This is a genomic window from Lentzea sp. NPDC058436, assembly GCF_042721515.1.
Taxonomy (GTDB): Bacteria; Actinomycetota; Actinomycetes; order Mycobacteriales; family Pseudonocardiaceae; genus Lentzea.
Genome location: NZ_JBHXLF010000001.1, coordinates 1,099,653 through 1,157,323 on the forward strand (window position 1 = coordinate 1,099,653; position 57,671 = coordinate 1,157,323).

Below are 57,671 nucleotides of genomic sequence, written 5' to 3' on the forward strand. Positions count from 1 at the left end.
GGTTGTGTGTTGTGGCTGGGGGGGGGGGGGGGGGGGGGGGGGGGGGGGGGGGGGGGGGGGGGGGGGGGGGGGGGGGGGGGCGCCCCCCCCCCCCCCCCCCCCACACCGATCAAGCGGCGACGTACACCGAGATGCTGCGGCCCTTTTCGCTGTACGGCTTGCGGTCCCAGTCGGAGTAGCGGTCGCGGAGGACCAGCCCGGCCTCGGTCGCCATCGCGTCCAGCTGGTCGACGTCGAAGTAGCGGAAGCGGACCGGGTACAGCTGGATGCCCTGGTTCGAGATCATGATGCTCTGCTGGCTGATCACCTGTGCGCCGGGATCGAGTTGCGCAGCCGAAAGGACGACGAAGTTCGCGTCGAGCAGCGACGTCTCGACGTACTGGTTGTCGACGAACCGCTCGGGCTCGGGCTCCCAGGACTCCAGCACCAGACGACCCTCCGGGTGTAGCTGGCCGACTGTCTGGCGCAGGTACTCCACCTGCTCCTTCTCGGACAGCAGGTTGCCCAGACCGTTCTGCAGCAGGTAGATCAGGTCGTACCGCATGGGCGGCTGCGTGCTCAGCATGTCGCCGACGAGCACCTCGACGAGTTCGCCGCCCGGTTTGCCGCGCAGCTGTTCGGCCATCGCGGTACTGACCTCGATGCCGTGCACCGAGTAGCCGGCCTGGGTCAGCGGAATGGCGATGCGCCCGGTGCCCACGCACGGCTCGAGCACGTGCTGCCCACCCGCTTCGGAGGAGAGGAACTCGACAGTCCTCTGGTTCTCCTCCTCGTCGACGTTGAGGAAGTCGAACACCGGGGCCATCGTGTCGCCGTAGGAACTTGGAGTGTAATTCTCCATGGCAACTTCCTCTCCTATTCGCGTGCAGGGGTTCCAGTGGTGTTCTGCAGCGTAACAACGCGCACTCTTAATCCGGTATCTGCTCGGAATTGAAAAGCGCCGGGCGGCTTGCCGTGGCAATTGGACAATTGCTAGGAAGAGTCGTGCGGAAAATACTCGTTTCGTTCCTGGTGGCCTCCCTGGCGGGGGCGAGCTTCTCCGTGCCGGCGCGCGGGGAGGGGGAGACCGGCGACTACGCGGAGGCGGTCCGCGAGCTGGTCCACGTCGAGACTTCGGCCGACACCGACGGTGACGGCGCACCCGACCGCGTGGCCGCTTACGTGATCCGCCCGCGCAGCACCGAACGCGGCCATCGGGTCCCGGTGATCATCGAGACCGATCCCTACTGGGCGGGGCTGGTGGACGTCGCACCGCACCCGGCCGAGGTGCGGACGGCACCGGAGCTGGCGCCGTGGCAGCCACCCGTGGGCGGGGGTCCGAGCGACTACTCCGGCGGCTACTACGACAACTACTTCGTGCCCCGTGGCTACGCGGTGGTGGAGATGGCCTCGCTCGGCACCGGGGACTCCGGCGGTTGTCCCAGCACCGGTGGCAAGGCCGAAGGCGAGGCCGTCAAGGCGGTCGCGGAATGGCTCAACGGCCGGCGAACAGCGTGGGGCGCGGACGGCTCGAAGGTGTCCGCGAACTGGTCGACCGGCGCGTCGGCGCTGGTGGGCCTGTCCTACGGAGCGTCGCTCGCACTGGGCGGAGCCGTCGCGGGTGCGCCTGGGGTGCGTGCCGTCGTGGCCTCGGCCGCCGTGACCGACTGGTACCGCTACTACCGGGCCAACGGCGCGCACGCCGCGGCTCGCGGGTACGCGGGAGACGACGCCGACCAGCACGCCAAGCTCCTGCTCACCGGAAGCGACCCGAGGCGGTGCGAAAGCCACATCCGGCGCATGGAACAGGAGATGGACCATGTCTCCGGTGATCGCAACGCCTTCTGGGACGACCGCGACCTCACGCGTGATCTTCGGAAGCTGAAAGCGGCGGTGTTCCTGGTCGCGGGCCTCAACGACGACAACGTCCGCGCCTCGCACAGCACCCGGATGTGGCAGGCCCTGGAGCGCGCGGGTGTCGAACGGCGCATGTGGCTGCACCAGGGCGGGCACGACGACCCCATCGACGTGCGCGGCGCCGAGTGGCTCCGCACGGCCGAACCCTACTTCGACCACCACCTGCGTGGACGCGACACCGGGTGGGACCGGGGCCCGGTGGTGTCGGTCGAGACCGGACCCGGCCGCTGGGCGGACCACCGGCGCTGGCCCGCCCCCGGCATTCGCGAGACCGCCATCTCCGGTTCCGGCACCGCCGTGTTCGTGGACGACCCGGCGCTCACCGCCGCGGACCTCGTCACCGCCGGCGGCATCCAGGTGGCCACCACCGAGCGGCTGGCGCGGCCCACTCGGGTGTCTGGCAGTGCGGACATCACCGTGCGTGCCTCCGTCGACGGCCCCGCGCCCTACCTGACCGCGCTCCTGGTGGACCTAGGCGACGCGGACCGCGTCGTCGGACGCACCACGACGGACCAGCGGTGGTGTTTCGCGCCGGTGACCGCCGAGGATGCCTACGGGTGCCGCCAGAGGACGGAGCCGGTCGTCGAACGAGCCCCGTTCCGCATTCTCAGCCGCGGATGGCTGGACGTGCGCAACCGCGTTTCCGAATACCGGCAAGACGACCTCGACCCGACGAGGTACTACTCGTTCAACTGGCGCACAGAACCCACCGATCACGTGGTTCCGGCCGGACATCGGATTGGAATCGTGCTGATCGGCACCGATCGTGAGCACACATTGCGCTATCCGGGCGGGACTCGGATCACGGTCGACCTCGAAAGGAGCAGTGTTCGCATACCGCTGGTCACCGCACATCGGTGAGCGTGTCGGGTTCCATCCGATATGTTGGGTTCATTCCTTTTGAGAACCCACCTGTCGAGGACGGGAGACCCCCACGTGACCCTCAACGACGCCGAGAATCCCTGGCAGAACCACCCGGCTGGCTTTGTCGAGATCCGCGGCGCCCGCACGCACAACCTGAAAGGGGTGTCACTGCGCATTCCCCGTGGACTCGTCGTGGCTTTCACGGGTGTCAGCGGCAGCGGCAAGACGTCGCTGGCGATCGACACGATCCACGCCGAGGCGCAACTGCGTTATCTGGAAGGCCTTTCGCCGTTCGTGCGGCAGTACATCAGTGTGCGGGACCGCCCGAAGGTGGACCGCATCACCGGCCTGGGAGCCACCCTGGCGGTGGACCAGCGCAAGCTCAACCGCAACCCGCGGTCGACGGTGGCCACCCTGACCGGCGTGGACGGCTACCTCGGCCTGCTGTTCTCCCGGCTGCCGGGCCTCTCCGACCCTGCGGCCGCGGAACTCACCGCCGCGCACTTCGACCGGTACTCACCGGAGGGCCGTTGCCCGGGCTGTCACGGGATGGGCGGGCTGCTGCGCGCCGCCCAGGAACTCATCATCACCAAGCCGGAGCTTCCGCTGACCGAGGGCGCCTCGCCGTGGTTCGAGAAGTGGCGCTCCAACGAGCAGGTGGCGGTGCCGGCACTCGCGGTCAAGCGCGGCGTGAACCTGAAGCTGCCGTGGCTGGAACTGCCCGAGTCGTTCCGGCACGAGGTGTTGCACGGCACCGGTGACGAGGTGATCGAGACGAGCGCGACCGTCGCGATGCGCAAGGAGGACTCGGAAGTCACGTTCTCCTGGAAGCAGCCGATGCGGGGTGCGCTCGCGGAGATCGAACGGCTCTACGGCGCCGCGGGCACCGAGTCGGCCAAGCAGCGCTATGCCAAGTACATGAAGCTGCTGCCGTGCACGACGTGCGGTGGCGATGGCATGGGCGAGGCCGCGCACGGCATCAGGCTCGGCGCCATGACCTACGACCAGGTCGTCGACCACGAGATCCGCGACGTGCGGCGCTGGTCGGCGGAACTGCCCGCGCAGCTCGACGCGGCGCAGCGCGAGGTGGGCGGCCCTCTGCTGCAGGAGTTGGACAAGCGGCTGCGGCTCCTCGACAGGCTCGGCCTGGCACACGTCCAGCTCGGCCGCAGCGCGACGTCGTTGTCCGGCGGTGAGCTCCAGCGCACGCGACTCGCGGCGCAGCTCGGCACGGATCTGGCGGGCATGCTGTTCGTCCTGGACGAGCCAGGCGCCGGACTGCACCCGGCAGACAAGAGCCATCTGGTGGACATCACCGCGGAACTGCGCGACGCGGGCAACACGGTCCTGCTGGTGGAGCACGACCCGGAACTGGTCTCCCGCGCGGACTGGGTGGTGGACATCGGTCCCGGTGCGGGCCGGCTCGGTGGCAACCTGGTCGCGGCCGGCACGCCCGCCGAGATCGCGGCGACGCCCGAGTCGGTCACCGGTCGCTTCCTGCGCGGTCCCGGACAGCGGGTGTCCCGTGCGGCGAGGCCGGTGGACTCGTCGACGCGGTGGTTGTCGCTGCGCGGAGTCAAGGTGCACAACGTCGACGTCGAGGAGGTGCGCATCCCGCTGGGCCGCCTGACGTGCTTCACCGGCGTCAGCGGCAGCGGCAAGTCCAGCTTGCTGCACGAGGCGCTGGGTGAGGGGATGCGCGCGGCGTTGGCGGGGGAGTCGTGCGACGCCGTCCGGGAGGTGGACCCCGCGGGGATCTCCTGGGTCGCCGTGGTCGACCAGGAGCCGATCGGCCGGACTCCTCGTTCCAACCCGGCCACGTACACCAAGGCGTTCGACCACATCCGCACGCTGTTCGCCGGTACCGCGGGTGCGAAGGAACGCGGACTCAAGGCGTCTGCGTTCTCGTTCAACGCTGCGGGCGGGCGGTGCGAGGACTGCACCGGCTACGGCCGGCGACTGGTCAACATGCACTTCCTGCCGGACGTGTGGGTGATCTGTGAGACGTGCGACGGCAAGCGGTTCAAGCCCGAGGTCCTCGAGGTCACCTACCGCGACCTGACGATCGACGACGTGCTGGCCATGACGGTGGAGGAAGCGGCGGAGCACTTCACCGCTCCGGCGGCGCTCGCCGGCGTTCTCACGGCGTTGCGCGAGGTCGGACTGGGCTACCTGCAGCTCGGGCAGAGCGCGACCGAGCTCTCCGGCGGTGAGGCGCAACGGCTGAAGCTGGCGACGGCGATCCACCGCGGCAGCACGGGCCGCTCGCCGGGGCTGATCGTGCTGGACGAACCGGTGTCCGGCCTGCACCCTGCGGACGTGCAGCGCATGGTGGACGCGTTCGACCTGTTGCTGGACGCGGGGAGCACGGTCGTCCTCGCCGAGCACGACCTGCACGTCGCAGCCGCGGCCGACTGGCTAGTCGACATGGGGCCCGGTGCGGGTGGCGCCGGTGGCCGTGTTGTCGCCGAGGGCACGGTGGAACAGGTGCGTGGCGCGGACAGCTCGACCGCGGGCTATCTGCGGCGCATCGCGGAGGACCGGCCGATGCTGGACCTGCCTGAGTAGCACCGGGTGGGTGGGCCCGCAATACGTCCGGGCCCACCCAGCCGGTCGGCTTCACTCCTGGCGCCGCCCGTAGCGCGAACGCAGGTCCGGAGATTCGGCCAGCAACTCGGCGAACGTGCCGCGGGCCTCGATCCGGCCGTTCTTCATCAGCAGCACCTGGTCGGCCCTCTCCATGACCGCGGGCCGGTGCGACACCGCCAGGCAGGTCGCACCCGTGGCGAAGACGCGCTGCCACAGCTCCCGTTCGGTCTCGACGTCGAGAGCGCTCGACAGGTCGTCCATCACGAGCAGTTCGGGCTCGCGGGCGAACATGCGGGCCGCCGCTGTCCGCTGGATCTGCCCACCGGACAACCGCACGCCCCGCACACCGATCTCGGTCTCCAGGCCCTCGTCGAACTGCTCGAGGTCCGGTTCCATCACGGCCGTGTGCACTGCGCGTTCGAGCCTGCCGTCATCAGGCAGGCCCAGCAGGACGTTCTCCCGGATCGTCCCCGACAGCAGCGCCGGGTTCTGCGGCGTGTACGCCACCCGAGGCGGGACGAAGAAGTCGCCGGGGGATCCGACGTCCTGGCCGTTCCACAGCACCTCGCCGTCCTGCCGTTCGTACAGGCCGAGGACCGCCCGCAGCAGCGTCGTCTTGCCCGACCCGACCTCGCCGGTCACCACGGTGACCGTGCCCGCCCGGAGCTCGAGCGAGACGTCCCGAACACCTTGGGCCGACTCGGGGAACACGTGGCTGAGCGACCGGACCTCCAGGGACCGGAACGGTTCCTGGACCGGCGCCGGAGGAGGCGTCGGTGGCGGGTCCTCGCGCAGGTGCAGCTCGGCGCGGTCGACCAGGCTCATCGGGGGTGCGCCCCGCAGCAGTGACACCGCACGGGAGAACGCAACCCCGGACTGCTGGTACGTGCGCACCAGGTAGCCCATGAATCCGGTGTAGTCCGACACCTGCATCAGGTAGGTGGAGAACAGCACGAAGTCACCGATGGTGAACTCGCCGGTGCGCATCTGCCCGGCGGCGAACAGCAGCGTCAACCCGGCGCCGAGGCTCGCCGTCGAGTTGAACACCGAGTCCAGTGCGAGGCTCTGCACCTTGTCCCGGATCATCGCGCGCTTGCGCAGGGCGTTGTGCTCCCGCAGCCGGGCGACGACCTGCTGTTCCTTGTGCGCGGCCTTGATCCCGCGCACGGCGACGACGATCTCGCCGATCGTGCCGGTCACCTGCGCGGTGGCGGCACGGCTCTGCTCGCGGATCTTGTACGCCTTGGCGCGGGCCAGCTGGGCCAGGGCGAGCACGAGCGCCAGCGGCACCATGACCACCAGCGTGATCTGAACGTCCACGGACAGCAGGATGATCAGCCCGCCACCCGCGAAGATCAGCGCCGACAGCATGTCGAAGCCCCAGCCGCCCATCATCGCGATGGCGTCGCTGTCGTCGCGCACCGTCGACACCGTCTCGCCCACCGAGCCCGAGGTCGCACTGGCCCCCGGACGGCGGAAGATGCGGTGCAACATGTTGTGCTGCACGAGGCCCCGCGCCCGCAGGTACCAGCCGGCCCAGGCGACGGTGGCTCCGAGGATCGCCACGCTGCGCGCGAGACCCGCCGCCACCACGATCGCGACGACCGTCCACACCGTGAAGCCGAGCGCGGCGCGGCCCTCGAGGACGTCGAACAGCGCCTTGCCCAGCAGTCCGGGCAGCAGCGGCCAGAGGTGGAACACCATCCACCCGAGCGCGGCCAGCAGGTAGCGCCAAGGGCTGTAGGCGATCAACCGTGCGAGGAACTTGAGGGTCGGTGGAGCCGTCGTCTTCGTCTCGTCGGTCTTGGTGCTCACCTGGTCACCTCCCCGACGCGGTGCAGCGCGGCCAGGTGCGACGCGGGATCGGCGAGCAGGTCGAGCGTCGCGCCCCGCTCCAGGACCGTCCCCCGGTCGAGCACCAGCACCTGGTCCGCCCTCCGGATGGTGTCCAGCCGGTGCGCGATGATGATCACCGTCCTCCCGGCGAGCAGCCGGTCCAGCGCCCGCTCCACCATCGCCTCCGTGGCCAGGTCGAGCTTGCTCGACGGTTCGTCCAGGATCACCAGCCCGGGGTCCTTGAGGAACACGCGGGCCAGGTTGATCAGTTGTGCCTGTCCTGACGACAGGGCCTTCGGTGAGATCGGTGACGACAGCCCGTCCGGCAGGCCGTCCAGCCACGACCGGAGTTCCAGCGCCTCCAGGATCTCCAGCAGACGTTCGTCCGGCACCGCGGGATCGAAGAACGTCAGGTTCTCCCGCAGCGTCGCCTCGAACACGTGCACGTCCTGCGTCACGAACCCGCACTGCGACCGCAGCGACGACAGCGACAACGACCGCGCGTCCATCCCGTCGAGCAGGACCTTGCCGTGCACCGGGTCGTACATCCTGAACAACAGGTGGGCGATCGTGCTCTTGCCCGCGCCCGTGCGGCCCACCAGGCCCAGCGTGGTGCCCGGCTCCAGGCGGAACGACAGGTCGTCGAGCACCTTCTTGCGTTCCACCTCCCCGTCGTCGCCGGTGCCGGTGTACTCGAACCCGACGTGGTCGAACTCGACCGACAGCGGGCCGGCGGGAAGCGCTTTCTCGCCGTCGGTGAGCTTGGAGGAGAACCCGAACATCTCGGAGATGCGCCGGATCGCCGCCTTGGCCTGTTGCAAGCCCTGCACCTGTTCGCGCAGGACCTCGATCGGGGTGTTGAGCATGGTGGCGAAGGCGACCACGAGGTACGTGTTCGCCAGCGAGATTTCGCCGTTCTGGTAGAAGAAGCCGCCATAACCGAACGCGAACGCGGTGCTGGCGGTGAACACCAGCGACATCACGATCCAGATCGTGCTGCTCCACGCCTCGGCCCGGACCTTGACCGGCAGCCACGAGCGCAACCGCCGGTGGAACCGGTTCATGGCGTGCTGCGTCGCCGCCGACGACCGGAGGTCCTCCGTCGCGCGGATCGACTCGCTGACGTAGCCGATCAGCTGCGCGCTCTGCTCCCTGTCGTCCTCCCACTTCGCGGTGGCCTTCGCAGTCACCTTGCTCAGCAGGAAGAACCCGACGACGTTGATCGCGGCGAAGGTGAGGCCGATGCGCCAGTCGACGACCGTCATCGCGATGATGAGGCCCAGCACCAGCAGCGCGTTGCCGACCAGTTGGACGATCAGGCTGGAGAAGAACTCGGCGACCTGGTTCACGTCACCGTCGATGCGCTCGATCAGCTCCCCGGGCGAGCGCGACTCGTGGAAGGTCAGGTCCAGGTCGAGGACGTGCGCGGAGAGGTCTTCTCTCACCGCGTTGGTGGCCGTCCACGACACGCGTTCGCTCGCGTAGGCGGCGATGACCCTCGTGATCTGACGCACCGCCGCGACCCCGAGGAAGATCAGTGCGATGGTGATGAGGGTCCGCTCCGCGGAGCCCAGTTGGATCGACTCGATGAACCGCGCGACGATGAGCGGTTCGGCTATCTCCAGGGTGATCGAGGTGACCAGCAGCAACGCCATGGCCAGAACGCTTCCGCGCTGCGGCCCCAGGTATGAGCGCAGAAGGCGCCATGGCGTCGTGGGGGACGCCGACTTCACAGCCCCGTTCCCCTCACGGCGCCTGCGGCGTGGTGGAGCGGTGTTGGTGGAAACATGGGTGTCCCGTCAGTACGTGGTGGGTTTGATCATTCGGACTATAGCGGTCCGTTATCAACCGATTACTGCCCGCATGACCGTTTCACCGTTCGACGAGGTCATAGCTGTCCAGGCACTTGCCGGCCAACGCCGCGCACGCTTCGGTATCGCTCTCGCGCACGATGGCGGGCAGGTAGACGTGCGGTGAACCGTGGTAGAAGCGCTCGTACTGGTCGTGCCGCCCGGCGAACTCACTGCCCAGCGCGTCCCACGCGAGCTTGAACAGCTTGATGCGACGCTCCGAGTCGTACCCCGGCGAACGCACGTACTTGCCGAGCAGACCCGCGACCTCCGGCTGCAGCAGATCGCGGTAGGAGGACGGCAGCTGGATGAGCCCGCCACCGGCCAGCAGCTTGATCTCGTTGAGCACCTTGGGATACAGCTCCGGGCCGGTGGCGAGCTGGGCGTGCGCGATCTCGCGGTTGGGCATCACGCCCTCGCCGCCCGGAACGGGTTCGCAGTTCTCCTCCATCGCCACGACGAGCGCCTTGGCGGTGTTGAGCCACGCCAGGAGCTTCCCGATCTGCATCCGCACGGGAGGCAGGTCGTAGGTGTTGTTCGCGCGAGCGATGAGGATCGCGACACCGGTCAGGAACTCGAGCTTGGTCCAGAACCTGGTGGCGCCGTGGTGGATGAACGACAGGAACGCCGGCGTCTTCCAGAACTGGAGGTGGCACACTTCGGGGTCGCGGTAGGCGAACACCCGCTCCCACGGCACAAAGACGTTGTCGTACACCACAAGCGCGTCGTTCTCGTCGAAACGAGAGGACAGCGGGTAGTCGAACACGCTGCTTGCCTTGGCCTCGTAGGACGCGCGGCTGATGAACCGCACGCCCGGCGAGGACACCGGCACCGAGAAGCTCAGGGCGTAGTCCGCCTCGGACGGCGCCATGCGCTGCGTGACGCCCACGAAGATCTCGTCGCCGAACGCCGCCGCGGTGCCGATCATCTTCGCGCCGCGCACGACGATCCCGTCGTCACGCTCCCGCACCACGCGCAGGTAGAGGTCGTCCTCCTCCTGCTCCGACGGCGCCTTCGTGCGATCGACTTGGGGATTCACCAGGGTGTGCGCCTGGTACAGGTCGCCTTCCGCCATCCGCCGCCAGTGCGCGAGGATGTTGGCCGAGCCGTCGAACGACGCACCCTCGAGGATGCCGGGAGCGGCGGCGAAGCCCGCGACCGCGGAGGCCATGTAGTCCGGCGAGCGGCCGAAGAAGCCGAAGCTGGCCTCCGACCACCTTTTGAAGGCCTTTCCCTTGGCGCGCAGTTCATCGCGCGTGCGCGGGATCTGGTACGCGCGAGACACCGGTTCGTCGAACCCAGGCAGGGCAACGGTCAGGGCGTCGGAGTGCACGGGTTCGTGCGTCATGTCGTACAGGTCAGCGATGGAGCGGACCGACCTCCGGAACGCGGGGTGCGTGGTGAGGTCGTCCACTCGCTCGCCGTCTAGCCAGATCTCGCGGCCGTCCCTCAAGGCCTGGAGGTAGTCCTTGCCGGTCCTCGTCACGTCGTCGTCCTCCGGAAGTCGGTCGCGGGAATCTGTCCGGCGAGGCCGCGCAACGGGGTCCGCGCCTTGAGTAACATCTCCTCGAACTCCTCGTCGGGCACGGAGTCGAGGACGATCGCGCCGCCGGCTCCGACGGTGAGCGTTCCCGCGTGCGCCACCGCTGTTCTGATCACGATGTTCAGGTCGGCCGTACCGGTGAGGGAGAGGAATCCGAGCGCACCGGAGTAGACACCGCGGGCGGTGACCTCCAGCTGGTCGATGATCTCCATCGTCCGGAGCTTGGGTGCCCCGGTCATCGAGCCGCCGGGGAAGCACGCCCGCACGCAGTCGATCAGGTCGACGTCCGGGTTCAGCCTCCCGCGCACGGTGGACACGAGCTGGTGCACCGTCGTGTAGCTCTCCACCGCCATGAACCGCGGCACGTGCACCGAACCCACCTCGCACACCCGTCCGAGGTCGTTGCGCAGCAGGTCGACGATCATGAGGTTCTCGGCAAAGACCTTGGGATCGCTGGTCAACCGGGCGCGGTGCTCTTCGTCGCGCACGGGATCCGGATCGCGGGACGTGGTGCCCTTGATGGGTTTGGCCTCGACGGTGCCGTCACGGCCGACGCGCAGGAACCGCTCCGGTGAGGAGCACAGCACCGACATGTCACCCAGTCGCAGGAAGGCCGCGTACGGGGCGGGGTTGGCACGGCGCTGCGCGAGGTAGAGGCGCAGCGGATCCGCGTCGGGTGCCTCCAGTCGGCTCTGCGTGGTCAGGCAGATCTCGTAGCTCTCGCCCGCGTGCAGCTGCCGTCGGCACTCGTCGATGTCGGCGAGGTAGCCGTCGCGCTCGCGCAGCAGGCCCGCCTCCGGGTCGAGGCCCGCGTCGTCGTGGTCGCCGCCGAGGGGTCCGAGCCGGTCGAGCACCTGTCCGGTTTCGTCCAGCCAGGTCTCGACGTCCTCGCCGGAGCGGGTGAGGGCGAGCAGGTGGGTCGTGTGCTGCTCGTGGTCGACGACGACGAGCCGGGTCGCTGACAACCACATCGCGTCGGGGGTGTCGGCAGTGTGCCGGTTGGGGGAGCCCAGCTCTGCCTTGAGCTCGTAGCCCAGGTATCCGACGTAACCGCCCACGAGGTCGAACGGGACGTCGGGCGGGTCGAGCAGGGGCTCGGTGAGGCGCTCGCGCAGTGCGTCGAACACCGAAGTCTCGACCGTCGTGGTCCCGTCGGCGGTGAGCACCGACAGACCCGTCCCGAGCCGGTAGGTCAGCACCTCGCCGTCGGGACCGTCCGGGGCGCCCAGGAACGAGAACCGCGACAAGCCGGCGTCCACGCGGCTGCTGTCCAGCCAGAACGCGTGCCGTCGGTCGGCGAACAGGGCGACGAACGCCGCTTCGGTGTCCACCTCGCGGTCCAGTTGCCGGTGCGCCGCCCGCCAGCCGCGTTGCGGCTTCGCGAGCTCCGGGGAGGGCAGGGGCCGCTCGACGGTGATCGGCGTGGGCGCGGAGCGTGCCACGCCACGGCCGCGTTCGGCGGAGACCTTGCCCGCGAGCCGGCCGAAGTTCTCCACGATCCGCGCGCCGTGCTCCGAGGAGATCGACTCGGGGTGGAACTGCACGCCCCACAACGGCCGTGTGCGGTGCCTCAGCCCCATGAGCACACCGTCTTCCGCCCAGGCGGTGGCCACGATGTCGGGCGGGAGGCCCTCGGCGGGCACGCACAACGAGTGGTAGCGGACCGCCACGAACTCCTGCGGCACGCCGTCGAACAGGTCCTCACCGAGGTGGCGCACCCTCGTGAGGTGCCCGTGCCTCGGGGCAGGGGCTTCGACCACCTCCGCTCCCGCGAGCAGCCCGATGGCCTGGTGGCCGAGGCAGACGCCGAGCAGCGGGACTGTCGTGTTCTCGATGACCGCGCGGGCGGCGCCGAGGTCCCGGGCCCTTCCTGGGTGTCCCGGTCCGGGGGAGACGACGACGGCGTCGAAGTCCTCGACCTCCAGCGCGCCGAGGCGGGGGTCGTCGTTGGTCAGCACCACCGGCGACTTCTCGAACACCCCTGCCATGAGCTGGAACAGGTTGTAGGTGTACGAGTCATGGTTGTCGATGAGCAGTGTGCGCATGCATCTCCCCATTGTCGACCACGGCGCGATGTGGCACCGAGCGGCGTCGGCACATTGTCAGTAAATGGCGCTTCGACGAGGCCGGTCAATGTGTGGATACCGGCGTGAGAGCAGGTCAAGAGTGCGGAACCAGGCGGAGACCGAGGTGAGAACCAGCTCCGTTAGGGTCGGGTGCGCACTGTGTTGTTGCAATTCTCTGCGCATTTGAGGAGTGGTGAAGGCATGACCGCCGATCAATGGGGGACGGGTGTCTATTTCTGATGAGGACCTGGCGTCGCTGATCGGGATCAGGCATTTCGAGTCGGCTTTGCTGCGCATGTTCGGCGCGGGTGAGCTGAACGGCACCACGCACACGTGCCTCGGCCAGGAGCACGTTCCGGTCGCCCTCGCCCCGCTGCTGCACGACGACTTCGTGCTGAGCAACCACCGCGGACACGGGCACTACCTCGCCCGCTACCGCGACCCTGAGGGCCTGCTCGCCGAGATCATGGGACGTGAAGGTGCCGTCTGCTCGGGTGTCGGCGGCAGCCAGCACGTCCACCGCGACGGTTTCCTCTCCACCGGAGTGCAGGGGCAGAGCGTGCCTCTGGCGGTCGGCATCGCGTTGCGCTTCAAGCAGTCCGGGCAACAGCGGGTCGCCGCCGCGTTCATCGGTGACGGCACCTGGGGTGAGGGAGCGGTGTACGAGGGGCTCAACATGGCGGCGCTGTGGCAGGTGCCCGTCCTGGTCCTGGTGGAGCACAACGGGATCGCCCAGTCCACGCCGACCGAGCTCCAGCTCGCCGGCACGATCGGTGCCCGCGCCGCGGCGTTCGGCATCGACTTCACCGAGGTGACCTCCCAGGACGTGGACGAGGTCAGGGCGTTGGTGCGGCCCGTGGTCGAGCGGGTCCGCCACGAACACCGTCCCGCTGTCGTGCAGTTCGCGGTCAACCGGCTCGGACCGCACAGCAAAGGTGACGACACCCGCACCGCGGACGAGATCGAGGCCCTGCGACAGGACGACTGGTACGAGCGGCTCGCCGCCGGGCTCGGGCAGCGCTTCCGCGCCATCGACGACAGGGAACGCGCCGAGGTCGAGCGGGTCGTGGACCAGGTGCGCTCCCGTCCTGCCGCCAGCTGGGCAGCCCTGACGGGAGCCGCCCGATGACCGCACTGATCTCCCTGGTCGCCGACGTGCTGCGGGTGCCGTCGGCCGAGGTGGACTGGGACACCGGAACGGCGACGTCAGCGGCGTGGACGAGCCTGCGGCACGTCGAGCTCGTCATGCGCGTCGAACGCGAGTACGGCGTCAAGCTGACCGCCCGGGAGGCGAGAACCTGCCGTTCGGTGCGCCACCTGCACGACGTTCTCGCGGAGAAGGGGGTGCAGGTGTGACCGCGCCCGAACCGCGGGTCGTCGAAGCGCTCAACCAGGCGCTGCACCGGTTGTTCGCCGAACGCCCCGGCCTGCACCTGCTGGGCGAGGACGTCCTCGACCCCTACGGCGGCGCCTTCAAGGTCACCAGAGGCCTGTCCACCGCCCACCCCGGCCGCGTGCTGAGCACACCGCTGAGCGAGGCCGGCATCGCCGGCGTCTCCGCCGGGCTTGCGCTGGCGGGCGGCGAGGTGGTGCTGGAGGTGATGTTCGGCGACTTCGCCGCGCTGATGTTCGACCAGGTGCTCAACCTGATCTCCAAGTCCGTCACCATGTACGGCCACGTCGTGCCGATGCGGGTGGTGCTGCGGTGCCCGGTCGGGGGTGGGCGCGGGTACGGGCCCACTCACAGCCAAAGCGTGCAGAAGCACTTCCTCGGCATCCCCAACCTGGCCTTGTACGAGACCACTCCGTTCCACGACCCGCACGTCCTGCTGACGCACGCGCTGGACGACGGTCCCGCCGTGCTCTTCGAGGACAAGGTCCTCTACACGCGGCGGATGTTCACCGGCGACGACCTCTTCGAGGTGAAGACGACCGGCGCCTCACCGGGCTGGGCCCACGTCACGGGTCCGGGACCGGCGGACGTCGTGCTGCTATGCCCTGGTGGCGTCGCCCACCGCGCTCTCGCCGCCGCACGCACGCTGCTGGAGCAAGGGGTGCATCTGCACCTGCTCGTCCCGGGCAGGCTGCACCCGCTCGACCTCGACGACGTCCTGCCACTGCTGCGGGAGCCGCGGCTGGTGGCGGTGGCCGAGGAGAGCACCGCAGGGGGCACGTGGGGCGCGGAAGTGGCCGCACAGCTGCATGAAAGGCTCTGGCACGACCTGACCGCGCCGGTGCTGAGACTGTCCTCAAAGGACTCGATCATCCCGTCGTCCCGGCACCTCGAGGAGCAGGTCCTGCTCGGCGAGCACGACATCGTGAGCGGTGTCCTCGAAGCGCTCCGGGCGCCCGTTCGCACGCACGTCGCAGAGAAGCCGGCCGCTGCGTCCAGCGACCTCGCACGACCGGCGACGACCATCACCGCACCGAAGCTCAACAACAACGACGAGGCCTACCTCGTGCTGGCCTGGCTCGTGGAGGACGGTGAGGAGGTCGAGCCGGACACGCCGCTCGTGGAGCTGGAGACGTCCAAGGCGGTGGAGGTCGTCGAGGCGGGCGTGACAGGGCGCGTGAGACTGCTGGCCCAGGAGAACACCGAGGTCGGCGTCGGTGCCGTCCTGGCGGAGGTGATGTCCGCCGACACGCCGCCGGCCGCTGCCGGCACCGCGAGTCCTACCGATGTCGCGGGTCTTACCACCGTTGCGGCCGAACCCGCCGCGGCACTGGCAGACGCCAGGACCCACGTGCTGAGCAAGGCACAGCGCGGGACCGCGGCCGTCGTCACCCGCGCCCACCGCGAGGTCCCGGCGGCGTTCACCGCCGTCGAGGTCGCGGTCGACGCGCTCACCGACCGGCTGCGCCGGTTCTCCGACGACAGCGGCGCCCAGGTCGGCCTCCCGGAGGCGGTCGTCAAGGCCGTCGCCGGCGCGCACCCCGACTTCGCCCACCTCTTCGGCACCCTGGCCGGTGACCACGTGGTCAGCCTGCCGGACGCGCCCCACGTGGCCGTGACGATGGACGTGGGCAACGGCCTCTACACCCCCGTCGTCCGCGACTGCGGCCAACGGTCGATCGCCGACATCGCGGACGACCTGATGGAGCTGCGGATGAAGGCCTGGCGGAGCGAGTTCACCGCCGGCGAGCTCGACGGCGGCACCATCACCGTCTCGCTCAACCTCGACGAGGGCGTCCTGTTCGTCCAGCCCATCGTGATGTGGCCCCAGGTCTGCATGGTGTCGGTCAGCGGCCCCCGCGCGAGCGTGGCGATCGAGGGCGGTGTGCCGGTGCAGCGCAGTGTGGTGACCCTCGGGCTGGCCTACGACCACCGGGTGGTCAACGGCCGTGACGCGGCCGCGTTCCTCCGGGCGGTCGCGGAGTCGCTCAGCGACCCGCAGCGCCTGGACAAGCTCGTCGAGTGAACGGGGAGTGACCGTGGACTACGGCTTGGTCGCGTTCGGCAGCTCGCTCGGCGAGAGGGTGGCGGTCAAAGACGTCATCGCCGACCACACCGAGGACGTCGAGCGCGTGCTCGGTTACGGCTACGACTACCTGCACCTCGCGCCCGATGGCGTCGGGGTCACCGATCTCGCCGCGGAGGCGGCGGCGAATGCGTTGTCGGCGGCCGGCATTGCACCGTCCGAAGTGGACCTGTTGGTGCTGGCGCTCACGGATCTGGCGGAGTACCTGTACTGGGACGCCGCGGCGGCGGTGCAGGCGCGCTTGGGCGCGCGGCGCGCGGAGGCGGTGCTGGTCGACCAGGGGTGCGTCGGCGGGGTGACCGCTCTCGACACCCTCGCCGGCCGCTTCGCCACCCGTCCCGAGCACCGCGTCGCCGTCGTGATCGGTGCGAACCGGACCGCGGACGCATATTGGAACCGGATGGACACGCACTCGCTGCTGTTCTCCGACGGTGCCGTCGCCGCGGTCGCCGTGCGCGGCGCGGACACCTTCCGCTGGCGTGCCTCCCACGCCGAGTCGGACGGCCGGTACGCCGACTTCTTCCGCATGGACCTGGGGGGTGCCGCCGCGCCGTTCGCGGAGGGGGCCGGAACACCGCGGGCACGGGACGCCTGGGACGTCATGGAGTATTTCGGCTACGACTCGGCCAAGGTCGGCGACTTCGCCGACGAGATCGACAACCGCACGGCCCGGTCGGTCCACCGCGTGTGCAAGCGCGTGGGACGGGTGGAGGAGGACCTCGGTTGGCTGTTCCTGCTCAACGACAACACCCGTGTGCTGACGGCGCAGGCCGATCTCGTCGGTGTGCCTCTCGGCCGCACCAACCACCGGCTGGCCGTCGAGCACGGCCACTTCGGCGCCGCCGACCACCTGTTCGCGCTGTCGTGGCTGCACGACTCGGGTGAGGCGCGGCCCGGCGACCTCGTGTGCCTGGCCGCCAACGGGCGCGGGATGCACTGGGCGAGTGCGATTCTCGAACGCTGACCTCACCACGTGAAATCGGGCGGGCCCCTCGTCATCGAGGGGCCCGCCCGATTTATTGGTCACCGGCGGTCGGCGCCCAACGTGCGGCGCAGGCGCGGGATTGCCGTGGGCGCCGCGTTCACAGGAACGTCGGGCAGGTGCCGGGCGAGGTCGGCGAGGGTCGGGTGGTCGAAGATCACGCGCAACGGCAAGGGTGTCCCGGTGCGCGCGGTGAGCCTGCTGACCACGCGGCTCGCCAGCAACGAGTGACCGCCAAGGGCGAAGAAGTCGTCGTTCGCGCCGATCCCGTTGTGCTCCAGCAGGTCCTCCCAGATCTCGGCAACGAGCTTCTCGGCCGCGGTGGCCGGCAGGCGGTTGTCCGCCGCAGCGATCGGCATCGGCGCCGGCAACGCGCTGCGGTCGATCTTCCCGTTGGGGGTCCTGGGCAGGTGTTCGAGGTGGACCAGGTGGCCGGGAACGAGGTGGTGCGGGAGCGTGGACCGGAGCCAGGTGGTGATGTCGTCCTTCTCCACCGGGAGGTCGGTGGTGATGTAGGCGGTGATCTGCTCGTCGGTGGTGACCGTCGCGTCGGTGATGCCGGGGTGTCGGCGGAGGGTGGCTTCGATTTCGCCGGGTTCGATGCGGTGGCCGCGGATTTTGGTCTGGTTGTCGGTGCGGCCGTGGTAGTCGAGTTGTCCGTCGGTGCGCCAGCGGGCGAGGTCGCCGGTGCGGTAGAGCCGTTGTGACGACGAGTGGGGATCCGGCAGGTAGCGGTCGGCGGTGAGGTGCGGTTGGTCGTGGTAGCCGCGGGTGATGCCGTGTCCGGCTAGGTAGAGCTCGCCGATCGCGCCCAGCGGTAGTGGTCGTAGCCGGGAGTCGAGGACGTGGGCGGTGGTTCCGGGAAGCGGTACGCCGATTGGGGTTCGGCGGTCTTGTGGGTTGGTGATGGCGTGGGTGCTGTAGGTGGTGTCCTCGCTGGGACCGTAGAGGTTGTGCAGTGCGGTGATCGTGGGGTGCTGGTGCAGTCGCGCGACCAGGTCTGGGGAGAGCGGCTCGCCTGCGAGGTTCATGGTGTGTGCGTTCGGTGGGATGGAGTCCGTGGCGAGCAACTCCTGCGCGACGGACGGCACTGTGTTGATGAGCGTGATGTGGCGGTAGTGCTGAGGTTCGTGGATCAGGTCGAGTGCGTTGCCGGGGGCGAGAGTGATGGTCGCGCCGGTGATGAGCGGCGTGAAGATCTCGTAGATCGACAGGTCGAAGCAGATCGAGGTCGACGCGAGGGTGTGGGCGAGCTCGGTGGTGCTGAAGGTGCCGGCGGCCCAGGTGAGCATGGCGGCGGTCTGGCGGTGTTCGATCATGACGCCCTTGGGGCGTCCCGTGGAGCCAGACGTGTAGATCGTGTAGGCCAGGTTGTCTGGTGAGGTCAGGTTCACCGGCCGTGAGGCTGGCCCGCTGAACGCGTCTGGGGCCACGACGGTGCTGCCGGTAGTCAGTTCGTTGGTGGTGATGAGGATGTGTGCATTGGAGTCGTCGACGATGTGGTTGATGCGTTCGGCTGGGTAGGCCGGGTCGATCGGGACGTAGCTGCCGCCGGCCTTGAGAACACCGAGGATCGTGACGACGAGATCAGTGGTGCGGGGCAGGCAGATGCCGACTCGTGTCTCCGGTCCCGCACCGAGGGAGCGCAGGTGGTGAGCGGCACGGTTGGCGCGCTCGTCCAGCTCTCGGTAGGTCAGCCTGTCGTTCCCGGCGATCAGGGCGAGCGCGTCGGGCGTGCGGTCCACCTGCCGCTCGACGAGTTCGTGCACGCACAACTGGGGAACCTTGATCGCGGCACCGGTCGACAACTCGGCCAGTCGTGCCCGCTCCGCCTCGGTGCGCACGTCGAGGTCCGACAGCGCCGTGTCCGGCCCGGTGACCATCAGGCGCACGACCAGTGCGACGCGGTCGGCGATGAGGCGAGCGGTCGACTCCTCGAACAGGTCCGTGTTGAACACCAGCCGGCCCGTGATCGACTCGGGTCGTTCCTCCACCTCGAGGACCAGGTCGAACTGGGAGGTCCGGCGGGGCAGCGGGACCGGCCGCAGCTCGCTGTCCGCCAACCGGTACTCCGGCGGTGTCCCGTTGACGGCGAGCATCGCCTGGAAGAGGGGACTGCGGCTCTGGTCGCGTTCCGGCCGCAGTTCCTGCACCAGGTGCGCGAACGGAACGTGCTCCTGCCGCAGAACGTCCACAACGGACTCGATGACACCTCGCAGCGCCTGCGCGAGCGTGCCCTCGGCCGGCAGACGCAGGTGCAGCGGGATCGTGTCGGCGAGGAAGCCGATCACGTCGGCGGACTCCGGGTGCTCGCGCGCGGCGCTGGGCGTGCCGATCACGACGCCCTGCTGACCGGCGAGCCTTCCCAGCACGACGGCGAAGGCCGTGGCGAGAACGGAGAACGTCGTCGTTCTGGAGGCCCTTGCCACCTCGCGCACCATGTCGGTGTCGAGAGGTGCGGTGACGGCGGAGCCGCTGTAGGTCTGGTGCGCCGGCCTCGGATGGTCCGTGGGGACGTCGAGGGACGGTGCGCCGGCGAGGTGGTCGTGCCAGAACGTGAGATCGTCCGGAACGGTGCTGTCCGCGCACTGGGAGATGTCGGTGAACTGGACGCGGCCGGGTGGCGGGACCGGTGTGTCGCCGTCGGCCGCCAGGGCCGTGTAGTGCTCGGAGATCTCGCGCAGCAGCACGTCGAGAGACCAGCCGTCGGAGATCACGTGGTGCATCGACAGCAGCAGGATGTGGCGGTCCTCGTCCGTGTGCACGACGGTCACCCGGAACAGTGGTCCCCTGGCGAGGTCGAACGGCTCGTCCACGAATCGCGCGGCCGCCTCCTGCCAGTCCGCGGTGGTTGCCTCGGTGAAGGGCACGACAGGATCCGGCGAGATCACCTGCACGATCTCCTCGTCGACCTCGCGCACGGAGGTGCGCAGGCTCTCGTGCCGGACGGCCGCCCTGCGCAGCGACTCCCTCAACCGCGCGACGTCGAGCGGTCCGCTGATCTCGGCCGCACCCGTGATCTGGTAGGCGCGACCGGCTTGAGCGTCCAGCCGGCACAGGAGCCACAGCCTGCGTTGCCCGGACGACGCGGGCAGCACCACCGTGCCGCCGGCCTCGGCGTGCCTCGGCACGAGCGGCAAGTCTTCCGCGTGCCCGCTCTGCGGCAGGGCGCGGGCGAGGGCGGCGAGCACGGGGTGGTCGAGCACGAGCCGGAGCGGGACGTCCGCGTGGAGCTCGGCGGAAAGCCGGTGGGTGACCCTGGTTGCGAGCAGCGAGTGTCCGCCGAGTCCGAAGAAGTCGTCCTCGGTCGTGACGGACTCCATCTCCAGCAGGTCGCACCAGATCCGCGCGACGAGCTTCTCCGCGGCGGTGCGCGGCGGGTGTCCTGCGGCGACGTGGCCGGCGACCGGCTCCGGCAACGCGGTGCGGTCGATCTTCCCGTTGGGGGTGCGGGGAAGCCGGTCGAGGGGGACGAACGCGCCGGGGACGAGGTGTTCCGGGAGGCGGGTGCGCAGCCAGGCGGTGATGTCGTCCGTGGTGGTGGGGCCGCTGGTGGTGACGTAGGCGACGAGCTGGTCGTGATGGGTGGTCACGGTGACGTCGGTGATGCCGGGATGTTCGAGGAGCGTGGCCTCGACCTCGCCGGGTTCGATGCGGTAGCCGCGGATCTTGGTCTGGTTGTCGGTGCGGCCGTGGTAGTCGAGTTGCCCGTCGGTGCGCCACCGCGCCAGGTCACCGGTGCGGTAGAGCCGTTGTGATGGCTGGTTCGGATCTGGCAGGTAACGCGCGGCGGTGAGCTCGGGTTGGGCGTGGTAGCCGCGGGTGATGCCGTGTCCGGCGAGGTAGAGCTCGCCGATCGCGCCCAGAGGTAGTGGTCGTAGCCGGGAGTCGAGGACGTGTGCGGTGGTGCCGTGGAGTGGCACGCCGATGGGGGTTCGGCGGTCTCCCGGGGTGGTGACGGCGTGGGTGCTGTAGGTGGTGTCTTCGCTGGGGCCGTAGAGGTTGTGCACCGCGGTGATCGTGGGGTGCTGGTGCAGTCGCGCGACCAGGTCGGGGGAGAGCGGCTCGCCGGCCAGGTTGAGCGTGTGGGCCCTCGGCGGGAACGAGTCTGTGGCCAGCAGTTCGTGGGCGACTGACGGCACGGTGTTGATCAGGGTGATGTGCCGGTAGCGCTCGGGGTCGTGGACGAGGTCGAGCGCGTTGCCGGGAGCCAGGGTTATCGTGGCTCCGGTGACGAGGGGGGTGAAGATCTCGTAGATCGACAGGTCGAAGCAGATCGACGTCGACGCGAGCGTGTTTTGGAGCTGGTCGCGGGTGAACGTCTCGGCTGCCCACGCGAGCATCGTGGCGGTCTGGCGGTGTTCGATCATGACGCCCTTGGGGCGTCCCGTGGAGCCCGACGTGTAGATCGTGTACGCCAGGTTGTCGGGTGAGGTCTGGTTCGCCGGTCGTGAGGCCGGCCCGCTGAACGCGTCCGGTGCCACGACGATGCTGCCGGTACTCAGTTCGTTCGTCGTGACGAGGACATGGGAGTCGGAGTCGTCGACGATGTGGTTGATGCGCTCGGCCGGATACGCGGGGTCGATCGGGACGTAGCCGCCGCCGGCCTTGAGCACCCCCAGGATCGTGACGATCAGGTCGCTGGTGCGCGGAAGGCAGACCCCCACCCGGATCTCCGGTCCCACACCGAGTGAACGCAGGTGGTGGGCTACCCGGTTGGCGCGTTCGTCCAGCTCCCGATAGGTCAGTTCGGTGTCGGCGGCGATGAGCGCGAGAGCGTCCGGTGTGCGGTCGACCTGCCGCTCGACGAGTTCGTGCACACACAACTCGGGAACCGCGATCGTGGCACCGGTCGACAACTCGGCCAGTCGTGCTCGTTCCGCCTCGGTGCGCACGTCCAGGTCCGCCACGACGTCGCCCGGTGTGGTGGTCATGCGGTGCACGACGAGGGCGAGGCGGTCGGCGATGAGGCGCGCGGTCGGTTCCTCGAACAGGTCCGTGTTGTAGGTCAGGTTTCCACTGATGTGGCCGGTCCGCTGCTCGAGGTGGATCGACAGGTCGAACTGGGTGCCTGCGGGCGGCAGGTCCCAGCGTTCGAATTCGAGCCCTGGGATCTCCAGGCGCTGCGGTGGCTCGGCGTCGAGCGCGAGCATGACCTGGAAGAGCGGCGCCCTGGACTGGTCGCGTTCCGGGCGCACGCGCTGCACGAGGCGTTCGAACGGCACGTCGTGACGATGTGCTTCACCGAGTGCTCGGTAGGTGTCGGCCAGTGCGTCGGCGACGGTACGCCGGGCTCCTGTCGCGAGCCGCAGCGGAAGGCTGTTCGCCAGGAACCCCACCACGCCTCGGGTGTCGGCGTGCGAACGCCGCGCGGTGGTGATGCCGATCGTGACGTCGTCCTGACCACTGGCCTTGCCCAGCACGATCGCGAGCGCCGTGGCGAGCACGGCGAACGGGGTGGTGCCGGTGGATCGGGCGAGCCGTTCGACCGGGTGCACCGGCAGCGACATCGGTACCGCGGCGCCGCGGTGGCTCTGGTGCGCCGGCCGGGGCTTGTCCGTCGGGAGGTCCAGAGCCGCCACGCCGCTCAGCTTCTCATCCCAGTAGGCGAGGTCGTCCTCGTCGTCGGCGGTGGTCCGCTCCCACGCCGCCACGTCGCCGTATTGGACTTCGGCAGCCGGAAGTGGCGGGTTCCCCGCGGCCAGGGCGGTGTAGCACTCGGCGATCTCGCGCAGCAACAGGTTGACCGACCAGCCGTCGGCGATGGCGTGGTGCAGGGACACCAGAAGCACGTGCTCCCGCTCACCCGACCGCACCACCCGCGCCCGGAACAGCGGTCCGCGGTCGAGGTCGGTGGTGCTGCGAGCCCACTCGGCCACCACGTCGTCCACTGTGGACGCCGTGCTCGGAGGTTCCTCGCTCCACGACGGGTGCACGACCTGGAAGAGCTCTCCGTCCACGAGCCGCAAGGTCGTGCGCAGTGCTTCGTGTCGCAGGGCCACCGCGCGCAGTGCCCCTCGCAGCGCGTCCTCGTCGAGTTCGCCGCTGATCCGGGCGACGCCGGTGAGGTGGTAGGCGAGGTTGGCGTCCGGGTCCAGCCCGCACAGGAACCACAGCCGCTGCTGGCCGGTCGACGCCGGCACGGTCACCGTTCCGTCCTCGTGTTCGACCCGTGGTGCCCGCGGGATCGAGGTGGTGCCGTCCCGACGCGGGAGGTGGCGGGCGAGCTCGCCGAGGGTGGGGTGGTCGAACACGAGCCGCAAGGGCACGTCCGCCCCGAGTTCGGCCGCCAGCCGGTGGACGAGCCGGGTGGCGAGCAGCGAATGACCGCCGAGGGTGAAGAAGTTGTCCTCCGCACCGACCTGCTCCTGCTCCAGCAGCTCGCACCAGATCCGCGCTACGAGTACCTCACCGGGTGTGCTCGGCGGTGTCTTCCGCCCGCTGGAGGTCGGACGCGGCAGCGCGGCGCGGTCGATCTTTCCGTTGGGGGTCCGGGGAAGCCGGTCGAGCTGGACGACGTGGTGCGGGACGAGGTGGTCGGGCAGACGGGTCCGGAGCCAGGCCGTGACGTCGGCGCTCGACGTGGCGGGATCGGTCGTGACGTAGGCGACCAGCTGCGGGTGGTCGCCCTGGTGGTGGAGGGCGACGGCGGCGTCGGTGATGCTGGGGTGTCGGCGGAGGGTGGCTTCGATTTCGCCGGGTTCGATGCGGTGGCCGCGGATTTTGGTTTGGTTGTCGGTGCGGCCGTGGTAGTCGAGTTGTCCGTCGGTGCGCCAGCGGGCGAGGTCGCCGGTGCGGTAGAGCCGTTGGCCCGGGCCGGGCAGGTAGCGGTCGGCGGTGAGCTCGGGTTGGGCGTGGTAGCCGCGGGTGATGCCGTGTCCTGCGAGGTAGAGCTCGCCGATCGCGCCGAGGGGCAGTGGTCGTAGCTGGGAGTCGAGGACGTGCGCGATGGTTCCGGGGAGCGGTTTGCCGATGGGGGTCCGTTGCTGGTGCGGATCCGTGACGGCGTGAGTGCTGTAGGTGGTGTCCTCGCTGGGGCCGTAGAGGTTGTGCAGTGCGGTGATCGTGGGGTGATCGTGCAGCCTGGCGACGAGTGCGGGTGGGAGTGGTTCTCCCGCGAGGTTCATGGTGTGTGCGTTCGGTGGGATCGAGTCCGTGGCCAGCAACTCCTGCGCGACCGATGGCACCGTGTTGATCAGGGTGATGTGCCGGTAGTCGTGGGGGCGGTGGACGAGGTCGAGTGCGTTGCCGGGGGCCAGGGTCACGGTCGCGCCGGTGATCAGCGGCGCGAAGATCTCGTAGATCGACAGGTCGAAGCAGATCGAGGTCGACGCGAGGGTGTGGGCGAGCTCGGTGGTGCTGAAGGTGCCGGCGGCCCAGGTGAGCATGGCGGCGGTCTGGCGGTGCTCGATCATGACGCCCTTGGGCCGGCCGGTCGACCCCGAGGTGTAGATCGTGTAGGCCAGGTTGTCCGGTGAGGCCAGGTTCGCAGGCCGCGACGTCGACCCGGTGAACGAGTCCGGCGCGACGACGGTGCCGGTCGTCTCGACGTCGGTCGCCGCGACCAGGACATGGGCCTGGGAGTCCTTGACGATGTGCTCGACGCGCTCGGCCGGGTAGGCGGGATCGATGGGCACGTAACCGCCCCCGGCTTTGAGCACGCCCAGGATCACCGCGATCAGATCGCTGGTGCGGGGCAGACAGACGCCCACTCGTGTCTCCGGGCCCACCCCCAGGCCCCGCAGGTGGTGAGCGACGCGGTTGGCGCGTTCGTCCAGTTCCCGGTAGGTCAGCCGGTCGTTCCCGGCGATCAGGGCCAGCGCGTCGGGCGTGCGGTCCACCTGCTGCTCGACCAGTTGATGCACGCACACGTCCGGTACCGCGATCGGGGCACCGGTGGACAGTGCGGCAAGCCGCGCCCGCTCGGCCGCCGTGCGCACGTCCAGGTCCGCCAGAGCGGTGTCCGGCCCGCGGGTCAGGAGTTCGAGCGCCAGCGCGAACCTGTCGGCCATCAGGCGAGCGGTGGACTTGTCGTACAGATCGCTGTCGTAGCCGAGGAAACCGGTCAGGCCGTCCTCACGCAGCCACAGGTACAGCTCCCAGTCGTGCTGCACCGACGCGGGTGCCCGCACCAACGGCTCCAGCGGCGACCCGCCGAGGGTGAACGCCGGCATCTCGTCCTGCAGCACGCACAGCACGCGGAACGGCGGCGCGCCCCCGGTCTCGGCCTGGCCCGCCACGGTCTCGAACGGCGTGTGCGCGTGCCGGTAGGCCCCGAGACACGTGTCGCGGACCGCCCGCAGCAGGTCCCGCCCGGTGCCGAGTCCCGCCGAATCCGTGCGCAGCACCAGCATGTTGACCAACGGGCCGAGAGCCAGAGGCGCACGCTGGCGCTCACGCGTCCTGGCGGGTGAGCCGATGGCCACGTCGGACCGGCCCGAGACCGCGGACACGACGAGGTGCAGCGCCGAGAGCAGCACCATGAACGGCGTGGCACCTTCCACCACAGCCAGGTCCTTGATCCACTTCACCGCTTCCGGACCGAGCGACACGGGTACCGACGCCGACGCGAACCGGGGTTTGCCGGTGCGGGGGCGGTCCGTCGGCATCTCGGCGGCCGTGTGGCCACGCATCCGGTCCCGCCAGTACCGGAGGTCGTCCTCCGTGGTGGGGACGGCTGGTGGCGGCAACGGCTGGGCCGGCGGAAGCACACCCCCGTCGTAGAGGACCGACAGCTCGTGCAGGAAGACACCGAGCGACCAGCCGTCGGCGATGACGTGGTGGGCGACGAGTTGCAGGACCGATTCTCGCTCGTCCACCGGCCACACCGTCACCCGCCACAGCGGAGCGCTCGACAGGTCCATTGGACGAGCAGCCCGTTCCCCGGCCTGCGCGAGCGCCGCGTCCCTGCGCCGCTCCACCGGCAACGGTCCCAGGCTCACGATCTCCAGCGGAACGGGTACCGCGTCCGCGACGGTCCTCCGCACGGGCTCGGTCGCGGTGAAGGAACTGCGCAGCACCGAGTGCCGTTCCGCGAGCGTGGCCAGCGCCGTCCTCAGCGACCGCTCGTCGAGCGGCCCGCGGACGGATCCGACGAACGACAGCACGTTGACCGCGGTGCCGGGATGGATCTGCTCGAACATGCGGATCCCCAGCTGTGCGGGGTGCACGTCGACCTCGGTCGTCGCGGTGGCGGCCCTGGCCCGCCACCTGGTGACCAGTTCCCGGCCGCTCTTGGCCATGTCGCCCACGGTGAAGCTCCTCGATCGCTCGGTTCGGCGGGGTCAGGCGGAGGTGGTCGACCTGCGCAGCTCGTAGCGCCGCGCCTGGTAGGTCCCGTTGACCAGGGGGCGCTTGGCGAAAGCCGGCCCGTCGACGTAGCGCACGATCTCGGCCACCGGCACCGCCGCCTGAGAGGTGATCTCCCAGCCGCCGAAAGCCGATGCCACCTCGTCCTCGCTGACGTCCCAGCCCTTGGTGTTCTGCTGTTCGAAGGCGATGAGCACCATCAACGCCCCCGGCGCTGCCGCCGCGGTCACCTCGCGCACGTAGTCGGCGCGCAGTTCGACCGGCAACGCGTGGTAGCAGCCCGCGTCCACGACCAGCGAGTAGCCGCCGCCCACCCCGAGCTCGGACAGCCTGGTCACGTCTCCGTGCAGGAAGCGGACCACCACCTGTGCGTCGGAGGCCCGGCGGCGGGCGCGGCGCACGGCGTGCCCGACGAGCTCGACACCGGTGACGTCCCATCCGTTGCGGGCGAGGTAGACGGAGTTGCGCCCAGGACCGCAGCCGAGGTCGAGCGCCCTTCCGGGAGGCAGCGCGTCAGGACCCGCGACCAACTGGACGAGCCGGTCGTCCGGCACGGTCGACGGGGAGATGTTGAACGGGAGCCGGTGCTGCACCTCGTAGGCGAGGCGCAGCAGCATGTTCGTCACCTGTGTTCTCCTTGCTGGGTGTGGGAGGTGCCCAGAGCCGCGGCCAGCTCCTGGGGTGTGGGGTTGTCGAACACGGTCTGCATGGCCACCGGGATCGCGAACTCGGACCGCACGCGGTTGAGGAGCTTCGCCGCCAGCAGCGAGTTGCCGCCACGGGCGAAGAAGTCGTCGTCGGCGCCGTACTCGGTCGCACCGAGCAGCTCACCGAACAGGGCGCACAACGCGCGTTCGGACTCCGTCACCGGGGCGCGTCCCGCAGGGGCGTCGTCCATCTCGGGCAGAGCGGTGTGGTCGACCTTGCCGTTGACCGTGCGCGCCAGCGACGTCACCCGCATCAACCGTGACGGCACGTGGTGCGAAGGCACGCGCTGCGACAGGAATCGCCGCAGTTCCTCCACCTCGACCTCGCCCACGACGTAGGCCACGAGCTCCGCACCGCGTGCGCCGGACCGCGCGAGCACCGCGGCCTGGGCGATGGCGGGATGCCGCAACAGCGCCGCCTCCACCTCACCCGGCTCCACCCGGAAACCGCGGATCTTGACCTGGTCGTCGGACCGGCCGAGGAACTCGAGCTGCCGCTGTTCGTTCCACCGCACCAGATCCCCGGTGCGGTACACGCGTCCGCCGGTCACGCCGGTGGGGTCGGCCACGAACCGCGAGGCCGTGAGTCCCGGACGGTTCCAGTAGCCGCGGGAGACCTGGGCGCCACCGACGTACAGCTCGCCGACCACACCGGGCGGCACGGGCAGCAACCGCTCGTCCAGCACGTGGGCCCGCGCGCCGGGGATGACCGGCCCCAGCGGGGCGACGGCGGGCCAGGCCTCGACGTCCTCGGGAGCGGTCCAGAACGTCACCACGTTGACCTCGGCCGGACCGTAGACGTTGTGCAGGCGGAACCCGCTGCGCCGGCCGAACTCCCGGATCCATCCGTCGACGTGCAGCGCCTCCCCGCCCTGGAAGACGTCCCGCAACGACAGCAGGTCGCTGCCCCGCTCGACCGCAGCGGAGAACAGGGCGTCGAGCACGGCGGTCGGGGCGTACAGCTCGTGGATCTGCCGGTCGTCGATCCAGTCCACGAAGGAGTGGAGATCACGCCTCAGTTCCTCGGTCGGCAGCACGAGGGTCTTGCCCAGCAACAAGGTGGACAGGATCTCCTCGACGGAGAAGTCGAACCCGATCGCCGTGAACTGCGCGGTCCTCGTGCCGACCGGGGCGGGCAGGGCCGCGCAGTGCCAGTCGAGCAGGTTGGCCAGACCGCCCACCGTCATGCAGATCGCCTTCGGCGTACCGGTCGATCCGGAGGTGAAGACCACGTAGGCCGGACTTTCCAGACGCACGGGCGCGGTCCGCTCCGCGTCGGTGATCGCGTGCTCCGCCGCCTCCGTCACCGATCGCACGAAGTCGGGATCGTCGACCAGCACCTGCTGGCCCTCGAACGGACCGAGGCGCTCGAACCGGCCGACAGTGGTGATCACGGCGTGCGGCGCGCAGGCGGCGAGCATGTCCCGCACGCGCGTGTCCGGGTACTCCGGGTCGACCGGCAGATAGGCCGCGCCGGCCTTGAACACCCCCAGCATGGCGACGACCAGTTCGACGCCGCGCGGCAGCACGAAGGCCACCACGCTCTCCGGACCGATCGCGGCGGCGATCAGGCGGTGCGCGAACCGAGTGGCCCGGCGGTCCAGGTCCTCGTAGGTCAGGTCGACGTCCTCGAACAGCAACGCGGTCGCACCGGGGTCGCTGCGGACACGTTCCTCGAACAGCGCCGCCACCGACCGCGGCGCCGCGGTGCCGCCCCGGTGGCTGAGCGCGCTGGGGCGCATGTCGGTCCAGTAGCACTCGACGTGCTCCTCGCAGGCCTGCCGCGTCGCGGGACCGAACGCCACGCGCCACCCCGCGGGCACGGCCAGCCCGTCTGGCCACAGGGAGTGCCTGCCCTCGTCGTCGACCAGAACCCAGAACTCGCTGTCGACACGGTCGAACGGATTCATCGCACCTTCCTCGCAGATGTCCGGCGCGGCCTCAGCGGCCTTCGGCGACCCGCGCCGCGGGCGCGGAGGAACCGACGTGCTGCGAGTAGGGGTCCAGTGGATCGGCGGGCTGGTACTCGAGGCTCACCCTCGAGCCCACACCGGCTTCCAGCGCCGCCTCGATCAGCGTGTCGAGGGCCAGGTGGTCCTCCAGGGCGAACCCCGTCGAGTCGAAGACCGTCAGGGTGTCGCGCGCGTGCTGGTAGGCCGCCGGGTCGTGGCACAGGGCCGCGAGGCCCGGGCCGATCTGATCGGACGTCAGCTGCTGGCACTCGCCTTCCATCAGCGCCTGCGCCGGGTGGTCCGGAACGACCAGCGCGCGTTCCAGCAGCGACTTGGGCAGCTCCGTCTTGCCGATCAGGTCCGAACCGACGGCGTTGAGGTGCAGGTGGGGACGGCAGGCGCCGTCGGGCACGACCGGGCCCTCCCCGACACCGACGGAGGTGGCGGTCGTGATGACGTCGGACTCGGCGAGGATCGTCCGAGGATCGGACTGGACCACGTCGATCCCCAGGAAGTCGGTCCGGCGGGCGAGGCTCGCGCTGTGGCCGGGGTCGAGGTCCCACACCAGGGCCCGGCGGATCGGCAGCACGAGGCTCAGCGCGTGCAGTTGCGTCACCGCCTGGGTGCCGGTGCCGATCAACCCCACCGTCGAGCTGTCCGGGTGCGCGAGGATCCGGGAGGCGACCGCGGACGCGGCACCGGTGCGCATCGCCGTCAGCACCACCCCGTCCGCCAGCGCGATCATCGTCCCAGTCTTGTCGTCGAACCGGGCGACGGTGCCGGTGATCGTGGGCAGTCCGAACTTGCGGGGGTTGGCCGGGCTGTAGGAGATCGTCTTGATGGTGATCGACTCACCGACGTCGTGGTGCGGCATCCACTCCGTGACGCCGGGCAAGGGGTCCTGGCGGACGAAACCACCCCGTGGCGGTGACGGCTCCCGGCCCTCCGCGTGAGACCGGGCTAGTCCCAGGTGCAGCCGGCTGATGATCCGGTTCATCAGCTCGGTGCGGCCGACCCTCTCGATGACCGCGAGCACGTCGACTGGGGTGATCAGCAAGGTGTCCAACGAACTGGTGTCCTTTCCTCGTCACGGTCGTGAAGCTGGTCCGTCTGCGGAGAGCGCACCGATCCGGTCGACGACCTTGGCGCCCGTGATCCCCTCCTGGGCCCAGACGGCCAGGAGGTGCGCGGTCAGCGCGCGGGGCGATTGGGTGCTCAGCACGGCGTCGACCGTGACCGGCAGCGTCAGCGCCTCCTCGGTCACCGCCGCGATCTCGGCGGCCCGGATGGAGTCACCGCCGATCGCGCTGAGTTGTTGTGTGGGCGGGCAGTCGGGCACCTCGCACACCGCGGCGAAGACCGAGGCGAGGAACTGCTCGACCGTGTCCGACTCCGCCGCCGGGGTGACCGTCCGGCCGACGGGACGGCCGTTCAGCTCGCCCGCCACGTACCGGGTCCGCGTGAGGTTCCGCTGCACCTTGCCGCTGGTCGTGCGCGGGATCGCCCGCGGCGGACACAGCACGACGGTGTCCACGCGGGCGCCCGTCGCTGCCAGGACGCGGTCTCGAACCCGTGCCGCCACGGCTTCGGTGTCGACTTCACGAGTGGCGGTCTCGACTACGAGCACGACCTCCTGGGGGTCGCCGTCGACGGAGAACGCGGCGGCGGTCGGCCGCAGCGCGGGCTCGTCTTCGACCGCGGCGGCCTCCAGGTCGTGCGCGTGGTGGTTGACGCCGTTCTGGATCACCACGTCCTTGCTCCTGCCGGTGACGAACAGGTGCCCGTCGCGCAGGTACCCGAGGTCGCCGGTGCGCAGGTACCGGTTCCCGTCCAGCTCGCCGAACAGCTCCTCCTCGGCCTGGCCGGTGTCGTTCCAGTACCCGCGGCTGATGCTGGGGCCGCGCAACCAGAGCTCGCCCTCCTCGCCGTCGCGCACGCGGTCCGCGTCCGGTGACACCACCGCCAGCTCGTGGCCGGCGATGACCGGCCCGCAGTCCACCCGGTTGTGCGCGTCGACGCCGCCGGGCGACCAGTGGCGTCCCGTCACGATCAGCGTGGCCTCCGCCAAGCCGTAGCACGGAAGGAAGGCCGACTCGCGGAAACCGTTGGCGGCGAACCGCTCGGCGAACGCCGTGAGCGTCCGGGGCCGGATCGGCTCCGCGCCGTTGAACGCGAGCCGCCAGCTGCTCAAGTCCACATCGGACAGGTCGGTGGTCCTGGCGCGGCGCACGCAGAGGTCGTAGGCGAAGTTCGGTCCGCCGGTGTGCGTGGCGCGCAGCTCGCTCACCTGCCGCAACCAGTCCAGGGGATTGCGCAGGAAGTGCACCGGCGACATCAGGCGCACGGGAAAGCGGCCGTGCACGGGGGTGAGGATGAAGCCGATGAGGCCCATGTCGTGGTACGGCGGCAGCCACGACACGACGTTCGTGTCGTCGTCCAGGGCGAACACCTCGCTGATCGCCCGCACGTTGGCGATCAGGTTCCCGTGCTCCAGCACGACGCCCTTGGGCTGGTTCGTGCTGCCGGAGGTGTACTGCACCAGGGCCACGTCTCCAGGCGCGGGCAGGGCGAGGTCGTCGGTGATCTCCGGGCCGTCGAGCGGCACCACCGGTGGTAACGGCGGGAGGTCGGGGAACGCCGTCAGCACGCCGAGCACGACGGGATCCGCCATCAGCACCGTGGCTCGTGAATCAGCCAGGACGCGGGCGAACCGACGTGTGATCCGGTCCGCCGGACCGAACAGCGGGGGATAGGCGGGCACCGCGGGAACGCCCGCGAGGAAACAGGCCCAGACCGCGACCACGAAATCCAGGCCCGGCGGGTACAGCAGCAGCGCCGGTCCACCGCCGGTGTTCTCGGCGCGCAGCCGGTGTGCCGCCGTGCGGGCCCGTCCGAACAATTCGTGGTAGGTGATCGCTTCCACGCGGCCGTCGTCGTGCAGGTACTCGTACGCCCGCTGATCTCCGTGGTCTGCCGCGTGGTCGAGCAGAACGTGCACCAGCGTGCTTCGGCCGGCCAAGGGCATGTGCGGACTCCTCGCTGCTCGCGTCGCGCGGGTCGACTGTCTTTCGCGCGGTCCCTGAATAGCGCATGGCGATTTGCGCCGGGCTGGCCACCTGAATGTAAAGGTGCTCTCTCTCCAGGTGGTATCACCTGCGTATTCGGCTTCTCTCGCCTTTCAATCAATTCCTTGACGTGCCCACCGGCCGTGCTGGTAAGCATTGATCTGCACCGGGTCGGCGATTGTGAAACGGGCTCGCCACCCGCCTGTGTTCCACGTTCGAAATCCGGAATCAGTTTTCGCCCGGACGATCCCCATTCGATGGAGGTGCGCGTGCGCGCGGCCAACGCCAGGTCGACCTGGCTGATGTCCTTCGCCGAGGTGCCGGCCCCGGCCTTCGAGCTGGTGTGCTTCCCCCACGCGGGCGGCGGTGGCTCCGCCTTCGGCACCTGGCAACAGCACACCGAACGGCTGCGGGTGTCCGCCGTGCGGTTGCCGGGACGGGAACGGCGGTTCGCCGAGCCCGCCATCGACGACCTCACCGCACTGGTGGATTCGATCGCGGGCGCCCTGGGGGACGTGACCGAGCGGCCCTACGCCCTCTACGGGCACAGCATGGGCGCTCTGGTCGCCTTCGAAGTGGCCCGCGAGCTGCGTCGGCGGCACCTCCCGCTGCCCGGAGCCCTGTTCGTGGCGGGGTGCGAGGCGCCGGACATCGTGGACTTCGAACGCGTCCACGACCTGCCCCGCGAAGACCTCGTCGCCTGGCTGAGGGCCACGGACGGCCTGGACCCGGAGGCGTTCGAGTACCCGGAGCTGATCGACCTGATGCTGCCGACGATCCGCGCGGACCTGGGCGCGGCGGAGAGGTACTCCTATCAGCCGGAACCGCCTCTGCCGGTGGCGATCCACCTGCTGCGCGGCCGCCAGGACCACCAGGTGGAGGTCGCGGGCGACTCGGGCTGGGGCACGCACACCTCGCTGGCGTGCACGGTGACCGACTTCGACGGCGGGCACTTCTTCGTCCGCGACCACGAGCGCGAGGTCGTGGCTCTCATCGAGACCGAGCTGTGCGGCGAAGGGACCACCAGGTGAGCAGCTCGTCCTACGTGGGTGGCGTCGGCAGCGGGCCGGTGCGCGACTACAGCGCCTACTACGCCCTCCCCGCGGCGCCGGCGCAGCGGCAGCTGTGGTTCCTGTGCCAGCTGGAGGAATCCTCCAACTCCGCCTACAACGTGGTGAGCGCCGTCAGCCTGACCGGCACTCTGGACACCGTCCTGCTGCAGCGCGCCCTCAACGCCGTGGTGGCCGCGCACGAGAGTCTTCGCAGCGGCATAGGCCTGGTCGACGGCGAACCGCACCAGCTCGTCGTACCCGAGGCGCTGGTGTCACTGCCGGTCGTGGACTTCTCTGGCGTCTCCGCGGCCGAGGCCGGGACGCGGCTGCGCGCACTGGCACGGGAGCAGGCGGAGAAGCCCTTCGTCCTGGACGAGCCGCCGCTGATGCGGGTGGTGCTGGTCCGCGAGTCCGAGCAGCGCCACACCCTGGTCACCGTCGTGCACCACGTGGTCTGCGACGGGTGGTCGACCGAGATCTTCTACGCCGACCTCGCCCGCGCCTACGCGGCCCAGCTCGACGGTCGCCCGGCGACGCTGCCCGAGCCGCCCATCCAGTACGCCGACTACGTCGCCTGGCAGCAGGAGTCGCTCGCCGGTGACGGCCTTCGCGACCTCACCGCACACTGGCAGCGGGAGCTCGCCGGCACCACGCCGCTGAACCTGCCGGTGGACCGTCCCAGGGGCAGCGTGCGGCGTCGCGGGGCGGGCGCCAGGGTGGAGGCGACGCTCAGCGCGGACGAGGTCGCCGCTCTGGCGGGCGTGAGCCAGGAGCAGGACGCCACGCTGTTCATGGTGCTGCTGGCCGCCTTCAAGACCACCTTGGCGCGCGTGACCGGGCAGTCCGACGTCGCCGTCGGCACACCGGTGGCGGGCCGCCACCACCCCGACGCCGAGCAGGTGATCGGCTTCTTCGCGAACACGCTGGTCCTGCGCACCCGCCTGCCGATGACGGGCGACTTCGGCGACGTGGTCGGCGCGGTGCGGGAAACCTGCCTCGATGCCTTCTCCCACCAGCAGATGCCGTTCGATCGGCTCGTCGAGGCGGTGGGACAGGCACGGGCGCTCGACCGGAACCCGTTGTTCGACGTGATGTTCTCGTTCCAGAACACGCCCGGTGTCGACCTGGAACTGCCCGGTCTCAGCCTCTCCCCGGTCGACCTGGACAACGGCGCGGCGAAGTTCGACCTGTGGCTGACCGTGCTGCCGGAGAACGACGGACTGCTGCTGCGCCTCGACCACGATCGCGATCTCTACACCACCGAGACAGCGCGACTGCTCCTCGACCGCTACCTCGACGTGCTCACCGCTGTCCGCGACCAGCCGCGTACCCCCGCGGCCGCGCTCCCCGCGGCGGACGCTGCCGGACTCGCCGCCGTCGAGCAGTGGGCACAAGGCCCGCGGTTGGCCTCCACCGACGACGTGCTCGCCCTCATCGCGGCCAGGGACGGCGAACTCACTGCCGTGTCCGATGGCACGCGCGACTGGACTCACGCCGCACTGCGTTCCCGTGTCGGCGCCCTCGCCGAACGGTTGCGCGCTGAAGGCGTACCGCCGGGCACCACCGTCACCGTCACGCCGGCACCCTCAGCCGATCTCGTGGTCGTGGTGCTCGCGGCCTTCGAGGTGGGCGGCGTCGTGGCCTACGGCAGACGTCCCGACCGCACCGGCGTTCTCGTCCGCGCGGATGACGGCGAACCGGACGGGTGGTCCATCACCACCGGACCCAGGTTCGACCCGGAACCGCACGGCCGTCCCGCGCCCGACCTGCCCTGCTGGCGGCTGGAGGCGCCGGACTCGCCCGACACGGCCGTGCTGTCGCACCGGCACCTCGCGGCTGCCGTCACCGCGGTCGCCGAGCGGCTGCGACTTTCCTCGAAGGACAGCGTTGTGCTGCTGGGTGACGCACCGCCGCATCCCGTGGAGTTGTTGTTCCCCTTGGCTTTCGGCGCAGGACTGATCTTCTCTCCCGACGGGGCGGTGGAAGGGTCCGTGGCGATGGCGACCGCCTCGACGTGGAGGCAGGTCCTGATCGGCAACTGGACGGCTCCGCCCGGTGTGCGTCTGGTGTGTCGTGGCGCGGTGTTCCCGGACGACCTCGGTCAGGCCCTGGAGCGCACCGGCAGAGAGGTGCTGTTCTGGCGCGAGACCGCTGGCAGCGCGATTCCTGCCGGCTTCGTCGCCTCCGCCTCCGCGCGGCTGCGCCGGCTCGGCACGCCCCTGCCGGGGGTGACCCGGCGGGTGCTCGACCCGAGCGGCGCGCCTGCCGCGGTGGGTACGACGGGACAGCTCTTCGTGACCGGCCTGGAGACCGGTACGGGCGTGCTGTGCCGCTACACCGCGGCCGGTGAGCTGGAGGAGGTCGGCTACGCCGACGACCGCGTCGCGGTCGGAGACCACGTCGTCTCACCCCTGCGCGTCGAGAAGTTCCTGTCCGGTGTGGACGGTGTGCGGGCCGCGGCTGTCGTGCCGGGGGAGAGCGGCGGCGAGACCAAGCTCGTCGGCTGGCTGGTGCTCGAACCGGTGCTCGCGAACGGGAACCCCCGTGAGCGCGAGGAGTTCGCGGACTCCGTCCGTGCCGCGGCGGCCTCCGCACTGGCACCGCACGAGGTGCCCGCACTGTACGGCACCCTGGACACGTTGCCCTCGCTGGCTGACGGCACGCTCGACCGCGCCGTGCTGACGGCACTGCGCGGGCCCGCCCTGCTGGGCAAGCTGGACGACACAGCACCGCGCAACCGCACCGAACAGGCCGTGATGGCCGTGCTGCACCAGGTTCTGCCTGTGCGAGGCTTCGGCGTGCATGCCGACTTCTTCGCACTCGGCGGGCACTCCCTGCTCGCGGCGAAGGTCATCGGTCGCGTCCAGGACGAGCTCGGAGTCCTCGTCCCGGTGCGCGACTTCTTCGCCCGCCCCACCGCCGCCGGTCTCGCCGAAGCCGTGACCGCGGTGCAGACGGCTCAGCGGGACCGGTCCGCCACCAAGGCGGGAGCCGTACGCGGGCAACTCGCCGGCATGAGCGACCACGAGGTCGAGCAGCTGTTGCGACAGCTCGGCTGACCCCCCATTCCGGCGAACCCGGGAAATTCCACCAGAGAAGAGGAAGAGATGGGCATCGACGACGCGGACACCGTCTTCCAGGTCGTGGTGAACGAACAGGACCAGTACTCGATCTGGTTCGACGGCCGCGACCTCCCGGACGGCTGGACCGCGACCGGTACCAGCGGCACGAAGCAGGAGTGCCTGCAGCACATCGAGACCGTGTGGACCGACATGCGCCCGCGGTCGGTCCGCGAACGCGTGGCCGGCTGACTATCCCGCCCTGACGGCAACTACCTAGGAGTCTTCGAGTATGAGCCAGCAGCACGAGCTGGAATCCATGTCGGCAGAGGAGAAGCGCGCGCTGCTCGCCCAGCTCCTGGACGGCTCGGCCGACGCCGCGCCGAGCAACCTCTCCCTGGAGCAGCGTCGCCTGTGGGTCTTGCTCCAGCTGGACGAGAGCAAACCGTGGCAGGTCAACTCCGCTGTCCGCCTGTCCGGCCGGGTCGACCCGGCCACCATGCAGCAGGCTCTCAGCGCTGTCGTGCAGCGGCACGAGGTGCTGCGGAGCACGTTCCGCGAGGTGGACGGGCACCCGCTCGCCACGACCGCCCCGGCAGTCACGCTGAGGCTCCCGGTGGTCGAGATCGCGGCCGACGCCCTGGACGCCGAACTCGCCCGCGTCCTCGCCGCCGACACGCGCACGCGGTTCGACCTCGCCAAGGGGCCGCTGGTGCGCGCCTCGATGCTGCGCCTCGCCGAGGACGACCACGTCCTGCTGCTGACCCTGCACCAGATGGTCGCGGACCGGCGCTCGGCGAAGCTGCTCACCGAGGAACTGCTCACCCGCTACACCGCGCTGGCCGGCGGCACGAGTGCGGACGCCGCCGTCGCCTCGACGGACTTCCACGACCTCGTGGTCGCCCAACGGGAGTGGGTCAACAGCGACGACGCCGTCAAGGACGTCGAGTTCTGGCGCGACCGCCTCGCGGCGCTGAGCCCGCTGGAACTGCCCACCGACCGGCTCCGCCCGTCGATGAAGACCATCCACGGCGACGCGGTCACCGTGCCGGTGCCGGACGCCGTGACCCGTGCCGTCACGGCCTACTGCGAGCAGAGCGGTCACTTCGTGCCCGAGGTGCTGCTGGCGGCCTACGTCGGGGTCTTGTCGCGCTACTCCCAGCAGCACGACCTCGCGGTCGGCATCAGTGTTCCGGCCGCTTGGCACACCGACGGCGACAACCTCGTAGGGCCGCTCGAGAACACCCTTCCGCTGCGGTTCGAGCAGGGCGAGTCCGACTCGTTGACCCGCCTGACCGACCTCGCGCGCACCGTGCGGTCGGAGGCGATGGCGCACGCGAGGCTGTCGTTCGACCGCATCGTCGAGGCGGCCCAGCCGCAGCGCGACCTGAGCCACACCCCGCTCTTCCAGGTGTCCTTCACCTACGAGGACGAGACGCCGTCGAGGAACCTTCCCGGCGCCGTCGCGACCCCGCTCGACCTTCCGGCGACCTGGACCGCCCACGACCTCGACCTGTTCGCGATCCGTCGCGGTGACGCGCTGACTCTGCGGGTGCAGTACAACACCGACCTGTTCGACCGGTCCACGGCGGAGCGGTTCGTCAGCCACCTCGTGCTGCTGCTGCAGACCGCCGCCGCGGAGCCGGGCCGGCCGCTGTCGTCGATTCCGATGGTGACCGCGGACGAGAGTTGGCTCCTCGACCAGTGGAACGAGACGACCGCCGATCACGACCGCTCCCGCACCCTGCACGCACTCGTGGAGGAAGCGGCGCGGACGACCCCTGACGCGGTCGCGGTCGCCGCCGGGGACGACGAGGTCACGTACGCCTCCCTCGACGCCCGCGCCGAGGCTTTGGCCGCCGAACTCGCCTCCCGCGGTGCCGCACCGGGAACGAAGGTCGGTGTGCTGGTGGACCGTTCCGTCCACGCGGTCGTCGGCCTGCTCGGTGTGTTGAAGACAGGCGCGGCCTACGTGCCGCTCGACCCGACCTACCCGGCCGACAGGCTCGAGTTCATCGTCGGCGACGCCGGGATCAGCCTGCTGGTGGGACTTCCCGCGACGCTCGCCGAGGTCCCCGCCGCGCTGGGCGCGGTCACCGGCGTCGGCGTGCCGACAGCGGACCCGGCCCAGGGCACCGACCGGCCCGCCGTGCGCGTGGAGCCGGACGACCTCGCCTACATCATCTACACCTCGGGATCGACCGGCCGGCCCAAGGGTGTGGCGGTCGAACACCGCCAGATCGTGCACGCCACGGCCGCACGCACCGCCTGCGAAGGGCCGGGCCTGCCTCAGCGCTACCTGGTCCTGGCGCCGCTGACGTTCGACGCCTCCGGTGGCGGTCTGTACTGGACGCTCAGCCGCAGTGGCACCGTCGTGCTCCCCACGGAACAGCAGGTGCTCGATCCGCGCCTGCTCGGCAAGCTCATCCGCAGCCGCGGCATCACCCACGTGGACGGCGTGCCCTCGCAGTACGCGGTGCTGCTCGAGACCGACCTCGAGGCCTACGACGAGGTGCGCACAACGATCCTCGCCGGTGAGACCCTGCCACCCAACCTCGTCGCCGAGCACTACCGGCGTTCCCCCGACGCGGTGCTGTTCAACGAGTACGGCCCCACCGAGGCGACGATCTGGGCCTCCGTGCACCACGTCGGTCCTGAAGAGGCGCAGGCGCAGCGGGTTCCCATCGGCAGCCCCGTTCCCAACGCCCGCATCCACCTGCTGGACCGGAGTTTCAACCCGGTTCCTCCTGGCGTGCCGGGCGAGCTCTACATCGGCGGCGAGGGCGTGGCCCGCGGCTACGTCAACAGGCCGGCGATGACCGCCGAGAGGTTCCTGCCCGACCCGTTCTCCGCGCGTCCGGGCGACCGCCTCTACCGCACCGGTGACCTCGCCCGCTACCGGTCTGACGGCGCGATCGAGTTCCTGGGCCGGGTGGACAAGCAGGTCAAGATCCGCGGCTTCCGCATCGAACTGTCCGAGGTCGAGAACGTCCTCCTGCGCCACCCGCTCGTGGCCGAGGCCGTGGTCACCGTGCGCGAGGACCAGCCGGGGATGCCACGACTCGTGGCCTACGTGGTTCCTGTCATCGGCCGCGTGCTCACCCAGGAGACGCTGGTGAGCCACGTCCTGGGGCAGATCCCCGACTACATGGCGCCCAGCCACTTCGTCACGCTGGAGCGGATGCCGCTGACCCGGCACGGGAAGATCGACACCACCGCCCTGCCGGCACCCCAGGAGATCGCCGTCAGCGGCTTCGTCGAGCCGCGCGGCCAGCTCGAGGCCGAGATCGCGGAAACCTTCGCCGCCGTGCTGGGCATGCAGCACATCAGCGCCACCGCCGACTTCTTCTCCCTCGGCGGCAACTCCCTGCTCGTCGCGAGGCTCGCGGCCCAGCTGTCGCGCGAACACGACGTCGAGCTGCCGATCGACGAGATCTTCCGCGTCCCGACCGTCGAGGGCATCGCCCGCGCGGTGGAGACGCACCAGCGCGAACGGGACAACGTCGACAGCGCGGCGCTGTACGCCAAGCAGGTCGCGGAGCTGGTCGCCGATGTCGAACTCGACCCGGCGATCAAGCCCGACGGCCTGCCGCGCGCCGACTGGTTCGCGCCCAAGAACGTGCTCGTCACCGGAGCGACCGGCTACCTGGGCCTGTTCATCGTCGTCGAGCTGATCGAGCGCACCGACGCGACCGTGCACTGCCTCGTGCGCGGCGGCAGCGCCGACGAGTGCTGGGACCGCCTGGAGGAGACCATGCGCAAGTACCGCGCGTGGGACGAGTCCTACCGGGATCGGATCAAGGTCGTCCAGGGTGATCTGGCCAAGCCGTACCTCGGACTGTCCAAAGAGGAGTTCGAGGGCTACGCCGCCTCGATCGACTCGATCTACCACAGCGGTGCGATCGTCAACTTCACCTACCCGTACGAGGCCATGAAGGCCGCGAACGTGCTGGGAACCGAGGAACTGCTGCGCCTGGCCACGAGGACCACGCTCAAGGCGTTCCACCTGGTGTCCAGTGTGGACGTCTTCATGGGCACGGGTGCGCTGCGGCCGTTCACCGAGGAGGACCTGGGCGACCGGCCGGTCAAGGTGCCGACCGGGTACCCCCGCACCAAGTGGGTCGCGGAGAAGATCGTGGTCATCGCCCGGGACCGGGGCGTGCCCGTCACCGTGCAGCGGCCCTGGATGATCACGGGCCACACCAAGACCGGCGCGTCCCACGACACCGACTACCTCTACGTCTACCTCAAGGGCTTCCTCGACCTCGGAGTCCTGCCGCTCTACAACGACGTGATCAACGCCGTACCGGTGGACTACACCGCCCAGGCCATCGTCTACACGTCGCTGCGCGAGGAGAACCTCGGCAAGAACTTCAACATCACCAACCGTGAACCGACCACGATGCAGCAGTGCTACCAGTGGTTGCGCTCGTTCGGCTACGACCTGAACGTCGTGGACGAGGAAGAGGCCCGTCGCCAGGCGCTCGCCGTGGACGAGGACCACATCCTCTACCCGCTGACGCCGATCCTGAGGGTCGCGTCGATGCGGCACGCCGCGCTCGACCCCGACCTGCAGCAGGAGGTGGATCCGCTCGACGAGTGCCGTGTGCTCAACGAGGCGCTGGAGGGCTCGGGCATCGAGTGCCCGCCGGTGAACGAGCAGTGGGCGCACTCCTGCTTCCAGTTCCTGGTCGACAACGGCTACCTGCCTTCGCCCGAGGAAGTGGCGAGGGAGAAGGCGCACGGCTGACCGACGCACCGTCCGCCCGCGGGTGCCTGCCCGCGGGCGGCGGCCGGACCGCACCTCCGAGAGGCATCACCATGAAAGGCACCTCCACGACGGCACGGTCCGAGGCCGTGCGCGACTCGTCGGGCACCATCCGCTACGTCGACCTGACACCCGCCGACGCCGGCCATGTCGACACCTACACCCGTGCCGTGCTCCGCGACCACGGATCCGGCACCGCGCCGTCACTGCTCGCCGCGGCCGCCGGCCTGGCCCACCGGCTGCCCGCCAACCTGGTCAGCGAGATCAGGACGCTGCGGTCCACCGAGAACGCCACCGCACTCGTCCTGCGAGGCCTTCCGGTCGACGACAAAGAGATCGGCCCGACCCCGCTGGACTGGCGTACGCAGGAGGGCCCCCGCAACACCGGGCACCTGGAGACCTACCTCGTCCTCGTAGGTTCCCTGCTCGGCGACCTCTTCGGCTGGTCGACCCTGCAGGACGGCAAGCTCGTCCACAACGTGCTGCCGATGCCGACCGAACAGCAGGAGCAGAGCGGGCACGGCACGGTGAAGCTGGAATGGCACACCGAAGACGGCTTCCACCCGCACCGGTGTGACTACCTGCTCCTGCTGGGCCTGCGCAACCACGACTCGGTGCCCACCACGATCGCGAGCATCGACGCCGTCGACATCGCCCCCCGGCACGAGGAGGTGCTGCGGCAGCGGCGTTTCCTCATCCGGCCGGACAACGAGCACGTGGCGCGGGCGCGGGCGCTGACGGCCGGCACCGGAACACCGCACGTGATGCAGCGGATGCAGGAGAACCCCGAGCCCAATGCCGTCCTCTTCGGCGGCCAGGACGCCCCGTACCTGCGCATCGACCCGGCCTTCATGAACGCCGTCCCAGGCGACCAGGAGGCCGCCGAGGCGCTGGACGCCGTCATCGAGTCCTTGGACGAGCAGTTGACCGACGTGGCCTTGAACGCCGGCGACCTGCTCATCGTGGACAACTACAAGGCCGTCCACGGACGAGCCGAGTTCAAAGCGCGCTTCGACGGCACCGACCGCTGGCTCAAGAAGGCCGTGGTCACGCGCGACCTGCGCAAGTCGCGCGAGTTCCGGGGCGGCGCGGACGGACGGATCCTGCTTTAGCGACGAGATCCGGACGGCTGGGCGCCGCGCGTCCAGCGGCCGCAGCACGCCCGCACGACCCGAGGCCACCCGGCACCGCTGCGGGCCGGTCCACCAGTCCGCAACGGATGACAGGAGGAGTGATCGTGACTCAGGCGACGCGACCGGCCGCCGCAGCGTGGGTGGTGGAGGGCTGGCCGCAGTCCCTCCGCGACCACCCCTCGCTGACCGTGCACAGCAGTGGCCTCCCCGTGCGGGACGACGCGCAGCGCGACGACCTCGTCCGGGACGCGCTCGCGGCGGCGTGGATGGATCCCCGTCCCTTCCGCGCGGTCGTCGCCGGGCTCGACACCGGACGCGTCCTCGTCATCGTGACGACCACCGACGGCTCCTCGCCTCGTGACGTGTTGTCGTGGCTCACGGACCCGGACGCTCCGTTGCCGCGGCCGGTGCACCCCGAGGCGCACGCAGGCCCCCAGGTGGACCTGCCGACCGCGTTGAGGGACGGCGGCACGCCGTCGCGGTCGACCGCCACCGTGCGCGTGCCGTTCGACACCGCCGCGCTGGACCGCTTCGCCGGCGTGACCGGTGTGTCGGCCGAGGCGGTTCTGGCGACGGCGGTGGGCGTCCTGCTGGACCGCTACCGCTACGAGGCGGACGTCGACCTGCTGGTGCTGACACCACGACCGGTGGCCGTAGTGGTCAGGACCGGCGCCGCGACCCGCTTCACCGAACTCGTCCGGCGGGTCGACAAGGACCTCGCCGCCGCCATCCCCGCCCCGGACGGCGTGCACGCCACGGTGGCCGTACGCCGCGAGGGGGAGCCGGAAGCGGAACGCGTGGGGCGGTGCGTCGCGTGGCCGGTGGGCCTGCCCGACGGCACGACCCGGTACGAGCTGGACGTGGCTCTGGTCGACGCGGGACTTCGCGTCGACCACGACGCCAGCTTGTTTTCCGAGGCCGCGGTGGTGGCCTTCGCCTCCCGGCTGGCCGCGGTCCTCGAGGCGGCGCAGTCCGATCCGGTGGTGGACGACGTGCCGGCCACGACCGCGCCTGAGCGCGAGGGCCTGGCTCGATGGGCCCGCGGTGAGACGCAGCAGTTCACCGACGCCTGCCTGCACACCCTGGTGGAACTGCAGGCTCGCGCACGCCCGTCCACCACGGCCGTCGTCTGTGGCGAAGCCGAGCTGACCTACGCCGAGCTGGATGCCAGGGCCAACCGAGTCGCGCACCGGCTCCTCGCCGAAGGCGTCGCCCCCGGTGATCTCGTCGCCCTGCTCGCCGACCGAGCCGCGGACTCCGTCGTCGCCATGCTCGGCGTGCTCAAAGCCGGCGCCGCCTATGTACCGGTCGAGCCGTCGTACCCCGCCGAGCGCGTGCGCCACATCGTGTCGGATTCCGGCGCGCGGCTGGTGCTCGTCCGCCGGGAGCAGACCGTCCCCGACCTCCCCATCCCGGTCGTCGTGCTGGAAGACGTCGCGGAGCAGCCCGATCACAGCCCCGCCGTCACCGTCACCCAGGACGACCTCGCCTACGTCATCTACACCTCCGGCTCCACCGGCCTGCCCAAGGGAGTCGCGGTGCACCACCGGGCGATCGTGGTGTCCACGCACGCCCGCGAGGTAGGTGGTCCGCCGCCGCAGCGCGACCTCGTCACGATGCCCCTGTGCTTCGACGGCGCCGCCGGTGGCCTGTACTGGACGATCACCGGCGGTGGAACCGCGGTGTTGCCCACGGAGACCGAGGCGCACGACCCGTCGGCGCTGGCCAGGCTCCTGCGGCGACTGCCGGTCACCCACATCCACTCGGTGCCCTCGCACTACGGTCTCGTGCTCGAAGCGACGGCGGGTGCGGGCCTCGAACACCTGCGTCTGGTGTCGGTCGGCGGGGAACCGATGCCGCCCCAGCTGGTCGTCCGGCACCTGCTGGAACACCCCGATGCCCTGCTGCTCAACGACTACGGCCCCACGGAGTGCGCGGTCTGGGCCTCGGCCCACCCGTGCGACGTCGTCGACGCCACCCGCAGGAAGATCCCGATCGGGCCGCCGCTTCCCAACTACCGGCTCCACGTCCTCGACGAGCGCCTCCGCGAGGTACCGCCCGACCTGCCCGGTGAGATCTACATCGGCGGTCCCGCGGTCGCGAGGGGGTACCACCGCAGGCCGGCGCTGACGGCGCAACGGTTCCTGCCCGACCCCTTCGGCGGACCCGGCGATCGCCTGTACCGCACCGGGGACCGCGGGCAGTGGACCGCCCAGGGCGAGTTGCTGATCACCGGTCGCGTCGACAACCAGGTCAAGCTGCGCGGTTTCCGGGTCGAGCTCGGCGAGATCGAGGTGGCCGTGCGCCGCCACCCGTCCGTGTCGGAATGCGTGGTGCTGCTGCACACCGCCCCGTCCGGTGCGGACGTGGTGACCGCGTTCGTCGCCTCGGCGGACGAAGGTCTCGTCGAGGACCAGCTGCGCGCTGAGGTGGAACGGATCTTGCCTGCCTACATGCAGCCCGACCACTACGTGCTCACGCGGAGGTTGCCCAGGGCGCCGAGCGGGAAGCTCGACGTGCAGGCGATGCGGGCGCTGGAACCGGGCCGGCGTTCCCGGCCATGACCGGTCACAGCGGCCACGTCACGTTCGAGGGCGCAGGAGCACTTCGCGCCGCAACGGCCGGGATCGCCCGGTACGGCGTGCGGGTGTGCCGGCATCCCGACGGACGGCTTGACCTGGTGCCGGACGGGCCCACCGTCTGGGGGCCTGTACGGGCGGCCTTGCTCGCACATGGGTCCGTGGCTCAAGTGGTGGTCCGTCAGCACAACGGACGCCTGGTGGCCGTGGTTCTGCCCGGACCAGCGGAACCGGTGCAGCGACGGTCCACCACCGCGATCGGACTCGCCCTGGACCGGTTGGCCCGGCTGGCTCCCCGGCGCGCGCTGCACCTGGGGATCGGCGACATGGACCTGTCGGCAGCGTTCTCCGCTCAATGCGCCGACTACGAGCTCGCCGACCCTTCTGCGGACAAGATCTGCGAGGTCCTGGCACGGCGGCCCGACCTGCGGCAGCGCGTGCGGTTGTCCGCGGCTCACCCCGCGGTCGACGTGTTCGCCGCGAAGAAGCCGTACGACGTTGTGCTGCTGGACGCGGCGGCTCCTTCACTGTCCTGTCTGGACGTTCCGGGAACCGCGGTCGACCTGCTGCGCCTGGTGCGCGGCGGCGGCGCGGTGTTCGTGGTCAACCTGCGAGACCCCCGGCTGGAGCGGCTCGCGAACCTGCTGCGCATCGGGCGCGCGGAGTCCACTCCGGACGCCGCCGGCTGGTCACCGCCCGCGGTGCAGCGCGCACTCGCCGGCCGGGCGCCTTGGGTCGACTGGCAGTCGCACCTCCTGCTCGGTCCCTTGCCGGCGGCCGCCACCTACCACCTGTTGCTGCGGCCCGCGCGCTCGAACGCGAAGACGCCGCTGTTGAGGTGGGGACGGGATCTGCACTCGATGGCACAGCTCGACCGGCTGCTCAGTGAGCGCGGCGCGGTGCGTCTACGCCTGATCGGTCTGCCCGCAGCGGGCGTCGCCGACATCGTGCTGCCCGGTCGGACGGCGGAACGACGGCGCAGGACCGCTGTGGACTGGCGGGACGTCGACACCGTGGCGGCCGAGCACGGCTACCGGACGACGCCGCTCGCCTCGCTGAGCGAGTCCGAGGCACTGTTCGACGTGCTGGTCGAACGCCAGGACCCAGCAGGCCGTCCGCGGCTCGGCGGAGGACTGGCCGCGCGCCTGCAGGCATGGCTGGCGGTCCGCCTCCCCGGACTCGCCGCTCAGGTGGACCTCGTCGTGCTCGGCGAGGACGACGACCTGGAGGCTGTGCCGTGACCTGTCGAAGTGCCGTCGTGCTGGGTGGAGCGGGCCAGGTCGGTGGGTTGTTCGTTCGCCTGCTGCAGCGGCATCTTCTCGTCACGGTGGTGGACCGGCTGCCGGCTCCTTCTGTGTCCACTGTGGTCGGTGATGTGTCCGAGCCGTCGCCGGCCGCGCTCGAGGTCATCGGTGCGGCGGACATCATCGTGGTGGCGCTCCCAGAGGAAGTCGCCCTGTCTGCGCTGGAGGCTTGTGCACCGGTGCTGCGGACCGGTGTGCTCGTCGTGGACACGTTGTCCGTCAAGGAAAGCGTTGCGTCCGTGCTCCGCGCGATGACGGCCGCACGGGGAATCGAAGCACTGAGCCTGAACCCGATGTTCGCTCCCGCGCTGGGATTCCGGGACCACGCTGTCGCGGCGGTGCCGGTCGAGGTCGGTCGCCGCGCACGGTGGTTGCTCGAGCTGATCACCGGAGAAGGAGCCCGCGTGGTGGAGCTGAGCGCGCAGGAGCACGACCGCGTCACCGCGGTGGTCCAGGCCGCCACGCACGCATCAGTGCTCGCGCTGGGGAAGGTGACCGCGGAGCTGGGGATCAGCATTGACAGGATCGTCGACCTGGCCCCGCCGCCGCATCGGACGCTCCTGGCGCTGCTCGCCCGGATCACCGGAGCCAATCCTGAGGTGTACTGGGACGTGCAGGCGTCCAACCGGGCCGCGGCTGCCGCGCGCACCGCACTGGCGGGCGCACTGGTCGACCTCGACGCGCTCGTGACGGCCGGCGGGCGCGGGGAGTTCGGGGAGTGGCTCGGCAGGCTCGGCGCCTGGGCCGCTCCGCGAGGTGAGGCGCTGCGCGCTCAGTCCGTCCGGCAGTTGGAAGCACTGAACCCGGACCCGCGGGAATCATCGGCTTGAGCTGATACTGCGTTGAGACCCTGCCCCCCTAATGTGCATCGTGTAACCATTTGAATACTTTTGCTGCACGATGAGGAGAGGTCTTCGGACGTGGATTCGTTGCGCCCCTTTCGTTCGCGGATCGAGGAGCTGGACGAAGCGCTTGCCGGGATTGTGGCCGAAAGACTTCGGGTGTGTGCGGAGGTCGCGGCCGTGAAGAAAAATGAAGGAATTCCCATGATGCAACCGCAGCGAGTTGCCGCCGTGTGTGATGCCTACGCGCGGCGCGGTCGGGAATCGGGCGTTTCTGAATCCTTCATGCGCGACATGGCCATGCTCATCATCGGCGAGGCGTGCCGCTTGGAGGACGAGATCATCGACGAGAAGACGTCAGTCGATCATGTGACCCAGGGTAGCCACGCCGTGCGTCATGTTGAGTGACGGCAGCAGGGGAGCGGTCCTGCTATATACGCTGTGTAGCAAGCTTTGTCCGAATTCTGCCGGTAGTATCCACTTTTGTGTACATGACTGTTTGCGTACAGTAGCGAGATGTGGGAGTTTCCAACGGGGTGGCGGCGCAGTTCGTGGCCTCGCGTGAGGGCGGTGCTGTGATCAACCGAGCGGCGGGGCCAGGTCGGCCCGCTCGGCGGGGAGGTCGGTTCCGCGCGTCCTCGTGATATTCCGCCATGAGCGGAAGCTGTCGTTGCTTTCGGTTTTGCGTCTTGGGGGTTCTTGCAGTGGTCTTCTCTCGTGGAGGCAGAGTGCCCTTTTGTCGCGGCGCTACCGCGCGCCGTTGATGTCGGATCCCGTGAGCGATCCTCTCGTACACCGGCTTGGGGGCTGTGAAAGTGCTTGTATCGAACGGGGAAGAACTTGACGCAAAGATCTACTTCAAGATTCTGGGGCCCCTGTGCGTTTCGGTCGGCCGGAAGCAGGTCAAATTAGGTAAGAATCGCCAGCTGAACGTGCTGGCACTGCTGCTGATCAACGTCGGGAAACTCGTTCCGGTAGGCAGGCTCATCGACGCGGTGTGGGGAAGCTCCCCGCCCGCCACCGTGGAGAAGCAGATTCAGACCTGCGTCTGGCGCCTGCGCAGGGCCTTCGAAGCCGCCGGAGCGCCCGCCGACATCATCGAGACCGGCCAGGGCGGCTACCGCCTGCACCTCGCCGGGGGAGTGCTCGACGCGCAACTGTTCGAAGAGCACGTGCGCCGTGGACGCGCACGGGTCGAAGCGGGTGATCTCGCCGGAGCCACGAGCAACTACTCCGAAGCGCTGACGCTGTTCGAAGGCGCGCCGCTGGCCGAGTTCACCAGCGGACCGGTCCAGGCGGTGGCGGCGCACTGGGAGGAACGACGGCTCGCTGTGCTGGAGGAACAGCTCGACATCCGGCTGGCCATGGGACAGCACGCGGAGCTGGTCAGCGAACTGAAGATGCTCGTGGCGGAGTTCCCGCTCCGCGAACAGCTGCGTGCTCAGCTGATGACGGCGCTCTACCTCTCACACCGTCGTGCCGACGCACTCGCGGTGTACCGCTCGGGTCGCGCGATGCTGATCAACAGCCTGGGCCTCGAACCCGGCGCGCGCCTGCAGGAGCTGCACCGCCGGATCATCGCGGGCACGCCCGTTCCACCGACCCCGCATCAACGCGGTCGCCGTGTCGCGAAGTCGCCCGCGCAACTTCCGCTCGACGTCGGCGACTTCACCGGTCGCTGGGAAGAGCTCGAGTGGCTCACCGGCCTGTTGTCGCACGACTCCGCCAGGCCGCAGGTGGTGTCTCTCGTCGGGCGGACCGGTGTCGGCAAGACCGCGCTGGCGCTGCACGCCGCACACCGCGTGCGGAACTGGTTCCCGGACGGCCAGCTCTACGCCGACCTGCGGGGAAGCGCGCCGTCTGCGGCATCCGCGATGGAGATCCTCCAGTCCTTTCTCTACGCGCTGGGCATGTCGGACCAGTGGATCTCCGACGACCTCACGAGCCGCGCCGCGCAGTTCCGCAGTGCCATCGCGGGTCGCCGGATCCTCATCGTCCTGGACGACGTTCCCGACGCCACGAGCGTGGAGCCGTTGCTGCCGGGCGGGAAGGACGCCGTCGTGATGGTGACCGGCCAGGTCGGCCTGATGGAGTTGCCCGGCGTGGTGAGCCGCCGCCTGGACGGCCTGGAGACCGACGACGCCGTGCAGTTGCTCGCCAAGATCATTGGTGTCGAACGGGTCGAGCAGGAACGCGGTGCGGTCCGCGCGATCGCGGGATTGTCCGGACGGCTGCCACTGGCCCTCCGCGCGGCCGGCGCACGGCTGCACGCCCGCCCGCAGCTGCGTTTGGACCGGTTCGTCGAACACCTCGCAGAGGAGAACCGGCGTCTGGCCGAGCTGTCCTACGGCTCGCTCGACCTGGCTGCCCGGCTCGACGTGGCGGCAGATCGACTGCCACCACGAACACGGGCGCTGTGGCTCATGCTCAGCCTGCCCGACCTCGTCCACATCCCCGCGTGGGCCGCCACGGCGGTGGCGAGCCTGTCTGAGGGCGAGGCCCAGCGCGACCTCGACCTCCTGGTCGAGCACCAGGCCCTCGACATCGCGGGGGAAGGTGTCGGCGGTGGGGCCTGCTACGTCTTCCACCCGCTGGTCCGCATCCACGCCCGCCGTCTCGCTCACGCCGAGCTCGATCACCAGGCCAGGACGCGCGCCATGGCCCGGCTGGCCGACGCCGGCCGGGAACTGCAGGACTACGCCAACCAACTGCTGGAGAACAGGATCCCCGCCCAGATGACCTCCCAGGTCGAGGGGCACGTCGGGTACTGGACGCTGCGGAAGGTGGCCGACCAGCCGCTTGCCTGGCTGGACCAGGAAGGCTCCAACATCGCCGCGCTGGCCCGAGCCGGGCAGTGCAGGGGAGTGCTGCCGGACAACGAGCAGGTCGGTCACCGTGTCCACAGCGCCTGAGCCGGGGACCGTTCTCGTGGTCTCCGCCAGCCCGCGCGTCGGCTCGCGGCCAGAATGGCTGGGCGAGTACGTGACGGGACTGCTGACGGACGTGGGATGCCGCACGCACCACCTGCGGGTGCGGGACCTGCCGCCGGAGGCGCTCGTGCACGCCGAGGTCAGTGACCCCGAGCTCGTGCGAGCGTGCGCCGCGGTCGACTCCGCGGAAGGGCTGGTGCTGATCACGCCCATCTACCGGGCCGCCTACTCCGGGCTGCTCAAGCTCTTCCTCGACGCGCTTCCCCGGCACGCGATGGCGGGGAAGACCGTGATGCCCCTGGCCACCGGGGGCAGTCCGGCCCACGTGCTGGCGCTGGACTACACGCTGCGCCCTGTCGCCCAGACCATGGGGGCGCGTCACGTCGTGCGCGGGCATTTCGTGCAGGACGATGACCTTCCCCGGCGCCAGGGCCGCATCGAACCTGCGGCGCGGACCGAGGCCGCGGTCGGGGCCGCGGTGTCGGTCTTCCACCGCGCTCTCCTGCAGGGCGCGCACCCCGCGGCGGCAGCCGAGCCCTGGAACGTCCGTGCCTGAGAGGATGCCCGCGCTGTGGCCGGTCCGCCTCACCGTCGTGCTGCTGGGTGTGGCGGTGCTCGCACTGACGTTGTGGGTGGGACGGCCACCGTCGGCGGTGCCCGCGGACGCTCCGGCCGACCGGTTCTCCGCGTCCCGGGCCGTGCAGCACCTGACGACCATCGCCGCCGGCCCACGACCGACCGGTACGGAGGCGCACGCCAGAACCCGGCAGTACCTGGTGGACAGGCTGACCGCGCTCGGCCTCGAGACGCGCGTCCACACGGGTTCGGCGGTCTCCCTGCTCGGTCCCGCGCCGCTGGGTGGGGAGGCGCGTCACGCCGGCGCGGCACTGCGCACGGTCATCGGTCGCGTGCCCGGCACGGCCAGCACGCGGCCGGTGGCCCTGGTCACGCACTACGACTCCGTCGCCGCGGGCCCCGGAGCCAACGATGCCGGAGTGCCCACGTCCGCGCTGCTCGAGACCGCAAGGGCCGTGATGGCCGGTCCGCGCCCCCGCAACGACCTGCTCTTCGTCTTCACAGACGCCGAGGAGATCGGTCTGCTCGGCGCCAAAGCGCTCGTCGAGGATCCCGAGGGCCTTCCGGACGCGGCACTGGTGCTGAACTTCGAGGCGCGGGGCAGTTCCGGCCCGACCCTGATGTTCGAGACCGGTGCGGACTCGGCGTGGCTGGTCGACCTGCTCGCCCGGCACAGCGTGCGTCCCCAGACCAGTTCGCTGTTCGCCGAGGCGTACCGCTACCTGCCCAACCTGACCGACTTCACCGTCTTCGCGGCGGCGGGCCACCAGGGGATGAACTTCGCCTACCTAGAGGGGTACACGCACTACCACGGACCGCACGACACCGTGGCGAACGTCGACCCCGCGAGCGTGCAGCACCAGGGCGAGTACGCCCTTGGCCTGGCGAGGGCACTGGGCGCGGTTGATCTCACCGCGCCACCCGCCGGCGACTCGGTCCACTTCACCGCCCTGTGGTGGGTGGTGTCCTACCCCGAACCGCTGGCCCTGCCGCTCGCACTGACCGTGGCGCTGCTGTGCGCGGCCGCACTGGTCGTGGCTCGGCGAGGCGGGGAGGTGTCGGTGCTCCGCGTGGCCGGCGGTGCCCTCGTCGCCGTCGTGCACCCTGTCGTCGTCGGTGCGGTCGCCTGGCTCGCCGCGCCCCTGGTGGCGACCAGGCACCCGGAGGCAGCCGACTACGGCGACATCCCCGCGAACTCGTTGGCGCTGGCTGCTTTCGCCCTCCTCGCTCTTGCGCTCAGCGCGTCGCTGGCGCTGCTGGCGCGGCGGTGGGTCGACCTCCGGCACCAAGCTCTCGGCGCCGTTCTTGTGTGGGCCGCCGCAGCCTCGGCCACCGCCGCCCTGCTGCCGGGTGCCAGCTACGTGTTCACCTGGCCCGCTCTCGGCGCGCTGGCCTCGTGGTGGCTGACGCGGCGCGAGCCCGGTCCGGTCGCGCAGGCCACGGCCGCCGCGCTGGTCCTGGTACCGGTCGTGGTGATCGTGGTCCCGCTGGTGATGCAGCTGTCCACCGCCCTCGGGGTGATCCTCATCGCGGTCGCCGCCTCCGTCCTGGCACTGGCTTTCACCCTTATGCCGCTCATCGGCACCACGCTCGCGCCACGCCCGCCTCGCGGCGTTCCTGCACTGGCCATGGCGGCGGCGCTGGTGATCGGGTTCGTCGCGTCGATCCCCACCGGACAGGCACCCGCGCACCGGGCGGCCGCCTCCTACTTCCTCGACGCCACTGCGGGAACGGCTGCCTTGCTCTCGACCGAACCGGGTGGGGTGCCGTCGGCAGAAGGGAAGCCCGCAGACGTCTCCGACCTTTGGCCGGCCTGGTCTGCCCCAGTTCAGCGGGCATCCGCCGCCGCGCTGCCGTTGCCGCCTCCAATCACGGCTGTGGAGGTGAGCTCACCAGGCCGCGTGCGCATCACCGCCGCGTCTGCCCGAGGAGCGGCGGAGCTCGCGCTGTTCCTCACCGGAGTGCGGGTTCTGAGCTACCGCGTGCAAGGCGCGGAGCCCGGCGACCTCAGTCTCAGCTCCGACGGGCCGCGGGAGGACGCGTGGGAGCTGTGGGTGTGGGGCGTGCCTCCCGAAGGTGTCGTGGTCGAGCTGGACATCGCACCCGGTAGGGGAGAACCGGCACTGCGCGTCGCCGACAGGACCGGCGGTCTACCCGAAGCGCTCGCGGGACAGTCCGCGAGCACCACCGCGCCCGCACTGGGGGAAACCTTGCTGGACAACGCGACCTTCGTCAGCACACGCCGGCCGTTGCCGGAAATCGTGGTACCAGGAGGAAATCGGTGATCCGGGTGGCGAACGTCGTGGCGGGCCGGCGGGACGAGTCCTCGCCGGTGTGGAGCGACCTGGTCGACCCGTGCACCGGCGACACCGTCGGTCAGGCGCCCGAGTCCACCCCGGACGAGGTCGCCGGTGCCGCTTCGGCCGCACGCCAGGCAGCGATGTCCTGGAGCGCGGCCACCCCAGGGCAGCGCCAGCGCGCCCTGCTGCGCCTGGCGGACGCGGTGGAGGCCGAAGCGGACCGCTTCGTCAGGACGGAGGTGCTCACCACGGGCAAACCACTGGCGAGCACCCTCGACGAGGAAGTCCTCGCAGCCGCCGACCACCTCCGGTTCTTCGCCGGCGCCGCCAGACTCCACGACGGCATCGGAGCCGCCGAGTACCTGCCCGGTCACACGTCCTACGTGCGCCGGGAACCGATCGGCGTCACGGGTCACCTGCTGCCGTCGAACTACCCGCTGCTGATGGCCGTGTGGCAGGCGGCTCCAGCTCTCGCGGCGGGCAACGCCGTGGTCCTCAAACCCGCACAACCGACACCGGCAACGGCCTCGCTGCTGGCCGAAGCGGCGGCGGAGTTCCTGCCCGCGGGCACCCTGTCGGTGGTCTGCGGCGGACCGGAGACCGGGCGTGCTCTCATCGACCACGTCGACGCGGTCGCGCTCACCGGCTCCACGCGTGCCGGCGTCGAGGTCGCCCGAGCCGCAGCCACCTCAGTGACCAGGGTGCACCTGGAACTGGGCGGCAACGCGCCAGCCGTCGTTTTCGCCGACGTGGATCCTTGGGACACGGCGAGGAACATCGCGGAAGCGGCCTTCTTCAACGCAGGACAGGACTGCACCGCCGTGACGCGCGTGCTCGTCGAGGAACCGATCGCCGCCGAGTTCACCCGCGCACTGACAGCCCATGCCGAGGCAACGGTCGTCGGCCCGCCCGCGCACACGGACGCCTTCTGCGGCCCGCTGATCACGAAGGCCCACTTCGATCGGGTTCTCGCGGTGCTCGGGCGGCTACCGGACCACGTGAAGATCTTGGCTGGAGGAAAGCGGGAGCGCGACGTCGGGTACTTCCTGGCACCGACGGTCCTCGCGGGAGTTGAACAGCATGACGAGGTCGTCACCGAAGAACTGTTCGCACCTGTCGTGACGGTGCAGACGTTCGCCACCGAGCAGGAAGCCGTGGCGCTGGCCAATGGTGTGCCTCAGGCGTTGACCGCCAGCGTGTGGACCTCGGACCACAGTCGTGCGCATCGGTTCACCGCCGCACTGGAAGCGGGCTGTGTCTGGGTCAACACGCACATGCGGTTCACACCGGAGATGCCGCATGGTGGCTTCAAGAACTCTGGCTATGGCAAGGACCTTTCTCGCTACGCCTTGGACGAGTACACCCGCGTCAAGCACGTGATGCACCACTTCGGCAGCGCTCCTGGCCCTCACCTGTCGCCCGGATGAGGCCGACGGCACAACGAAAACTCCCTCTTGCCGACATCACAGCTTGTATAACCGACAAAGTGGATCATTCGGAAGTTGAGGAGCTTGAAGGAATGGCATCGTGGTCACCGGCTGTCGAGGTCCTCGCCGACGTGGTCGGCTGGTCCGGACACCCGAAGTGGCAGCCCGACTGGAAGCGGACCGAGGACTTGCTCGGCACAACGCTGCCAGATGACTACAAGGCTCTTCTCGACACGATCCCGTTCGGCGAGTACGCGGGCACAGCGTTGGTCGGACCCGCCACCATCACCGGGCGGGAGGGTGACCACCTCGCCATGTTCCGAGACCTCATGCTCGAACTGGCCGACGACAAGCATCCCTACGACGCCTATCCGAAGCTTCCAGGCCTGATCCCGTGGGCCGTGTTCGACTACCCAGTGAAGGGACAGCTGTTCTGGCTGGCGGATGACGGAGACCCGAACCACTGGCCTGTCGTGGTCAGAGGTACCAACGGGTCGTGGGAACGACACGACCTTGGTGCTGTGCCTTTCCTCATCTCGTTAGTGCGCGGAACGCTGTCGAGCAAGGTCGTGGAGCGCAATCCCGGCGCCGAGTTCTACCGGACTCTGCAGGACCTTCCCGGCGCGCCGAACAACACCGGACGGTAGCCGCCGGTTCCACTCCGGCCCTTGTCGTGCGGCGGTGTTGCGCCACACGACGTGGCGTCGCTGATAGGCGGGTGATCGTGCGTCCGGACGTCTCCCGCGTCTGCGGGTTCCTGCCGAAGAACTCAGCGACGTGCTCGATGACCTGCTGCACCTTCTTGTCGTACCGGTCGACGTGCGTCGCCTCGTCGATCCACTGGAACTCCTTGGTGCCATCGGCCCTCTGGAACGCTTGTCCACGACGTCACGGCGTCGGTTCCGGGCATCAGCAGCAACGGTCGCGGCGTGATCAGGTCGACTGCGTGGTAGGCGTCGAAGGCGGCGATTCGCGCCACGCTGCTCTACGGCATCGACTTTGCCAAGCGCGGGCGCTCGGCTCGCGGCGTGCAGTAGTACCCCCGTTGTCCGACCCGAACTGCTGGCGTTCTTCCGCTGATCGGGTGTTGTCGAGGAGTGCAGGTGTGTGAGGTGTTGTTGTTCGTCGGTGATGACTGGCTGAAGGTCATCACGACGTCGACCAGGAGTACGCCTCCATGCTGTCCGGGCCCTTAGGATCGCCATCCGCTTCTCGAAGCTCGCCAGCGATTCCGATCCAAGATCGTCGCAGCTGGGGGCGCCTCAGTAGGTGGCCGCGTCCCAGGGCTCGATGCGGCGGTAAAGCTCGGGCGCACCAGAGGATTCGGGTGTTGGGGTTGTTGGTACTGCTGATGCCAACTCGTCAGCCCGGCTGGCCGACCTCGTACTCGCCGTCCGCAGTCTTCACCGTGATCTTCACTGACCTGTCGACGCCGCCGACAGCGACGGCGCAGATGAATGTCCTGCCGGGCTCGACGTCTTGGCTCTCAGGGCAGGTTACGCGTCCAACATCGCTGATCTTGTACTCGTCGGTGAGAACCTGGCCGACGCCGTACTCCACCGCGTCGGTCATGAACACGTGGCGTTCTCGTGGCGCAGTTCGCGTAACGGTCACAGTGGGGACCACGCCGACAGTGCTGCGGGGGACGACGGCGGCTCCCCTGACGGTAACCGTGCTAGGAGCGGGAACTGGTGTCCCTGGCGTCGGTGACGTGCAGCCGGCCGCCAACAGCGAGATCACGGCGAGCGATGTGAGTCGGGAGGTCACCTGCGTCAGATCGAGATCGCAGATCAAGCTGTTACAGCGCATCCGGGTATCGGGGCGTGCGCGGCTCGTCTCTTGCGGCACGCGCGAAGCGGTGCGCAGAGCCTGGGTGGACATCTGCGCGAGCTCTCGACTTTGCTGAGGACACTCCTTGCTGAGCGATCCGCTGGTCATGGCTGGCTTGTGGCGTCGGGCGGTTGGCCTGGGCGGGACGACTGCCCGCCCCAGGCCGGCAGGTCCGATCGGCAGAAGCCACGAAGAGCTTTCACACCGCTCGTGCCCGGTTGGTCGCTCCGGCGGATCGCGCGTGCGCTATTTCGCCATGATGGTGCCCACCTGTTGTCACGGACCTCGTCCGCGGGCCAGTCGTGGAGTTTCCGAACCGTCCTCCGAGGCCGATCAATCGGCCCCGCGGGCCGCCTCCATCTGCGGGACGATGGAGGTGAGCGTGTGGTGGCGGTTCTCCGCGCTTGATCGAAGACCGAGTGTGCGACTTCGCCAGGCTGTGCATGGAACCGATGTCTTGTCACAGCGTCGGGCCCTCCGATGAGCTATGTTGGCGATGTGTTGATCGAGTTCGACTCGCCGACTCCTTCACCGCGGTCTTTGCGAGTGCTGGTGGCGACTTCGCCTGACTGGATCATTCAGAACAACACCAATTACGGCCGCTGAACGTTCGCTGCGCGCATGATCGTTCGGAGCGGCCGCAGGTGGCGGTGACGGCTGGGCCTCTGGCTGGTGCACCTGCTGGTCTCATCCTGCACGGCTTGTAGGAGACCGAGGGTGTCGCATGGTTGTGGCGCGTGCGTTCGGCGGGGCGCTGGTCATCCAGATCGGACAGTCGCCGGTCTTCATCTTCGGACTTCGCGTTCTCCTGTCCGACTCCGACAGTGCCTTCACCATGATCGAAACCTCGCGCAGCAAGGCGCCGAGAGACCGTACAGCCGATCAAAGTCGGAATGGGATGAGATGCGATTGGATCGTGGTGGAAGGTGGGTGACGGATGCTCTGGCCAGGGTGAAACCTGCGATCGGAGCTGCGGCGGTAGGGCGCGATCGCACCGGACGGGTCGGTGTGGCCGTGCGTGTTGTCACGGTGATTGCAGGTGGAAACGTGCAGGAGGAGACGCTGGCTGACATCCTGACGTGGTGATCGAAGATGGCTAGGACGTCATCAGTTTTCGCAACGGAGTTCGCTCAGCGGCCTCGAAACCGTGTGTATTCCCAACATGTATGGTCCAAATGACCTGGCCGACGTGTCGCCGGGTGGCAACGGTGTTCCTTCGCGAGAATCCGCTCTGGACCAACTGACCAAAGGACATCTGCTCATGCTCGCCCGCCGTGCGTACATTCCCGCTGAGTCGCTTCCTCGTGGCTCGCGGAGAACGTGGCCCCTTGACGTGCCGTGTGTCGGCCAGTTGGCGGACGAAGGGATGACGTTCGAGCGGCCGGTGACCTTCCTGGTCGGCGAAAACGGCTCCGGCGAGTCCACTCTGGTCGAGGCGTTCGCTGAGGCGTGGGGACTGGACGGACAGGGCGGGCGGGCTGGACGGAAGTACGTCAACGATCGGCCGAAGTCCGAGCTCGGCGAGATGATCCAGTTCGAGACCACCGCCCTCGGCTCGCGCCATCGGATCGGTCCTCGGACCAAGCGCAAGGGCTACTTCCTGCGCGCGGAGACCGCGTTCGGGTTCATGAACGCGGTGAGCGGCATGAACGGGGTACTGGGACGAGGACACGAGCGAGATGAGCCACGGAGAGGGCTTTCTCACCGTATTCGCCGCCATGTTCCGGGAGCCC

The 57,671-nt window shown here is 69.8% G+C and carries 32 protein-coding genes (1 of these 32 only partly in view); 21 read left to right on the forward strand and 11 right to left on the reverse strand.

Annotated elements, in window-relative coordinates:
• Positions 1-109 precede the first annotated feature (109 nt).
• A complete protein-coding gene (locus ACFWN2_RS04325; protein WP_382424835.1) occupies positions 110-841 on the reverse strand; it encodes a methyltransferase domain-containing protein in 732 nt (243 codons plus the stop codon).
• A 143-nt stretch (positions 842-984) separates the two neighbouring features.
• On the opposite strand from ACFWN2_RS04325, the gene ACFWN2_RS04330 reads away from it, so the two are divergent.
• Complete coding sequence (locus tag ACFWN2_RS04330; RefSeq protein WP_382424836.1) at positions 985-2,757, forward strand: CocE/NonD family hydrolase; 1,773 nt, start codon at positions 985-987, stop codon at positions 2,755-2,757.
• Positions 2,758-2,832: 75 nt separating this feature from the next.
• A complete protein-coding gene (locus ACFWN2_RS04335) occupies positions 2,833-5,328 on the forward strand; it encodes an excinuclease ABC subunit UvrA (protein WP_382424837.1) in 2,496 nt (831 codons plus the stop codon).
• A gap of 51 nt (positions 5,329-5,379) precedes the next feature.
• On the opposite strand, the gene ACFWN2_RS04340 is transcribed toward ACFWN2_RS04335, so the two are convergent.
• The 4 genes from ACFWN2_RS04340 to pabB form a co-directional block, all read right to left on the reverse strand.
• A complete protein-coding gene (locus ACFWN2_RS04340) occupies positions 5,380-7,164 on the reverse strand; it encodes an ABC transporter ATP-binding protein (RefSeq protein WP_382424838.1) in 1,785 nt (594 codons plus the stop codon).
• Entirely contained in the window at positions 7,161-8,840 is a 1,680-nt protein-coding gene (locus ACFWN2_RS04345) for an ABC transporter ATP-binding protein (protein ID WP_382424839.1), read from the reverse strand. The genes ACFWN2_RS04340 and ACFWN2_RS04345 overlap by 4 nt, the downstream gene beginning before the upstream one ends.
• Before the next feature lie 217 nt (positions 8,841-9,057).
• Positions 9,058-10,521 carry a 4-hydroxyphenylacetate 3-hydroxylase family protein gene (locus ACFWN2_RS04350; protein WP_382424840.1) on the reverse strand — a complete coding sequence of 488 codons (1,464 nt, stop codon included), beginning with the start codon at positions 10,519-10,521 and terminating at the stop codon, positions 9,058-9,060.
• Positions 10,518-12,623, reverse strand: coding sequence for an aminodeoxychorismate synthase (gene pabB, locus ACFWN2_RS04355; protein ID WP_382424841.1), 2,106 nt, complete (start codon positions 12,621-12,623; stop codon positions 10,518-10,520). Before pabB ends, ACFWN2_RS04350 begins: the two co-directional genes overlap by 4 nt.
• A 247-nt stretch (positions 12,624-12,870) precedes the next feature.
• Here pabB and ACFWN2_RS04360 point away from each other — a divergent pair, with 247 nt between their 5' ends.
• Genes ACFWN2_RS04360 through ACFWN2_RS04375 form a run of 4 tightly spaced genes read left to right on the forward strand, consistent with a single transcriptional unit; the run spans position 12,871 to position 17,087 of the window.
• Positions 12,871-13,773 (forward strand): thiamine pyrophosphate-dependent dehydrogenase E1 component subunit alpha, encoded by a 903-nt coding sequence (locus ACFWN2_RS04360; protein WP_382424842.1) that lies wholly within the window; start codon positions 12,871-12,873, stop codon positions 13,771-13,773.
• A complete protein-coding gene (locus ACFWN2_RS04365) occupies positions 13,770-14,000 on the forward strand; it encodes an acyl carrier protein (protein ID WP_382424843.1) in 231 nt (76 codons plus the stop codon). Before ACFWN2_RS04360 ends, ACFWN2_RS04365 begins: the two co-directional genes overlap by 4 nt.
• Entirely contained in the window at positions 13,997-16,063 is a 2,067-nt protein-coding gene (locus ACFWN2_RS04370; protein WP_382424844.1) for a 2-oxo acid dehydrogenase subunit E2, read from the forward strand. Before ACFWN2_RS04365 ends, ACFWN2_RS04370 begins: the two co-directional genes overlap by 4 nt.
• A gap of 13 nt (positions 16,064-16,076) precedes the next feature.
• Complete coding sequence (locus ACFWN2_RS04375; RefSeq protein ID WP_382424845.1) at positions 16,077-17,087, forward strand: 3-oxoacyl-ACP synthase III family protein; 1,011 nt, start codon at positions 16,077-16,079, stop codon at positions 17,085-17,087.
• Positions 17,088-17,146: 59 nt separating this feature from the next.
• Here the strand turns inward: ACFWN2_RS04375 and ACFWN2_RS04380 are convergent, their stop codons facing one another.
• Genes ACFWN2_RS04380 through ACFWN2_RS04400 form a run of 5 tightly spaced genes read right to left on the reverse strand, consistent with a single transcriptional unit; the run spans position 17,147 to position 32,098 of the window.
• Complete coding sequence (locus ACFWN2_RS04380; protein ID WP_382424846.1) at positions 17,147-26,347, reverse strand: amino acid adenylation domain-containing protein; 9,201 nt, start codon at positions 26,345-26,347, stop codon at positions 17,147-17,149.
• A 42-nt stretch (positions 26,348-26,389) separates the two neighbouring features.
• Positions 26,390-27,031, reverse strand: coding sequence for a class I SAM-dependent methyltransferase (locus ACFWN2_RS04385; RefSeq protein ID WP_382425585.1), 642 nt, complete (start codon positions 27,029-27,031; stop codon positions 26,390-26,392).
• A 5-nt stretch (positions 27,032-27,036) separates the two neighbouring features.
• The gene (locus tag ACFWN2_RS04390) at positions 27,037-29,031 is read right to left on the reverse strand and encodes an amino acid adenylation domain-containing protein (protein WP_382424847.1); all 1,995 of its coding nucleotides are present in this window, start codon (positions 29,029-29,031) and stop codon (positions 27,037-27,039) included.
• A 31-nt stretch (positions 29,032-29,062) separates the two neighbouring features.
• Positions 29,063-30,139, reverse strand: coding sequence for an ornithine cyclodeaminase family protein (locus ACFWN2_RS04395; protein WP_382424848.1), 1,077 nt, complete (start codon positions 30,137-30,139; stop codon positions 29,063-29,065).
• Between the two features lie 21 nt (positions 30,140-30,160).
• Entirely contained in the window at positions 30,161-32,098 is a 1,938-nt protein-coding gene (locus tag ACFWN2_RS04400) for an AMP-binding protein (RefSeq protein WP_382424849.1), read from the reverse strand.
• Positions 32,099-32,407: 309 nt separating this feature from the next.
• Here ACFWN2_RS04400 and ACFWN2_RS04405 point away from each other — a divergent pair, with 309 nt between their 5' ends.
• The 14 genes from ACFWN2_RS04405 to ACFWN2_RS04470 all read left to right on the forward strand — a co-directional run bounded on the left by ACFWN2_RS04405 (position 32,408) and on the right by ACFWN2_RS04470 (position 54,755).
• Complete coding sequence (locus ACFWN2_RS04405; RefSeq protein WP_382424850.1) at positions 32,408-33,169, forward strand: thioesterase II family protein; 762 nt, start codon at positions 32,408-32,410, stop codon at positions 33,167-33,169.
• Positions 33,166-36,249, forward strand: a complete 3,084-nt coding sequence (locus ACFWN2_RS04410) for a condensation domain-containing protein (protein ID WP_382424851.1) — start codon at positions 33,166-33,168, stop codon at positions 36,247-36,249. Before ACFWN2_RS04405 ends, ACFWN2_RS04410 begins: the two co-directional genes overlap by 4 nt.
• Before the next feature lie 48 nt (positions 36,250-36,297).
• Positions 36,298-36,501: an MbtH family protein gene (locus ACFWN2_RS04415; protein WP_382424852.1), complete on the forward strand. Its 204-nt coding sequence runs from the start codon at positions 36,298-36,300 to the stop codon at positions 36,499-36,501.
• A gap of 40 nt (positions 36,502-36,541) precedes the next feature.
• Complete coding sequence (locus tag ACFWN2_RS04420; protein WP_382424853.1) at positions 36,542-40,999, forward strand: amino acid adenylation domain-containing protein; 4,458 nt, start codon at positions 36,542-36,544, stop codon at positions 40,997-40,999.
• Positions 41,000-41,070: 71 nt separating this feature from the next.
• On the forward strand, positions 41,071-42,129 hold the full coding sequence (gntD, locus tag ACFWN2_RS04425) for a guanitoxin biosynthesis L-enduracididine beta-hydroxylase GntD (RefSeq protein WP_382424854.1): 1,059 nt from the start codon (positions 41,071-41,073) through the stop codon (positions 42,127-42,129).
• A 125-nt stretch (positions 42,130-42,254) separates the two neighbouring features.
• The gene (locus tag ACFWN2_RS04430) at positions 42,255-44,714 is read left to right on the forward strand and encodes an amino acid adenylation domain-containing protein (protein WP_382424855.1); all 2,460 of its coding nucleotides are present in this window, start codon (positions 42,255-42,257) and stop codon (positions 44,712-44,714) included.
• Complete coding sequence (locus ACFWN2_RS04435) at positions 44,711-45,970, forward strand: hypothetical protein (protein WP_382424856.1); 1,260 nt, start codon at positions 44,711-44,713, stop codon at positions 45,968-45,970. The genes ACFWN2_RS04430 and ACFWN2_RS04435 overlap by 4 nt, the downstream gene beginning before the upstream one ends.
• Positions 45,967-46,863 carry a prephenate dehydrogenase/arogenate dehydrogenase family protein gene (locus tag ACFWN2_RS04440; protein ID WP_382424857.1) on the forward strand — a complete coding sequence of 299 codons (897 nt, stop codon included), beginning with the start codon at positions 45,967-45,969 and terminating at the stop codon, positions 46,861-46,863. Before ACFWN2_RS04435 ends, ACFWN2_RS04440 begins: the two co-directional genes overlap by 4 nt.
• Before the next feature lie 90 nt (positions 46,864-46,953).
• Positions 46,954-47,283, forward strand: a complete 330-nt coding sequence (locus tag ACFWN2_RS04445; protein ID WP_382424858.1) for a chorismate mutase — start codon at positions 46,954-46,956, stop codon at positions 47,281-47,283.
• Between the two features lie 407 nt (positions 47,284-47,690).
• Complete coding sequence (locus tag ACFWN2_RS04450) at positions 47,691-49,787, forward strand: BTAD domain-containing putative transcriptional regulator (RefSeq protein WP_382425586.1); 2,097 nt, start codon at positions 47,691-47,693, stop codon at positions 49,785-49,787.
• Positions 49,771-50,361 (forward strand): NADPH-dependent FMN reductase, encoded by a 591-nt coding sequence (gene ssuE / locus ACFWN2_RS04455; RefSeq protein ID WP_382424859.1) that lies wholly within the window; start codon positions 49,771-49,773, stop codon positions 50,359-50,361. The genes ACFWN2_RS04450 and ssuE overlap by 17 nt, the downstream gene beginning before the upstream one ends.
• Positions 50,354-52,666, forward strand: a complete 2,313-nt coding sequence (locus ACFWN2_RS04460; protein WP_382424860.1) for a M20/M25/M40 family metallo-hydrolase — start codon at positions 50,354-50,356, stop codon at positions 52,664-52,666. The genes ssuE and ACFWN2_RS04460 overlap by 8 nt, the downstream gene beginning before the upstream one ends.
• Positions 52,666-54,108, forward strand: coding sequence for an aldehyde dehydrogenase family protein (locus ACFWN2_RS04465; protein WP_382425588.1), 1,443 nt, complete (start codon positions 52,666-52,668; stop codon positions 54,106-54,108). Before ACFWN2_RS04460 ends, ACFWN2_RS04465 begins: the two co-directional genes overlap by 1 nt.
• 92 nt (positions 54,109-54,200) lie before the next feature.
• Positions 54,201-54,755, forward strand: a complete 555-nt coding sequence (locus tag ACFWN2_RS04470) for a hypothetical protein (RefSeq protein WP_382424861.1) — start codon at positions 54,201-54,203, stop codon at positions 54,753-54,755.
• 715 nt (positions 54,756-55,470) lie between these two features.
• On the opposite strand, the gene ACFWN2_RS04475 is transcribed toward ACFWN2_RS04470, so the two are convergent.
• The gene (locus ACFWN2_RS04475) at positions 55,471-56,046 is read right to left on the reverse strand and encodes a DUF4333 domain-containing protein (RefSeq protein WP_382424862.1); all 576 of its coding nucleotides are present in this window, start codon (positions 56,044-56,046) and stop codon (positions 55,471-55,473) included.
• Between the two features lie 1,571 nt (positions 56,047-57,617).
• Here ACFWN2_RS04475 and ACFWN2_RS04480 point away from each other — a divergent pair.
• Positions 57,618-57,671, forward strand: partial view of an AAA family ATPase gene (locus ACFWN2_RS04480; RefSeq protein WP_382424863.1) — the 5' portion only. The gene runs 273 nt beyond the window's last position; 54 of the gene's 327 nt are visible here — the first part of the coding sequence; its start codon is at positions 57,618-57,620; its stop codon lies off the right edge, out of view.

Excerpts from the sequence above, each read along its gene's own strand:
- ACFWN2_RS04435 (WP_382424856.1), top strand. The coding sequence starts at position 44,711 with ATGACCGGTCACAGCGGCCACGTCACGTTCGAGGGCGCAGGAGCACTT.
- ACFWN2_RS04385 (WP_382425585.1), bottom strand. The coding sequence starts at position 27,031 with ATGCTGCTGCGCCTCGCCTACGAGGTGCAGCACCGGCTCCCGTTCAAC.
- ACFWN2_RS04325 (WP_382424835.1), bottom strand. The coding sequence starts at position 841 with ATGGAGAATTACACTCCAAGTTCCTACGGCGACACGATGGCCCCGGTG.
- pabB (WP_382424841.1), bottom strand. The coding sequence starts at position 12,623 with ATGCGCACACTGCTCATCGACAACCATGACTCGTACACCTACAACCTG.
- ACFWN2_RS04380 (WP_382424846.1), bottom strand. The coding sequence starts at position 26,347 with ATGGCCAAGAGCGGCCGGGAACTGGTCACCAGGTGGCGGGCCAGGGCC.
- ACFWN2_RS04390 (WP_382424847.1), bottom strand. The coding sequence starts at position 29,031 with ATGAATCCGTTCGACCGTGTCGACAGCGAGTTCTGGGTTCTGGTCGAC.
- ACFWN2_RS04420 (WP_382424853.1), top strand. The coding sequence starts at position 36,542 with ATGAGCCAGCAGCACGAGCTGGAATCCATGTCGGCAGAGGAGAAGCGC.
- ACFWN2_RS04475 (WP_382424862.1), bottom strand. The coding sequence starts at position 56,046 with ATGACCAGCGGATCGCTCAGCAAGGAGTGTCCTCAGCAAAGTCGAGAG.
- ACFWN2_RS04345 (WP_382424839.1), bottom strand. The coding sequence starts at position 8,840 with ATGGCGTTGCTGCTGGTCACCTCGATCACCCTGGAGATAGCCGAACCG.
- ACFWN2_RS04470 (WP_382424861.1), top strand. The coding sequence starts at position 54,201 with ATGGCATCGTGGTCACCGGCTGTCGAGGTCCTCGCCGACGTGGTCGGC.
- ACFWN2_RS04365 (WP_382424843.1), top strand. The coding sequence starts at position 13,770 with ATGACCGCACTGATCTCCCTGGTCGCCGACGTGCTGCGGGTGCCGTCG.
- gntD (WP_382424854.1), top strand. The coding sequence starts at position 41,071 with ATGAAAGGCACCTCCACGACGGCACGGTCCGAGGCCGTGCGCGACTCG.
- ACFWN2_RS04400 (WP_382424849.1), bottom strand. The coding sequence starts at position 32,098 with ATGCCCTTGGCCGGCCGAAGCACGCTGGTGCACGTTCTGCTCGACCAC.
- ACFWN2_RS04415 (WP_382424852.1), top strand. The coding sequence starts at position 36,298 with ATGGGCATCGACGACGCGGACACCGTCTTCCAGGTCGTGGTGAACGAA.